This is a genomic window from Cellulomonas olei, from assembly GCF_039548315.1.
Lineage (GTDB): Bacteria > Actinomycetota > Actinomycetes > Actinomycetales > Cellulomonadaceae > Cellulomonas.
The window spans coordinates 1-54,786 of record NZ_JBCLVN010000020.1 but is presented as its reverse complement, the minus strand read 5'-3'; the positions used below and the strand labels follow the sequence as shown (position 1 = coordinate 54,786).

The following is a 54,786-nucleotide window of genomic DNA, read 5'->3' as shown; positions in this document are numbered from 1 at the left end:
GGGTCGAGCGCGGTGTTTCGCGGCCAACGCGTGGTGGTGGGGGCAGCCACGTCGTCGGGCAGGAACGCGTCGGCGTCGGCGGTCGGGATGTTGACGCGCCGGTCGTCGTGCACGTGAGACTCGACGGGGGTGGTGCGGGGCTCGCGCGGCGCGGGCATGCTCAGGCTCCTTCGGCAGACGTCGTGGCGAGCAGGGGCGTGTCGTCCAGCCCCTCGAACAAGTCGATGGCGGTTGGCAGGCCGGTGATCGGGAGGTCTGCGTACAGAGCCCGGATGGCCTCGGTGACGACCTGCTTGAAGAGGTAGGGCTCGTCGACCTCGACGTAGCCCCAGGTTCCGAATCGCCCGTCGGCGTTGACCGCCGCACACCACAGGTGGCGGGCGGCGTCGGCCTTGACCTCGCGAGCCACCTGGTCCTTCATCCCGCCGGACACCTCGATGACGAGGTAGCGCTCAACGTCCTCCGGGTCGCGTCGCTCGAGCCGGACGAGGAAGTCTGGCCGGTAGCGGCGCCCGACACCCTGGTGGGTGTACGGAATGGCGAACTCGAGGTGGTCGTTCTTGACGTACGCGGCGACACCGTCGAGATGCTCGAGGATCTCGGCCACGAGCTGCTCCCACGTGTTGCCGCCGCCGGCGCCATCGAGCACGACGTGAGAGACGTGGGAACGCGGTCCGGTCGGGATCGTCTGCTTCGTCGTCTGGAAGTTGACCTCGTCCGTAGTGCCGGTCGGGGCGTCGGTGCGGATGATCGCCCGAACAACCGGCTCGCGATTGCCGGCTTGGGTAGTGATCGTCCGCTGCACGGCCTCGGCGGCCTGGCTGGCCTGGGTGCCGAGCAGGAGCATGCCGGGGAACGCGGTGCCGACGCACCGCACTTTGGCGTCCAGCCACGCCTCCGTTGCACGCACCAGCTCGGGCACGAGCCAGGGCTTGGGCACCTTCTGCCCGTCGACGAACAACGGCAGCAGATGGTCGACGGCCAGCCGGAAGGCCACTTCCCGGTGGCGTTTCCGCCGCAGGGAGTCCAGGTCATGCTCCTCTGCGGCACCCGCTACTCCCGCGACCTCCGTGCGGGTTGCGATCGCGCCGGGGTCGAGTACGTACTCTCCAACGGCGTCGAGGTCCACGAGCAGCCGCTCGTCCGGTAGTTCGAAGCGGTATCCGTCCACGCGGGGGAACTCAATGCGCGCCGACTCACGACCCTCGACCGCGCGGACCGTGGTGACCGGCGGCCTCGGTGGCGGGTCGTTGGTGGGTCGGTCGGAGGGGATGAAGGAGAACGGAATGCCGTAGACCTCGGCGTACTCCACCGGAAGGTATCCGTCGTCCGCGACGGCGTAGGACCGGCGCCGCAGCCCGCGTCCAACCACCTGCTCGCATAGGAGCTGCGAGCCGAATGCGCGGACGCCGAGGATGTGCGAGACCGTGGTGGCGTCCCAGCCCTCCGAGAGCATCGAGACCGAGACCACACACCGAATGCCCGCGCCGAGCCGTCCCGGCTTGCCGACAGTGTTCAGGACCTCGCGCAGCAGTTGCGCATCGTCGATCTCATCGATGGCACTGCCGGTACGCGCGACGTACTCGCGGCGGAACGCGTCGATCTCGTCCGCCACAACGTCTCGGAAATCCCTGCTCACAGCGTCACCGGATTCGAGCTCGGCGGAGTCGACGAGGATCGTGCGAGGGGACGCGGCACGCCGCCCGTCGGCGTAGTTCGACAGCAGGGGCAGCGTGCCAGGGTGGGTCCGAGCGACCTCGGTGCCGTCATCGGCGGTCAGGGTCGTCTCGAAGCCCGCTATCTGGTCGTACACCCACTTGGAGACAGTGGTGTTCGGGCACACGACGATGAACACGGGCGGCGTGTCCAGCTCATGCGCGGACGACTCCCAGCGGCGGTATGCCCGCTCGTACGAGGAGTACAGCGACTGGAGCGCGCCGGCTAGCACGCCCGGCAGGGGCCGTGAGGTGTCCCAACCGGCCCGTCCGACGCGCTTGGGCAGGTCGTCCTTCACCTCGTCCCACAGCTCGAGGTAGGTCACCGTCTCGCCGGTCGAGTCATCGGCCACCGGGAGGCGGGGAACCTTGACGAGGCCAGCCTCGATCGCGTCGATCAGGGAGAAGTCCGAGACGACCCACGGGAAGATCGTGCGCTGGCCGTACCCGGAGCCGGGCAGGAAGTACGGGGTCGCGGACAGGTCCACGACCCGCTTGATGCCGACCAGTTCGTGGATGCGCTGCAGACCGGTGAACCAGACACCGGCCTCCTTGTTGGCCTCTTTCGCCTCGGCGCGCAGCTCGGACTCAAGCTCCTTGACCTCTGCTTCGGCGTCGCGCGGGGCGTAGCAGTGATGTGCCTCATCGTTGAGGACCATGACCTGCCCTGCTGAGCGGCCGCTCACTCCGCCGAGGTCGCGCAGCACCCGGGCCACCATCTGTGCGTCGGTCTCGAGGAAGTCACGGGTACTGCCGTTCGGGCGCAGGACCCGCTTGGTCTTCGCCGCGACCCCGTCCATGTCCGTGCGGGTCCGCGGCATGAACGCGTGGAAGTTCGTCACCGCCACACGGGCCTGCATGAGGTTCGGCCACAGGTCGGCCGGGACGAGGTCGCGCTCGCGGTAGTAGTTGCCCGGGTCAGACGGGTGGAGGACCCGCAGGCGATCCTTGATCGTGATGCCCGGTGTGACGACCAGGAAGCGCTTCGTGAAGCGGCCGTCGGCGGGGCGCGCAACCTTGTTCAGGGTCTGCCAGGCGACGAGCATCGCCATGACGACAGTCTTGCCGGTGCCGGTCGCCATCTTCAGCGCGATCCGCGGCAGGCCGGCGTTGTACTCCGCGTTCAACTCGTCGATCGCGGTCAGGATGCGGCCGGACTCGAGTCCGCGGGCGGAACGCCCCACCTCGGCGGCGGTCAGGCGTCCCGCGACCTCGGTCAGGTAGACGGCCGTCTCGACGGCTTCTCGCTGGGCGAAGAAGACCTTGTTGTCGCGCTGCGGGTCGGCCCAATGCCGCAAGAGCCGTCCGGTGACCTTGGTGGTACGCGGGTAGCCCTGGCGTCGCCAGAGGTCGACTTCCGCGCGTAGGTCGTTGACCATCTGGTTCACGTCGACGCGCTCACCCGTGGTGGTGACGTCGAGCTCGTCCTGGAAGAGGGACTGCTGCGCGGCCGCACCTCGGCCCCGCTTCTTGGGGGCAGGCACGGGCACCCACGACTCCGACGGGCGACGGCCGAGCGCGATGTCTGCGATCAGGTGGCCACGGCCGTCGTTCATCCAGTGGCGCGTTGGAAGCTCGTAGGGGCCGTTGAGGACAGGGTTGTCGATCACCTCGGAAGCCACGTAGACATCCTGCCTGGTCGCGCTGACGAGGGGAGGTGAACGCGCCGCGGCCGGGAGCGAAATCACTACGCACCCGGCGGCTCGGCGGACCGCTGCACGTCGCTACTCAGGCCCCGAGCCGGTCACCTGCGTCGATCTCGACCCAGTTGGTCCACCCGCGCAACGTCTCGGAGGTGATGACGACCTGTTCACCGACCCGCCGGCACGCCGCGGACGGGTCGCCGGGTCCTTCGTCGCATCCAGCACGAGCCGGATCGCCCCGTTCTCCCGGGCGACCGTGTTCGCGGTGCTGCGATAGGCGGGCGGCGACCCCGACGGACATCCGCCCGGCCTCGGTCTCCGCATCGAACGAGGGTCGAGCAGGTGAGCGATCGACGACGCCCCGGAAATCGTGTCGACCGCGGCAGCCTGCGGCGCACGTCGGTGCCTACCCGGTCGAACCCCCGGAAGGCACCCCACACCCCCGCCGTAGGGGTATTTGCCAAAGACGCATACCCGAGGGCACCGTGAGCCCATGTCGGTGTGGGAAGACCTTGACGTGGAAGCGGCGATTCTCGAGGCGCTCGGCGCCGTGCCAATCAACAACCCCGACGGGCACCACTTCGGACGCCCCTTCATGACGGCGTATCAGCTCGCGCTGGCAGTCGACGCGAACCACCCGGAGATCGCACAGACGCTCGGGGTATCCGTGGGCGGTCGTGGAGCCGGAGCGCGGAACAGCCTGGCCCAGTATCTGGCCCGCGAGCTCTCACACCGGATCCATCGGAGCCCCGAGCGCTTTCCCGTCCAGGGCGCGTTCATCTCGAACGTCCATCTCACCGCACTGGTGTACGAGAGCTCGGACGACCAGAGCGTCACGAGCAGCTTGACAGGCACGGGGTACGACCTCTCGATGTTCCGCCTGAGACCCGAGTGACCGTGCGATGTCCCTCCTCGGAGCGGGGGCCGGGACACGCCACCTGACGGAGACGGGCGCATGGTGAGCCCCGTCCCTGAGGCTCGCGGGCAGCGGCGGGTCGGGGCGAGTGACGACGAGGATCCGGTCACTCAACGTCGACGAAGAAGCCGCCCTCACCCCAGCTGGCTTCCAGCTTCCCGTCCGGGGGCACGTCGACCTCGCTGCAGCCCCGGCTGAACATGATCCCGGCCATCTCGGCCGGTTCCAACGAGCAGGAGATGGCGGGGCCAGCGGCACGTCGAGACGGAACCGGCCCGTATCGGTCACCTCGGCGAGCACTCCGGCCAAGTGGGCGAGGGTGGCCTCGTCGATCTCGATCTGCGCATGCGTGAGTTCCGCTGGCTGCTCGCGCACGCCGCTGGAGTTCCAGAGATCCGCTGCACGGTCAGCCCGGACTGCCGGCATCCATCCGCCGCCGATCTCGCTATCACCCCGCCCGGTGTAGTCGATCCCGACGAGCCGGCCTGCCAATCCGTCGCCGCCGGGGGTGGGGAAGCAGCCGGCGGCCACCACGGTGGCCGCGAACGTCGTGCCCAGCAGCAGGAGGGTGGATCACCTCCCGCGCAGAGCCCCTCTCCCGTTCGGAAGACGGCCGGCACGCTGGCGGATCAGGCCGGTGAGCCACTGGCGGCGTCGCCGCGTGGTCGTCCGCCAGCTGGTGTTCGAGCGCTTCCTCGCCCGGATGTTCCACGACCCGTTCGCCGAGCCTGCGATGGACGGCACCGACGGCGACCAGCCGCCCAGCCGGGTGCGTGACCTGGTGGACCTGGAGGCGCTCGCCCGTTCCCAGGACGTCGACGGATCAACAGTCATCTCCGCGGTGGAGGGCGAGTGGACGCCCCGAGGCCCGCCCGGGTCGCCGGTACTCGACGGCTGGGCCGCAGGACGGCGCTGGGTCGCCGCTGACCTCATCTGGCGGTGACCCGCAGGCGCCGCTCCCCCGAAACCCGAGCGCCCGTCCCGGCCCGCCGACGCCCCGCCGCGTCATAGGCTCCCCCGCACAGAGGCGCGCCGCCCCGGCCGCCCACCCCACCGGAGTGCCCGTGACGTTCGCCCGCCTGCTGCGCCGCCGCGCGCGTGCCCAGCTGGGTCTGCTCGCACTGGTGGGTGTGATCGCGGCGCTGGTGAGCGCCACGCTGGTGGCGGTGCTCGGGTACGTCGCGCTGTCGGCGCAGGCGGGGCTGACGACGGCGCTGCGCGACGCGGGGCCGACGGGTGCGGCGATGCAGGTCGCGACGCCGCGGTCCCGGCACGACCCGGCCGCGCAGGTCGCCGCCGGCGAGGAGGTCCTGGCCCGCACGCTGGACGGGATGCCGGTGGTGGTGCAGCGCAGCCACCGGTCGACGGATCTCACGGTCGACGGCGGCGGTGCCGGCGCGGTGGTCGCGGCCGAACCCGGGCTGGCCGCGCAGGTCGACGTCGTCGAGGGCGTGATGCCCCCGGAGGGCGGCCCCTCCGACGGTGAGGCGCCCGTCCCGGCCACGCTGTCCCGCGCCACCGCGACAACGCTCGGCGTCGCGCCCGGCGACCGGCTCACGCTGCGGGGCGCCAGCGAGTCCTCGACCCCGCTCGAGGTGGAGGTCGCGGCCGTGTGGGAGCCGACCGACCCGGGCGACCCGCGCTGGTTCGGCGAGGCCGACGGCGCCGTGTGGGTCGACGAGACCGCCCTCGACGGGGTGCCCGCGACGGTCCGGGTGCGGTGGACCCTCGTGCCGGACGACGGTCTCGCTCCCGGCGGGGTTCCCGGGATGCGCCGCGCGCTCGCGGCGTCGCTGGCGGGGCTGAAGGACGACGACGCGGTCGACGAGCTCGGCGTGCTGGGCACGGACGGCCTGGACACGACGCTGGCTGACGTCGACCGGACGCTGAGCACGGTGCGGGCCCTGTCGCTGCCCGCCACCCTGCTCGCGGCGCTGGTGGGGGCGGTCGTGCTCGGACAGCTCGCCGCTCTGCTGACGGAGGTGCGGCGCGGCGAGCTCGTGCTGCTGCGCTCCCGGGGCGGCTCGCGGGGGCGGGTCGTGGGCGCGGCCGTCGTCGAGGGCGTGGTCGTCGGGGTGGTGGGGGCGGCCGTGGGCGGCGCGCTCGCCGTGGCCGGGCTGCGCGGGCTGGGGGTGGTCCCCTCGGAGCTGGCCGTGGGGGCGCCGGCCGGGGTGGCCGCCGGGGTGGCCCTGGTGCTCGCCGGCGCGACGTGGGTGCGCGTGCGCGGGCCGCTGCGCGAGGAGCGGGCGGACCGGCCGCTGCGCGGGTCGGCCCTGCTCGGTGTCCTGGCGCTGGCCCTCGCGGCGGCCGGCCTCGGGCTGTGGCGGCTGCTGTCGATGGGCACGCCGGTGCGGACCGTCGGGGGCCGCGCGGCGCCGGACCCGCTGGCCAGCGCCGCCCTCGCGCTGTCGCTGCTGGCGATCGCGCTGCTCGCCGCCGCCCTGGTCCCGGCCGTCGCGCGCGCGACCGGACGGTGGGCAGCCCGGCGGGCGGGCCTGGGGGTGCTGGCGGTGCACCAGGTGGCGCGGCGGCCGACCGCGCACGCCGCGACCGCCGCCCTGACCGGGCTCGCGGTCGCCACCGCCGTCGCCGTCTCGGGCTTCCTGGGGTCCTGGGCGCTGCTCCAGGCCGAGCGCGCCGCCGTGGAGACCGGCGCCGACCTGCGCGTGACGCCCGACGACCCCGCCGACGTCCCCGCCGCGCTCGCGGCCGCCACGACGGCCGACCCGGGGGCGACGGTCGTCAGCGCGGCGACCACGCGCGTGACGCTGGGCGCGGTGACCGCGGACCTGGTCGCCGTGCCGCGCGACGCCTGGCCGCGGCTGCACCGCGCGCCGCAGGACGACGCGCCCGGGACCGCGGACACCGCGACGGACCCCGCAGCGGCCGGGGACACCGGGCTCCCCCTTCCCCCGGGCGCCACGACGCTGACGGCCACCGTGACCGTCACGGACACCTCCGCGACCGGCCAGCGGCTGGGCCGCCCGGACGTCGCCGCGTGGGTCCGCACCGCGCCGGGCACGCTCGTGCCGGTCGACCTCACGCTCCAGCCCGGCCCCACCGACCCGACCGACCCCACCGACCCGACCGACCCCGCCGGCCCCACCGACCCGGCCGCCCCCGGCCACGCGGACGCGACGACGTGGTCCGCCCCCCTGCCCGACGGCGCCACGGCGCTCGCCGCGGTCGACGTCCACGTCACCGCCACCGACGACCACCGCGTGGAGGTGACCGGCCTGACCACCGACGCCGGCCCGCTGGGCGCGGCCACCTGGCGCAGCCTGCTCGTGGGCCGTGAGGCGAACCCGCTCCCCGCGGGCCCCGACGACACGGGCGCCGTCGCGCACGTCCCCGCCGGGGACGTGGCCCCCGGCACGACGGTCCGGCTCGCCGCCGTGCCCGGCGGGCCGCTGCCGGTGGTCGCCGGCGAGGAGCTGGCGGCGGCGCTGTCCTTGTCGGTCGGCGACACGACGACGCTCGTCGTGCCGGGCCACCGCGTCGAGGTCGAGGTCGCCGAGGTGGTCGCGGCGGTGCCCGGCTCCGCGGACCCGGTCGCGCTGCTGGCCGACCTCGACGCCTGGTCGGGCGCCCAGCTCTGGACGGGGTCGACGGTCGACGCTCCGGGCGAGGTCTGGGCGTGGCCCGCCGACGGCCCGTCGGACACGGCGCTGCCCGCGGCGCTGGAGCGGGCCGGCGTCGCCGCGGAGGTGGTGCGCGCCGAGCCGCGGGCCACGGAGCTGCTCGAGCCGGCGCTCGCGGCGTTCCGGCTCGCCACGTGGGCGACCGTGGCCCTCGCCGCCGGCGGCGTGCTCGCGGCCGCCCGTGCGTCGGCCCGGGCGCGCCGCCCGGAGATCGGCGCGCTGCGCGGCGTCGGCGTGCCGGGCCGCGCGCAGGCCGCGCTGCGGGTCGCCGAGCAGGTGCGGGTGCTGGTGCCTGCCGCGCTCGCCGGGGCTGTCGGTGGCGCGGGGCTCGCCCTGCTCGTCGCGCAGCCTCTCGTCGACGCCCTGGACGGCGGCACGCTCCCGCTGCCCGTCGAGCCGGGCCTGGACGCCGTGGCGCTCGCGACCTGGCTCGGCGCGACGGCGCTTGCCGTGGTGCTGGTGGTGGCGACGACCGCCCGCGACACCGCCCGGCGTGCGCGCACCGCGTCGCCGCGGGCGGAGGTGGCCTCGTGATCCGGGTGCTGCGCCGCCAGCTCGCGGGTGGCGCGTGGTCGCTGGTCGTGCTCGCGCTGGTGGCCGCCGGGCTCGTCGCACTGACCGTCGGCTGGCCGCGGGCCCTGGACCGGCTGCTGCGCGACGACCTCGCGGCCCGCGCGCAGGCGCTGCCCACCACGCAGCGCGACCTGGTGCCGACCGTCCCGGGCGAGGCGACGGCCGTGCCCCCGCCCACCGGCGAGGAGGCCCTCGCGGTCCTGGCGGACGTCGAGCAGCAGGCCGCCGCGAAGGTCGCGGACGTGGGCCCGGCCCTGGCCGCGGTGCTGCGGGAGCCGGAGCTCGAGCTCACCCGGTCGCCGTTCGTCGTCGACCTGGGGCCGCACTCGAGCGGGATCTCCGCCATGGACCTCGCGCTCTCGCCGGGGACGCGCGACGACGACCTGCGCCTGGTCGAGGGGAGCTGGCCGGGCCCGCCCGCGGTGCAGCCGTGGGTGGACGCCGTCGGCCCGGACGCGCAGGACTGGGTGGACGCGCCGCGCTCGGCGGGCACCGTCCCGCAGCTCGACCTCGACGTCGTGCTCACCCCGGCGACGGCCGAGTGGATGGGGTGGCGGGTCGGCGAGACCCGCACCTCCGTCGACGCGGCCAACGCGCCGTTCCGCGTGCGGCTGACCGGGCTGGTCGAGGCCGTCGACCCGGACGCGGGGACCTGGGACCACCTGCCCGGCGTCCTGGAGCCCGCGGTCGACCGCGACGACGCCCGCGGCTGGACGGTCCACGGCATCGGCTACGTCGACCCGAGCGCCGTCGGCGCCCTCATGTACCCCCGCGGGGTCCGCGTCGACTCCTGGTACCCCGTCGACCCGGCGGCGGTGGCCGAGGTGGACCGGGCCGCGCTCGCCGCCGAGCTGGACGGGGTGCGCGCCGCGCAGGAGCTGCGCACCGGGCTGTCGGGGGTGCTGGCCGCCGCCGACGGCCGTGAGCACACGGCCACGACGCTGCTCGGGACGCTGGTCGCCGGCCTGGTCGGGGTCGCCGCGAGCGTGCTGTGGCTGGTCGCGACGCTCGCGGTGGAGCGTCGGCGCGCCGCCCTGGTCCTGCTGCGGGCCCGGGGCGCGTCCTCGCTCCGGCTCGGCGCTCTGGTGGGTGCCCAGGCGCGCGTCGCGGCCCTGCCCGGTGCCGCGGCGGGGCTCGCGCTGGGCCTCCTGGTGCCCGGCAGGACGGACCCGGCGGATCTCGTGCTGCCGGCGGTGCTGACCGTCGCCGCGGTCGCGCTCATGGTCGGGGCGGCGGCCGCGGTGCACGGCGGCCGGCGCGCGCGGGGCCGGCGCTGGGCCTGGGTGGCCGAGCTGCTCGTGCTCGGCGTGACCGGCGTCGCGCTGGGCGTCACGTCCACCTCCGACCCGCTCGTCGCGGTGCTGCCCGTCCTGGTCGGGCTGTCGGCCGCGCTGCTGGTGCGCCGGGCCTACCGGTGGCCGGCCCGTCTCGCGCTCCGCCTCGTCTCCCGCCGCGGTGACCTCGGCGCGTTCCTCGGGGTGGCGCGCGCCGCCCGGGTGCCCGCGGCCGGCCTGGTCCCGGTGCTCGCCCTGACGCTCGGCGTCGCCACCGCGGGACTCGCGACGACCGCCGTCGCGACCATGACGCAGGCCACGGCGGGCAGCGCGGTGCAGTACGTGGGCGCCGACCTGCGGCTCGACGTCGCGTGGTCCGCCGACGGGCTGGGACTGGGCGAGGAGCGCGTCGAGGCGGCCCGCGACGTGCCCGGGGTCGCGGCGCTCGCCACCGTCGCCGAGGTCGGGACCGTGACCGTGCGGCACGACCGCACGCGCACCACCGTGGACCTGGCCGTGGTCGACGCCGACGCCCTCGCCACCGTGCAGGACGGCCTGCCCGGCGACCGGGTCGACCTGGCCCCCGGCTCGGACCGGCTGCTGGTCTCCCCCGGTGTCCCGGCCGGCGGCGTGTCGCTCGACGCGCCCGCGGGCCGGCTCGACCTCGCGGCGGTGGCGTCCGGGCAGGTCCCCGGCGTGACCTCCGGCACCGGGTGGGCGGTCGTCGACGCCGGGACCTGGGCGGACGCGGGCGGGACACCGACGGCCGACCGGCTGCTGGTGCGCCTCGAACCCGGGGCCGACGCCGACGAGGTCGCCGCGGCCGTCGGGGAGGCGACCGGCGCCCGGCTCACGGCGACCAGCCGCGCCCAGGCGGTCGCCGAGATCGCCGACGGCGTGCTGGTCACCGGCGTGCGCTCCGCGATGCTGCTGGTCGCGGCCGCGAGCCTGGCGCTGGTCGCGCTCGGCCTCGTCCTGCTGCTCGTGGCGGACGCCCCGGCGCGGGGCCGCACGGCCGCGCTGCTCGCGACGCTGGGAGCCCCGGCCCGCGTGCACCGGCGCCTCGTGGTCGCGGAGGTGCTCGGCCCGGTGGTGGTCGCGGGCATCGCCGGGGTCGTCGCCGGCCTGGTGCTGCCGTCGTCGGTGCTGCGCGTGGCGGACCTGCGGCCGTTCACCGGGGCGGTCGAGCGGCCGCCGGTCGCGCTCGACGCGGGCCTCCTGCTCGCGACCGGCGCGGGCCTGGCGGTCGTGGTGGGGATCGGTGTCGTCGTGGCGGCCGCGACCGCGCGGCGGGTGTCACCTGTCGGTGTGCTGCGGGAAGGAGCGGGAGGATGACGACCATGACGGCGCCGGAGATCCTGTGCGAGGACGTGGTGCGGATCTTCACGGCCGAGGGCGTCGAGGTGCAGGCGCTCCAGGGCCTCAACCTGTCCGTCGAGCGCGGTGACCTCGTGGCACTGGTCGGCGCGTCCGGCTCGGGCAAGTCCACCCTGCTGACCATCCTGTCCGGGCTGGACCGGCCCACCGCGGGAAGCGCCGCCGTCGCGGGGCACGACCTGGCCGCGATGTCCGCCCGCGAGCGCCAGGTGTACCGCCGCGACACCGTCGGCTTCGTCTGGCAGCAGACCGCGCGCAACCTGCTGCCGTACCTCACGGCCGCGGAGAACGTCGCCCTGCCGATGGAGCTCGCCCGCCGCCGCGGCTCGCGGGCCGGTCGTCACGCGCGGACCGCCGAGCTGCTGGAGGTGCTCGGGGTCGCGCACGTGGCCGACCACCGCCCCGCGGAGCTGTCCGGCGGCGAGCAGCAGCGGGTCGCGATCGCCACGGCCGTCGCCAACGCCCCGCGGGTGCTGCTCGCGGACGAGCCGACCGGTGAGCTCGACGAGGCGACCAGCGCCGACGTCCTCGAGGCGATCCGGCACGTGACCGCCGAGCTCGACATGACCACGCTGATCGTCACGCACGACCCCGCGGTCGCCTCCCACGTGCGGCGCACCGTCCGCATCCGCGACGGCCGCACCGCGACGGAGACGCTGCGCCGCACGGCCGTCGACGAGCACGGCCGCGAGCACCACCTGCACGAGGAGTTCGCCGTGATCGACAAGGTCGGCCGCCTGCAGCTGCCGCGGGAGTTCGTCGAGGCGCTCGACCTGCGTGAGCGGGTGCGCCTGGGCCTGGAGCCCGACCACGTGCGCGTCTCGCCGCACGACCGCCCGGCCCCGCAGGGCGGCCGCGGGCGCGACGAGGAGGACCGGTGAGCGCCCCCGCCCCCACCGCGCGCGTCGCGGCGGACGAGCTGCACGCCTCCGGGCTGGTGCGGACGTACGGCAGCGGTCCGCGCGCCGTCCACGCCCTGCGCGGCGTGGACCTGGTGGCGCGACCCGGAGAGCTCGTCGTGATCCGCGGCCGGTCCGGATCGGGCAAGACGACCCTGCTGCACGCGCTCGGCGGCCTCGAGCGCCTCGACGCCGGCACGGTGCGCCTGGGGACCACCGAGGTCAGCGCCCTGCCCGAGCGCGAGCTGCTGCGCCTGCGCCGGGAGCGCGCGGCGTTCGTGTTCCAGTCGTTCGGGCTGCTGCCCGTGCTCTCGGCGGCCGAGAACGTCGAGGTCCCCCTGCGCCTGGCGGACGTGCCGGGCCCCGAGCGCGCCGAGCGGGTGGCGGCGGCCCTGGACGCCGTCGGCCTGACGGCGCACGCCCGCCAGCGCCCGGACGAGCTGTCCGGCGGTCAGCAGCAGCGCGTCGCGGTGGCCCGGGCCCTCGTCGCCCGGCCGGCCCTGCTGCTCGCCGACGAGCCCACCGCGCAGCTCGACTCGGAGACGGCGCTGACCGTCATGGACGTGCTGCTCGCGCACGTCCGCGAGCGCCGGACCGTCGCCGTGCTCACCACGCACGACCCCCTGATCGCGGAGCGCGCGGACCGCGTCCTGGAGCTGCGCTCCGGCGTGCTGGCGTGAGCCGCTGGATGCGCCGCGTCACGCGTCCCGTGTCCGCAGCGTCAGGTGCGCCGCGACGGTGGTCCACACCGTGAAGACCGCCATGACGCCGATCCCGACGAGCGGCGTGACCGGCCCGACCCCGTCGAGCGTGTACGACGCCTGACCGGCGGTGGTCGGCCAGTACGTCCCCGCGAGCTCGCCGAGCGCGCCCGGCAGCCCGGGGGCGAGCGCCGGGACGAGCAGCGCGACGGCGACGACGATCGAGAGGGCGCCCGAGGAGCTGCGCGTGATGGTGCCGAACCCGAGTCCGAGCACGGCGGTGAGCACCAGGTAGGCGACGGCGCAGGCGAGCGCCCGCAGCGACGCGGGGTCGGTGAGGTCGGCGGTCGGCAGGCCGGCGGCGGCGAGCGCGCCCTGGCTCGCCCCGACGCTCGCGGCGACCGTGACGACGGCGGTCGCGAGCGCGACCAGCACGGTCACCGCCGCCTTCGACGCGAGCAGCAGCCCGCGCCGCGGGGCGATCGTGAGGCTGGCGGTGATCTGCCCGGTGGCGTACTCGCTGGTCACGGTCTGGGCGCCGAGGGTGGCGACGAGGACCTGCCCGACGAGGATGCCCTTGAGGCTGACGGCGACGGGGTCGAAGTCGGCGGGCAGGTCGGCCTGCCAGTCCGCGAGCAGCCCGCTGATGCCCAGGAGGCTGACGACCATCGTGGTCACGACGGTGGCGGCGGCGAGCACCCAGGTGCTGCGGACGGTGCGGGTCTTGATCCACTCGGAGGCGAGCAGGTTCATGTCAGGCGGCCTCGTTCCCGGGGGCGGTCATGGTGAGGAAGACGTCCTCGAGGGAGTCGCGGACGTCGGTGAGCTCGGACAGCCCGATGCCCGCGGCGGCGGCGACCTGGCCGACGCGGTCGGTGGTCGCGCCGGGGACGTCCAGGCGGTCCGGGACGTCGGGGTTGGCGGCGGCGTCCAGCCCGGCGCGCGCGAGCGCCGTCAGCAGCGCCTCCCGCTGCGGGGTGCGGACGCGGACGCGCTCGGTGGTGTGGTCGGCGATGAACGCCGCGAGCGGCTGGTCCGCGAGCAGGCGTCCGTGGTGGATGACGACGAGGTGGTCCGCGGTCAGCTCCATCTCCCCCATGAGGTGGCTGGAGAACAGGACCGTGCGACCCTCGGCGGCGAGGTCGCGCATGAGGGAGCGCGCCCAGCGGATGCCCTCGGGGTCGAGGCCGTTGAGCGGCTCGTCGAAGATGACGACGCCGGGGTCGCCGATCAGGGCGGCCGCGATGCCGAGGCGCTGCTTCATCCCGAGGGAGAAGCCGCCGGCGGCACGGTGCGCGGCCCCGGTGAGCCCGACGAGCTCCAGCATCTCGGCGACGCGCCGGCGGGGCACGTCGCCGGCGCGGGCGACGGAGGCGAGGTGGTCGGCGGCCGTGCGGCGCGGGTGGACGGCGCGGGCGTCGAGCATGGCGCCGACCACGCGCATCGGGTGGGGCGTCTCCGCCAGCCGGAGCCCGCCGACGGTCGCCGCGCCGCTGGTCGGGCGGTCCAGGCCCAGGAACATGCGGAGCGTCGTGGACTTGCCGGCGCCGTTGGGCCCGAGGAACCCGGTGACGACGCCGGGCCTGACCTCGAAGGACAGCCCGTCGACGGCGGTGACGGACCCGTAGCGCTTGACGAGCGCGTGGGCCTGGAGCAGGGGCGGGGTCGCGGCTGGCATGTCGCCACACTACACCGTGTGGTGTAGCAACTACACGACGCGGTGTAGCATCGCGGGGCAGAGAACGAGGAGGAACGGTGACGGAGCTGCAGGAGCGCAAGCCGCTGCGCGAGGGGCAGGCGCACAAGCGGGCAGCGATCCTCACCGCCGCCCGGACGCTGTTCGTCGAGTCCGGCGTCGAGCGCACGAGCATGGACGCCGTCGCCGCGCGCGCCGGGGTCTCCAAGCGGACGGTCTACGACTACTACGGCGACAAGCACCGGCTGCTGCTCGGCGTCATCGAGGACGCCGGCGAGTCCGCGCTCACGACGCTGCGCGAGCTCGTGGGCCGGCACCTCGCCGACGACGCCGTCACGACGCCCGCCGACCTCGGCGCGGCGACGGAGGCGTTCGCGGTCGCGCTCGGGCGCGTGCTGCTGCGGGCCACCGACTACCTCGCGGCTGCGCGGCTCATCGCCGAGAACGAGCCGCTGCTGCCCGAGCTCGTGGACCACCCGCTCGAGCAGGCGCACGACCAGGTGCTCGCCGAGGCGCTCGGGCGGCTCGCGGGCCGCGGTCTGCTCGACGCGGACGACCCCCTGCTCGCCGCGGCCCACTTCCAGGCGCTGACGATCCTGCGGGTGCTGAACGAGCCCCCGCGCCGGCGCGCGGACGCCGCCCACGTGGAGCGGATCATGACGGACGGGGCGCGCGCGTTCCTGCGGGCGTACGCGGCGCGGGGCGGCTCCTCCCGCTGACCGGCGGGCCGGGCGGTCGTCCGCGGCGCCCCACCCGCGGCGACCGCCCGGCCGGCGACGTCAGGCGCGCGCGAGACCCGCGAGCGACTCCAGCAGCCCCCGGCCGCCCGGCTCCCAGCCGTACCGCTCCCGCGTGAGAGCTGCCGAGGCCGGCTGGTCGATGCCGGCGAGCGACCCGAGGAACCCGAGCTGCTCCGGCTCGACGGGCCGCACCGGGACGTCGAGCGCACGGCCGATCGCGGTGGCGGTGTCGAGCAGGGTGACGCCCTCCTCCCCCACGGCGTGCAGCACGCTGCCGCCGGGCGCGCGCTCCAGGGCGACCACGAAGGCCGCCGCCGCGTCGTCCACGTGCACGGCGGGCCAGCGCGCGGAGCCGTCACCGACGTAGCCGGACACACCGGACCGCCGGGCCATCGCGGCAAGACCGGCGGCGAACCCGCCGTTCCCGTGGTCGTCGTGGACGGTGCGCGGCAGCCCGACCAGCGAGCTGCGCACACCCTGGTCGGCGAGCGCCAGCAGCGCGCGGCCGGTCTCGGCGCGGGCCCCGAGCGAGCCGCCGACGGCCGGGAGGTCCTCCTCGGTGGCGACCCTGCCGGGGATGACGGGTGTGCCCGACGCGCAGACGAACGGGCGCCCGGTGCCGACCAGCGCCGAGGACATGGCCTCGACGGCGGCCCGGTCGGTGGCCGCGGCGCCGTCGAAGTCCGTGAAGTCGTGGACGAAGGCGAGGTGCACCACGCCGTCCGACCCGGCCGCGGCACCCCGCAGGGCGTCGAGGTCGGCGAGGTCGGCGCGCAGCACGTCGACACCGCGCCCCTCGAGCGCGGCGGCCGAGGCGTCGGAGCGGGCGAGGCCGAGCACGTCGTGGCCGGCGGCCTGGAGCAGCGGGACGACGGCAGAGCCGATGTGGCCCGAGCCGCCGGTGACGAAGATCTTCATGGGGTCCTCCTGAGCGGGAGCCGCCGAGTGATGTCAGCGACTGCCGTCACCGTACTCCTCGATGTCAGCGACTGTCATCACGTATGCTGCACCGGTGGGACGCTGGGAGCCGGACGCGCGCGGGAGGCTGTTGCGCGCCGCCCTGGATCTGTTCGACACCCAGGGCTACGAGCAGACGACGACCGCCCAGATCGCGGAGGCCGCCGGGCTCACCGAGCGGACGTTCTTCCGGCACTTCACCGACAAGCGCGAGGTGCTGTTCGCCGGCGGCCCGGCGTACGAGGAGCTGCTCACGGCCGCCGTCGCCGGGGCGCCACCCGGCGCGACGCCGTGGGACGCCGCCACCGCGGCCGCCCACGCCGCCGCCGCCCGGATCCAGGAGCACCCCGACGGCGTCGTCCGGCGGCAGCGCGTGATCGCGTCCCACCCGGAGCTCCAGGAGCGGGACCTCGCCAAGAACGCCGGGCTCGCCGCCGCGGTCGTCCGGGCGCTCCGCGAGCGCGGGACGCCCGACGCGACCGCCGAGCTCGCCGCCGCGCTGGCGCTCACCGGGCTCACGGTCGCGCTGCGCGAGTGGGCGCAGGCCGGGGCCCGGGGCACGCTCACGAGCGTGCTGACGCGGACGCTGGCAGGCGCCGAGGCGATCTCCCGGCCCGCCTGACCGCCGGCCGCGCGCCTCCCCTCAGGCGCCGGCCGCGCGCAACCCTCCCAGCGGGCGGTCGGTCACCGGCTCCGCGGGACCCGACGCGCTGCGCGGCGGCGCGCCGAGCCGGGACGCCATGTGCCCGCCCAGGTAGCCGGAGGCACCCAGCACCCCGCCCGCCCCGAGCGCGACCGCGACGCCCAGCCCGCGGTGCCCGCGCCGCCGCAGCAGCCACGAGCCGCCGTACAGGCCGAGGGCGACGGTGTTCAGCGCGGCGTGCACGGCCCCCACGCGCTGGGTGCGCCGGCCCGAGACCGCCCAGTCCGCGAGCCCGGTGACCGACGCCGGCACGGCCGACAGGATCCCGAGACCCAGCAGCGTGTCCGCCGCGCGGTGCGAGTCGTCCCCGCCGGCCAGGTCGAGCACGCTCGCGCTGACCCAGAACCCGATCGGCGCGTCCGTCGCGATCGGGTGGGCCGCGTGGCCGAGGGGCTTGCCGTGCAGCAGCCGCGCGACCCCCGGGGCGGCGCGCAGCGCGGACTGCACGGCCGGGCGCACCCGGTCGACCGCGGCGTCCAGGCCGGCGGCACGCTCGAGGCGGCGCACCGCGCGCAGGGCGGGGCTCTCGTCGGAGGACATCGGGGCTCCCGGGTGGTCGGCGGCAGGGTCGTCGCCGTCGAGCATCGCCCGCCGCGGCCACCCCCGCACGGCGAGCGGCGCCCGGCCGGGCCGGGATGCGCCCGGCGGGGCGCCGGGTGATGCTGGCCGGGCTGAACCAGCGTCGAGACCAGGCGCGCCGCCACTGCACGCGGCCCCGACGACGCCGGCCCGGTGTCGAGCCGGGCCGCGCGAAGGAGTCCGCCATGACCGCACCCACCCCTGCCGGCACCGCGGTGACGTCCGAGCGCCAGCCGCACCAGTGGCTCGCCCTCGTGATCGGGATCGTCTACCTGGTCGTGGGCCTCGCCGGGTTCCTCGTCACCGGGTTCGACGGCTTCACCGAGCACGACCACTCGCAGACGCTCGTCGGGTTCGCGATCAACCCGCTGCACAACGTCGTGCACATCGTCATCGGCGTGGCCGGCATCGCCCTGTGGTCCACCGCGTCCCGCGCCCGGACGTACGGCTGGCTGCTGTTCGTCGGCTACGGCGCGACGTTCGTCTACGGGCTGGTCGTGGCGAACAACCCCGACGCCAACATCCTCAACATCAACGGCGCCGACAACGGGCTGCACGTCGTCTCGGCGCTCGCCGGCCTGGCGATCGCCCTGTGGCCGCGTCGCGACCGCACCGCCCGGTCGGCCCGCGCCTGACCGCGGACCGCACGACCCCCGGGGCCGGCCGGCACCGGACCACGGGGACCGCGCCGGTGTCCGACGCCGCCGGCGCGGTCCTCGCCGTCGCGGTCCGGGCCGTGGGGGTGCTGCGCCGGTCGCCCCGCCCCCTGCACCCGCGGGGCGTGGTGCACCGCGGCGTCCTGCTGCTCGACGACGCGGGCGCGCCGGGCGCCCGGGAGCTCGGTGCGCCGGCCGTGGTCCCGGCGCTCGTGCGGGTGTCCCGCTCGGCCGGCCTGCCGGCACCGCTGCCCGACGTCGGGGGCCTCGCGGTGCGGTGGTGGCGGGACGGCCGCGAGCAGGACCTGCTGCTGTCCTCGACGGGCCTGGGGCGCCTCGGCCGGTTCGCGCTGGTGCCGCGCCTGCGCCCGTCCCGCGGTCCGTTCTCGACGATCATGCCGTTCGTCGACGAGGACGGGCGCGGCGTGGTGCTCGCCGCGGTCCCGGTGCCGGGCGCGCCGCGCGACGGGGTCGACCTGCTGCTGCTGTCCGCGCGGCCGGGCGGGGCCTGGCGACGGTGCGGGCGGCTGACCTGCCCGCCGGCGCCGGACGACGGCGACGACGACGCGCTGCGCATCGACCCGGTGCGCCACGCGCCGATGGCGGTGCCGGGCTGGGCCGCCCGGGTGCGCCGGCGGTCGTACCGGGTCGCGCGGGAGCGGGGCACCGCCGCCCCGCCGCCTCAGCGCGCGGCGTCCCCCGCGCCGTAGCGCAGGCCGTCGACCACGAGGTCCAGCAGGCCCCGCACACGGTCGGCCCACCGGTCGGAGTCGGGGACGTTCCACACGCAGCCCATGGCGAGCATCACCTGCTCGCCGTCGACGTCCCCGCGGACGGAGCCGTCCGCCCGTCCCGCGTCGAGCAGCACGTCGATGGCCGCGATGATGCGGGTCCTGGTCTCGGCGAACAGCGACGAGTCCGACCCGACGGCGGTGCGCAGCGCGGCGCCCATCCCCCGCTTGGCCGCGGCGTAGCGCACGAACCGCGCCATCCACTCCCGCAGGGCGTCGGCGGCGGGGCGGACCTGCCCGAGCAGCGCGGGTGCGGCGTCGCACAGCGCCGTGACCTCCTGGCGGTACGCGGCCTCGACCAGCGCGCCGCGCTCCGGGAAGTGGCGGTACAGGGTGCCGATCCCGACGCCCGCGCGCTGGGCGATCGCCTCGAGCGGCGTGTCCGGGTCCTCCGCGAGGGCCTCGGCCGCCACCGCGAGCAGCCGGGCGCGGTTGCGTGCGGCGTCGGCGCGCAGCGGCTTGGCGGCGGGTGCGGTGGTCACGACGATTCCCCTCTTGCGATCCGGAGGGCCCTCCGGTTAGAGTTCTGGACGAAACGAGAGTCTCCTCCGTTTCGTTCCCAGGGTACGCCGCCCCCGCCGATCCGTCGACGCCGCGCGACCCCCTCCCGGCCCCGCGGCAGCTGCCGCCCCCGGACACCACACGACCGCCCCGCTCGATGGAGGCACCCCATGGCCAGCACCTTCCGCGGACTCACCTTCGACGCCTACGACGCGCACGCCGTCGCCCTGTTCTGGGCCGCCGCGCTCGGCCGGGACGTCGCACCCGGCGCCAGCCCCGAGCGCGCCGAGGTGCTCCCCGACGCCGGCGCCCCCCGGCTCGCCTTCGAGCGCGTGCAGCCCGGCGGCGTCGTCCGCAACACCCTGCACCTCGACCTGGTCACCACCGACCTCGAGCGCGAGTCGGAGCGCCTCGTGCGCCTCGGCGCCCGCCGGGTCGGAGCGGTCGGCGGGACCGCGCGGTGGGTCAGCCTGACGGACCCGGAGGGCAACGCGTTCGACCTCGTGCCGGCCGCCTGACCCCAGGCGCCGGACCCGGCGCGGAGCGCGGACGGGAGGGGCACGGAACCCGGACGGCACCGGCCGGGCACCGGCTCACCCGCCGCTGGGCAGCGCTTCCGGATGCGAGACCGGGCCGGGCGTGCGACGGTCATCCCCGACCGCACCACGTCACCTGGAGGTGTCCGATGGGATTCTTCGCATTCCTGCTGCTCGGCCTGATCGCCGGAGCGATCGCCAAGGCGATCCTCCCGGGCCGCCAGGCCGGAGGGTGGTTCGTGACGCTGCTGCTCGGTGTCGTCGGGGCCCTGCTGGGCGGCTGGCTCGGCAGCGTGCTGTTCGACGCACCGCTCGAGGACTTCTGGTCCCTGCAGACGTGGCTCCTCGCGATCGGCGGCTCGATCGTCGTGCTGTTGATCTACGGCGCCCTGACCGGACGCCGCGGCGCCCGCGTCTGAGCGTCCGCCCCCACGGGGGCACCGACCCGGTCCGGCGGTGGTGGGAGACCACCGTCGGACCGTGCCGGGCCGGGGCCGGACGGTGGGACACCGCACGGCACCACGCCCGGCACGACGAGGGCTCGCACATCCGCACCAGCGGCTGCGCGAGCCCTCGTCGCCGTCACGGGAGGCTCAGGCCTGCGGCGCGAGCGTGAAGCCGGGGCTGCCGGCCGCGGACGGGTCCGCGTCGAGCGTGAGGTCCGCCAGAGCGGTCGCCGTCTCCGGCGGGACGAAGACGGTGGCACCGTCGGACGCGATGACCTCGTCCCCGGGCACGGCCTCCGGGACGAGTGCCAGCTCGAACGAACCGAGCTGCTGCTGCGACTCGGCGATCCGCAGACCACCCGAGTCGGGAAGCCCGGCACGCGTGGTCAGGTCGCGGACGGCGGTGCTGGCGTTGTCGGTCAAGGTGAGCACGGGGGCTCCTCTCGTTGCCGGTGGCGGCCGGGACACCAGGGGCGGACCGGCCATCGGACCCTTCCACCGTCGGCACGATCCCGGGAGGCTGCAACCCGGCGTCCGCTGGGCAAGACCGCGGGTGTCCGCTGCGCGGAGCCCGATGGACAGCACCGCGGTTCGCAGGGACGCTACGCGCCCGCGCACCCGACCCCGCGTGCGCGCCCAAGCCCTGCACGCGCGCCCACAGCCCCGCCTGCCCGCTCACAGCCCCGCCCGCGCGGCCAGTCCGCATGCGCGCTCACCCGACCCGCATCTGCGCCGAGAGTCCAGGACTCGCCCGGATTCCCGGCCGCGCGCCGGCGTGTCCTGGACTCTCGGCGACGGCTCGCGAGGCCGCGGAGGGCGTCAGCGCGGGTCGCGCGGGGCGCTGCGGACCGACCGCCGGGTCGGGGGCTGGGCGACGCCCCCACCGGCCGACCGGTCCTGGTCGGCCGATCCGGGTGCGTCCTCCCCGACGGCCGGCAGCACCATCGTGCCGGGCCCCGCCGGGTCGATGAGCTGGGTCTCGTCCGTCCGCGGCGCGCGGACCTCCGTGCCCGACTCCCGGGCGTCCGCCGGGGCCGCCGCGTCCCTGCCCGCCTCCGAACGGGGGACCGACGCGGGCAGGGGCTCAGGCCGGGCGGAGTCGTCCACGGCCGCGCCGGTCCGCGCGCCCGACCCCGTCGGAGCCTCCGAACGGGCAGGCTCCACGGCCTCCGGGACCGCGCCCGCCGGCGCCTGCGGCGCGCGGTCGTCCGACTCGTCCGCCCCGGCCGGCACGTCCCCGGCCGGCGGAGTCGCGGCGGGCACCGCCGCCGTCCCGGGCGCCGCGACGACGCCCACGGTCCTGCCGCCGGACGTCCGCCCCGCGGGCGCCTCCTCCTGCGCGCGCGCCTCGGCCGCGTGCTCCTCGCGCTCGGCGATGACGTCCTCGCCCGGGCCGGCGAACGACCGCGAGCGCTCCAGCGCCTCGACGCTCCCGGTGAACAGGCGGGCGTCCTGCTGACCGCCCTCGACGGCCGGGGCGACCGGCCGCGGGGGTTCCGGGCGTGCCGACCCGCCGACGGCCGGCTCGGCGCCGCGGGTCGTCTCGATGCGCGTGCGCGGCAGCCCCTGCGGCGCGGACCGCTGCAGGTACGCGACCAGCCCCTCGCGCAGGTAGCAGCGCAGGTCGAACAGCGTCGGCGCGTCGACGGCGCTCGCGAGCGCGCGCAGCCGCACCACCCCGTTGACGGCGTCCGTGACCTGCAGGATGCCGACGCGGTGGTCCCACAGGTCGGTCGCCGCGAGCAGGCGGTTGAGCTCGCCGCGCAGGTCGTCGACGGGGACCTGCCAGTCGACGTCCATCTCGACCGTCCCGAGCAGCTCCGCGGCGCGACGGGTCCAGTTCTGGAACGGGGTCTGCGTGAAGTAGGTCGAGGGCAGGATCAGCCGGCGGTCGTCCCAGACGTGCACGACGACGTAGGTCAGCGTGATCTCCTCGATGCGGCCCCACTCGTCCTCGACGATGACGACGTCGTCCACCCGGATCGCGTCGGTGAACGCGAGCTGCAGGCCGGCGAACACGTTCGCGAGGCTGCTCTGGGCCGCGAGGCCCGCGACGATCGACAGCACACCGGCGGACGCCAGCAGGCTCGCCCCGAACGCGGACACCCCCGGGAACGTCAGAAGCACGGCCGCGGTGGCGACGACGACGAGCACGGCGACCGTGATGCGGCGCAGCACCTGGATCTGCGTGCGGACGCGGCGGGCGTGCCGGTTGTCCTTCACGTCGACCCGGTAGCGGGACAGGGCGGCGTCCTCGACGACGAACGCGAGCGTGCCCACCAGCCAGGTGACGGCGACGATCAGCGCGATGAGCAGGACGTGCCCCGCAGCCCGCATCCAGCCGGAGGACTGCCACGTGTCCGCCGGCACCGAGATGCGCAGGGCGATCCAGACGGCGATCACGACGAGCACGGCCCGCAGGGCGTGCTTCGACCGCCGGGACAGGTCGGCGGCGATGACGGACTTCTTGGCGACCGACCGCACCAGGGCGCCGATGACGACGGCCACCAGCAGGGCGGCGACGACGGCACCGGCGACGGACAGCACCGGGACGAGGACGTCCCGGGCGGTCTCGGCGGTCTCGGACTCGACGGCTGCAGGGATCACGGCGCCCATCCGACCACGCGGCGCCCGGACCCCTCCACCGCAGCGGGCGGCCCTCGCGGACCCTGCGCACGACCTGCACACGCCCGGCGGCCCCGCGGCGGGCGCACCGGTGCGGCCGGCCTGGACGTGCGGACCGCGTCGCCGCACGTCAGCATGGGATCCCCGCCCGGTGGACGCCCCGGAGGCCGCCCGTGCCGACCAGCCGCAACCCGCGCGTGTGCGTGCTCGCACCCACGCCGATCCTCACCGTCACGCTCGAGAACGGCTCGGACGACGTGACGCCGGAGCTCCACGTCCACCCGGGCGGCCAGGGCCTCTGGGTGGCGCGGATGGCGTACTCGCTGGGCGCGGACGTGGTCGTCTGCGGACCCTTCGGCGGGGAGGCCGGCACCGTGCTCGGCCACCTGGCGGAGGTCGAGAACCTGCGGGTGCGGCGCGTGTCGTACGCCGGCGGCAACGGCGCGTACCTGCACGACCGCCGCGGCGGTGAGCGCACCGAGCTGGCGTTCATGCCGCCGGCCCGCCTGGACCGCCACGAGCTCGACGACCTGTACGGCACCGTCCTGGTGGAGGCGCTGGACGCGGACGTGTGCGTCGTCACCGGCGCGTACCCGACGCCGCTGCTGCCGCCGTCGTTCTTCGGCCGCCTGGTCGGGGACCTGCGGGCCGCCGGGGTGCGGACCGTCGCGGACCTGTCCGGCAAGGCCGCCGTCGCCGCCGCGGAGGCCGGTGCCGACGTGCTGAAGATGTCGCACGAGGAGCTCGTGGAGGCGGGGCTGGCCGCGGACGACTCCGTGGCGTCGCTGCGCGCGGGCGCCCGGCGTCTGCTGCGCGACGTGCCGGCGCCCCCGGGCGGGCAGGGCGCGGACGGGGTGCCGGCCGGGCAGGTCGGCGCGATGCTGGTGTCGCGCGCCGCGGAGCCGGCGCTGCTGGTGACGGCGGAGGGCGTCGCGGAGATCGTGCCCCCGTCGGTCACGACCGTGGACCACCGCGGCGCCGGCGACTCGATGACGGCCGGCACGGCCGTCGGGGTCGGGCGCGGGCTGCGGCTCACCGAGGCCGCCCGGCTCGGCGCGGCGGCGGGGGCCCTGAACGTGACGCGGCGCGGGTTGGGGACGGGCCACCGGGAGCAGATCGAGCGGTTCGCGGAGCAGATCACGGTCCGCGAGATCGGCTGAGGAGGGAGCGGCGATGCGGGTGCTGGTGACGAACGACGACGGGATCGAGTCCCCGGGCCTGGCGGTGCTGGCCCGGGTCGCGCTGGACGCCGGGGCGGACGAGGTCGTGGTCGCCGCGCCCGCGCGGGACTCCAGCGGGGCGAGCGCCGCCCTGCTGGGCGCCGAGCGGGACGGCCGCCTGGTGGTGGACCGGCTGGACGCGCCCGGGCTGCCGGGCGGGGTCGCGTCCTTCGCGGTCCGCGCGGCCCCGGGGATGATCGCGTTCGTCGCGGCGCACGGCGGCTTCGGCCCGAAGCCCGACCTGGTGCTGTCCGGCGTCAACCGCGGCGCGAACACCGGGCACGCGGTGCTGCACTCCGGGACGGTGGGGGCGGCCCTGTCCGCCGCGACGCACGGCATCCGCGGGATGGCCGTCTCCCTCGCGGACGCCCGCCCGCAGCACTGGGGCACCGCGGGGATCTACGCCCGCCACGTGCTGGAGTGGATGCAGGACCGCCCGCACCTGCCGGACCGCGTGGTGAACCTCAACGTCCCGGACCGGCCCGCGGGCGAGGTCCGCGGCCTGCGCCGCGCCCCGCTGGCGGCCTTCGGTGCCGTCCAGGCGCGCGTGCACGAGGTGGAGCACGGCAACCTCATGCTGACGTTCTCCGAGCACCAGGCCTCGCGGGAGCAGGACACCGACGCCGGGCTGCTGCTGCGCGGCTGGGCCACCGTGACGCTGCTGCACGCCCCGGCGTTCGACGCGGAGGCGGACCTGCCCGAGTCCCCCGGACCGCTGCCGGGCGACGCCGACGCCGTCAGCCGGTGAGCGCCACCGCGATCAGCAGCATCGTCACGAGGAACCCGACCACCAGGTTGAGCCACAGGAACACCCGCCACCCGGCGTTCGCCCGCTCGCAGTCCTCGTCCCGCACGGACCAGAACCGCGCGGCGTTCACGGCGTAGGGCAGGGGCAGCAGGGCGGCGAGCCAGCCCGGCCACGGCAGCGCGACCAGCACGACCGCCGCCAGGAGGTACGCCGCCGTCGCCCCGACGACCGTCGCGTGCGCCCCGAGCACGGTGGCGACGGACCCGATGCCGCCCTCCCGGTCCGCCCGCACGTCCTGCACCGCGCCGAACGCGTGCGACGCCATGCCCCACAGCACGAACGCGACCAGGACGGGCCACACCGAGCGCGACCCGAGGTCGGCGCCCACCAGCACCAGCGCGTACAGCAGCGGCCCGACGAAGTGCATCGCGGAGGTCGCCGAGTCCAGCACCGGGCGCTCCTTGAACCGCAGCACCGGTGCGGAGTAGGCGACGACCAGGAACACGACCACCAGCAGGGTCACGGCGGCCGCCGCGGACCCGACGGCCAGCAGCCAGACCAGGAACGGCAGCACCGACAGCCCGGACGCCCACAGGATCCGGCGGTGCACGGCCCGGGCCGCCGCCGGGTCGACCAGCGCGCCCTCGATGCCGCCCTTGCGCGGGTTGCGCAGGTCGGAGGCGTAGTCGAACACGTCGTTCACGCCGTACATCAGCAGGTTGTACGGCACGAGGAAGAACAGCGTGCCGACGACGAACGTCGCGTCGACGCGGCCCCCCGTCGCCAGCAGGTAGCCGGCGGCGAACGGGTAGGCGGTGTTGACCCACGAGAACGGCCGCGAGGCCGCGAGCACCTGCTTCACACGCCCTCCCCCGGCGTCGCGGCCGGACCGGCACCGGCGGCCGACCGCCGCGCCTCCCGGCCCGCGAGCACGGTCCACAGCACCGGCATGGCGAGCGCCGCCGCGATCGCGTACGCGAAGTCCTCCAGCGGCGCGCCCCACAGGTAGACGCCGAGGATCTTGTCCTCGTCGAAGACGTACAGGTCGGCCGCGATCATCACGGTGTCGAACACCATGGTCAGCAGGCACAGGTGCAGGGCCGTCCAGACCAGCGGACCCGGGCGCACCCGCCGCAGCACCCGCCAGGACGCCACCACGAGCGCCAGCAGCACGAGGACGTTGAGCACGATGTTGGTCACCGCCCCGCCTCCTCGCCCCGGAACCGCTCCCGCAGCGCGGACTGCCGGTCGAACCACCGCCACCCCAGCAGGGCGACGTAGCAGAGCAGCGTGAGGAACACGGCCTCCTCGACGGGCAGGTCCGGGGCGAGCAGCAGCCCGGTCATGTGCGGGCTCTCACCCCGGGAGAAGATGCCGAGCAGCAGCCCGGCCACGTCCCACAGCAGGAACCCCGCCACGCCGATCGCGAGGCACAGCGCGGTGCGACGCGGGTGCCACCAGAACGCGAGCCGGAACCTGCGGTCGATCATCGCGAGCCCGCCGAGCGAGAGCAGCAGCGCGCCGAGGTAGGCGAACCCGGTGAGGGCGGTCACCACGCCCCCGCCGGCTCGCAGCCGTCGGGCTCCGGCGCCGCACCGGCCGCGAGCACCGGCGCCCACGCCCCGCGCGGGCGCGCCGCGGCGAGGAAGCCCCGGCGCAGCGGCGCGGGCAGCGGGCGCGGCGAGGTCTCGCCGAGCAGGCGCTTGGCGACCAGCTCGGCGCTGATCAGGCACATCGGCAGCCCCACGCCGGGCACGGTACCGCCCCCGACGTGCAGCAGGTTGGGGACCCGCGGGGAGCGGTCCCCGGGGCGGAACATCGCGCTCTGGCCCAGGGTGTGCTCCATGCCGAGGGCGGTCCCGCGCCAGGCCGAGAAGTCGCGCGCGAAGTCCGCGGGCCCGACGACCCGACGCGTCACGACCCGCTCGCGCAGGCCGGGGATGCCGGCCCAGCGCGCGACCTGGTCGAGGAACCGGTCCGCGTGGGCGTCGAGCTCCGCCTGCCCGTCCGGGCCCGCGCCGATCGACGGGTCCGCCGGGAACGGCACCAGCACGAAGAGGTTCTCGTGCCCGGGCGGGGCGGCGCCAGGGTCGGTCGCCGTGGTCCGCGACACGTACAGCGACGCCGTCTCCGGGACGTGGAGCCGGCCCACCGGCACCGGCCGCACCGTCGGCCCGAGGATGGCGTCGAAGTTCCCGGGCCAGTCGCGCGTGAAGAACAGCGAGTGGTGCGCGAGCTCCGGGAGCTCGCCCCGGACGCCGGCCATCACCAGCAGGGCGGAGATCCCCGGCGCGCGGTCCTGCCACCAGGATTCCGGCAGCGTGCGGTGCTCGGGCGGCAGCAGCGCCGTCTCGGTGTGGAACAGGTCCGCCCCGGACACGACGACGTCGGCGGGCACGAGCTCCCCGTCCGCGAGCCGGACGCCGCGCGCCGTGCCCGTGCGGCGGGGGTGCCGGACGCTGCGCGCCGCCGGGTCGACCTCGACCCCGACGACCTCGGCGCCGGTGCGGATGGTGACGCCCTGCGCGACCGCGAGCCGCTCGATGGCCTCGATCACGGTGTACATGCCGCCGCGCGGGTACTGCACGCCGTCCACGAGGTCGAGGTGGCTCATGAGGGAGTACAGCGCCGGCACGCGGTAGGGCGACGAGCCGAGGAACACCGCGTGGTAGCCGAGCACCTGCCGCAGCACCGGGTGGTCCGTGGTGCGCGCGACCTTCTGCGCCAGCGACTGGGTCAGCAGCGACGCGAGCGTCCCGGCCCGGCGCGCGACGTCCGCGGTCACGGCGCGGTCCGGCCGCTCGAACGTCGTGTAGAGGAAGTGGTCCAGCGCGGTGCGGTACGCCTCGGTCGACTGCTCGGTGTACCGGCGCAGGGCCTCGCCGGCCCCGGGCTCGAGCCGCTCGAACGTGGCCCAGTTCCGCTCGGGGTCCGCGGTGACCTCGAACGGCTCGGACGGCGCGTCCGGGCCGAGCGCCGGGTCGGGCTCGGGGAACAGCCGGTACGCCGGGTCCAGCCGGACCAGGTCGACGTGGTCCTCGACGCGCTCGCCGAGCAGGGCGAAGAAGTGCGCGAACACCTCGGGCATGAAGTACCACGACGGGCCGGTGTCGAACCGGAAGCCGTCGAGCTCCCGCGTGCCCGTGCGCCCGCCGACCCGGTCGTGCCGCTCGAGCAGCGTCACCTGCGCGCCGCCCCGGGCGAGCAGGGCCGCGGTGGCCAGGCCGCCGATCCCGCCGCCGACCACGACCACCCGACCCGTCACGCCGCACCTCCGTCGTCCGTCGCGGCGGGCGCGGGTGCGCCGGCCGCCGTCCTGCTGGCCGCGGCGCCGCCGGCCGCGCCGCCCCGGCGGGGCACCGCGTCCGCCGCCTGCTCCGCGAGCGTCCGCACCAGCACCGCGACCTTGCGCGGCGTGCTCACGCGCACCCGCGACGCCAGCACCTGCTCCGGCGGGGTCGCGGCGAGCTCCGCCAGCAGCCGGTCGTACAGCGCGAGCGTCGCGGCGACCGCCGCACGGGCCCGGCGGGGCAGCCGCGGCAGCGCCGCGCGGGCGCGCGCCAGGTCGTCGCCGATCTCCGCGAGGATCTCCGCGAGCTGCGCGTCGGTGGGGCCCGTCGCCGGCACACCCGGGAAGTAGCACCGGCCGAGCTCCCCCGCGTCGGCGCCGAGGTCGCGCAGGAAGTTGATCTTCTGGAACGCCGCGCCCAGCGCCCGGGCGCCGTCCACGGTCGCGGCGTCGGGGCGGCGGACGGGCTCGCCGGGACGACGGTCGGCGTTGAGGAACACCTGCAGGCACATGAGCCCGACCACCTCGGCGGAGCCGTACACGTACCGCTCGTAGGAGGCGCGGTCGTGCACCCGCACGGTCAGGTCGGCGCGCATCGACGCGAAGAACGGGTCGACTTCGGCGTGCCCGATGCCGACGCGGCGCGCGGTGCGGGCGAAGGCGTGCACGACGAGGTTCGTCGACCACCCGGACCCCAGCGCCCGGCCGGTCTGCGCCTCCAGCTCGTCCAGCAGGGCCGCGGCGTCCGCGCCGCCGCGGGTGTCGACGACCTCGTCGGCGATCCGCACCAGCGCGTAGACCGCCTCGATGTCGTGCCGGGCGCGCGGGCCGAGCAGCCGCGTGCCCAGGCCGAACGACGTCGAGTACCCGGCGAGCACCGCGCGGCTGGCCCGGGCGGCGGTGCGGTCGTACAGCGCGGCCGACGCCGCCCGGACCCCGGTGCCCGGCGTCGCGGTCACGGGGTCGTCCCCGCCACGACCGCCACGAGCGAGCCGAGGTAGGCGGCGAGCCCGGCCGGCAGCCCCTCGTCGGCGGTCGTGCGGGCCGTCCGCAGGGCGTCGGCGCGGACGAGGCGCGACTCGTCCAGCGCGCCCGAGCGCACCATGACCTCGCGGACGCGGTCGGCCTCGGCCTCGGTGAGGTCGTGCCGCCCGACGGCCGCGTCGAGCACCGCCCGCCCGGGGGCGTCCGCCCGGAGGTAGGCCAGGCGCAGCAGCTCCGTGCGCTTGCCCTCGCGCAGGTCGGAGAGCGTCGACTTGCCCGTGACCGCCGGGTCGCCGAAGACGCCGAGCTCGTCGTCGAGGAGCTGGAACGCGATCCCGAAGGCGGTGCCGAACCGGTCGAGCACGCCGAGCACGCCGTCGTCCGCGCCCGCGAGCAGCGCCCCGGCCGCGAGCGGCGTGCAGCAGGAGTACACAGCGGTCTTCAGCTCGGCGACCCGCAGTGCGTCCACCGCGGTCGGGCCGTGCAGGCTGCCGGTGACGTCGAGGAGCTCCCCGGCCACGGTGGTGTCGACCGCGCGCGCGAGGTCCTGCACGACGCGCAGGCGCACCTCGGCGGGCACGGGGGCGCCGGCGACCAGCTCGAACGCGGCGGCCAGCGCGAGGTCGCCGCCGAGCAGGCCGGCGGCGAGCACCGGCGCCTCCGCGGCCGGACCGGTCACGCCGTTCGCGGCGAGCCGCCGCCGCGCGCTGCCGGTCACGTTGGGCCGGCCGCGACGGGTGTCGTCGTGGTCCAGCACGTCGTCGTGCACGAGCATCGCGGTGTGCAGCATCTCCTGCGCCGCCGCGACCGGCGCCGCGCCGGCCAGGTCGGTGCCGCCGAGGCCCAGGTACGCGGCGAGCGTGAGCCGGGGGCGCATGAGCCGCCCGCCGATCTGGTCGCCCACGGCGCGCCAGAGGGCGGCGTGCTCGGGCGCCAGCTCGCGGGCGCGGGCCCGGCGCCGCGCGACCTCGTCGACCAGCAGCAGCCGCACCTCGGCCAGGCCCTGCTCGACGCGGGCGGCGAGGTCGTCCGTTCCCGCCTCCGCGGGCAGGACCAGGTGCGCCGCCGGGGCGTCCGGGGCCAGGCCGACGCGCGCGGGCGCGTGCGTGCCGTCGGCCGTGCTGCGTGTCCTGCGCACGCGTCCTCCCCTGGGCTCGAGCGAGGTGCTCAGCATACTGAGCATCTCCCTCCGCACCACCGGTGGTGAGCGCCTTCACGAGCACTCTGCCGCATCGGCGGGCTCTCCACGAGCCACTCCGGCCCCCCGTCACCGGGGAGGGCGTCGGCAGCCGCTAGCAACGTCCTGCAAACGCACAGGAACCACCGGATCCGAGCAGAAAGCACCACCAGGGCGCTAGGCTGCGGTCCATGTGGATGGTCACCGGAGGCGCGGGGTACATCGGGTCGCACGTGGTGCGGGCGTTCGGTCAGGTGGGCATCCCCGCCGTGGTGCTGGACGACCTCTCGTCCGGGCACCGCCGGTTCGTCCCCGGGGACGTGCCGTTCGTGGAGGGGTCCGTGCTCGACACGGCCCTCGTCACCGAGGCGCTGCGCGCCCACGACGTCACCGGCGTCGTGCACCTCGCGGGCTTCAAGTACGCCGGGGTGTCCGTCCAGCGGCCGCTGCACACCTACGAGCAGAACGTCACGGGCACGGCGCACCTGCTCGAGGCGATGGCCGCCGCGGACGTCCGGCGCATCGTGTTCTCCTCCAGCGCCGCTGTCTACGGCACCCCGGACGTCGACCTCGTCACCGAGGAGACCCCGACCGCCCCCGAGTCCCCGTACGGCGAGTCGAAGCTCATCGGCGAGTGGCTGCTGCGCGACCAGGCGCGCGCCACGGGGCTCCGCCACACGTCCCTGCGGTACTTCAACGTCGTGGGCTCCGGCAGCCCGGAGCTCTCCGACACCAGCCCGCACAACCTGTTCCCGCTGGTGCTCGACGCCCTCGCGGCCGGCCGCACGCCCCGCATCAACGGCGACGACTACCCGACGCCGGACGGGACGTGCGTGCGCGACTACGTCCACGTCGCGGACCTCGCCGTCTCGCACGTGGCGGCCGCCCGCGCCCTGGCGGAGGACCGGCCGCTCCAGGCGGTCTACAACCTCGGCTCCGGGGACGGCGTCTCCGTGCGCGAGATCATGACCGCCATGGCCCAGGGCACGGGCATCGCGTTCGAGCCCGAGGTCGCGCCGCGCCGGCCGGGCGACCCCGCCCGGATCGTGGCGTCCGGCGAGGCCGCGGCGCGCGACCTCGACTGGGTCATGCGGCACACGCTCACGGAGATGGTCGCCAGCGCGTGGGAGGCCCGCCAGGCCCAGCCCTGACACCGCCGGGTCACGGACCGCGCGGGCCGGGGCCCGGGCGCTGGGCCCGGGACCGGCACGCAGGCCCCCGGTCAGCGGCCGAGCCGGGACAGCGCCTCGGCCATGACGTCCTCCGAGCCGGCGTAGATCCCCCGCTCGCGCGGCCAGTGCACGACGACGTCGGAGAACCCGAGAGCCGTCGCGCGCTCGACGCCCTCCACCAGCACCTCCGGCGACTCCAGCGAGTACACCGGTGCCCCGTCGAGGCTGAGGTACAGGTCGGGCACCCGCCCGCCCGGGGCCTCCCGCGCGGCGACCTCCCGGACCTGGTCCACCATCCCGGCCAGCCCGGACCACCACGCCTCCTGCGCGGCGGACACCGGGCCCGTCACGTCCTCCGGCGCGAACGACGGGCCGTAGGTCGCCCAGCCCTGGCCGAACCGCGCCGCGAGCGCCATCGTGCGCGGGCCGTTCGCGGCGACGACGAACGGCGTGCGCGGCCGCGCGATCGTGCCCGGGTGCATCCGGGCCCCGTGGGCGGCGTAGAACGTGCCCTCGTGCTCCGTCTCCGGGTGGGTCAGCAGCCGGTCCAGCAGCTCGACGAACTCCTCGAACCGGCGGGTGCGCTCGCCGCGCGTCGGCGCCGGCCCGAGCACGCCCGCGTCGAACCCCTCGCCGCCGGCCCCGAGCCCGAGCAGGAACCGCCCGCCCGCGACGTCGTCGAGGCCCATGACGTCCTTCGCGAACGGCACGGGGTGCCGGAAGTTCGGCGACGCGACCCACGTGCCGAGCCGGATCCGCTCGGTGACGGCGGCCGCCGCCGCGAGCAGGGGCACCGTCGCGAACCACGGCTCGTCCGCGAGCGACCGCCACGCCAGGTGGTCGTAGGTCCAGGCGTGGTCGAACCCGTACTCCTCGGCGCGGCGCCACGTGTGCCGGGCCTGCGCCCAGCGCTGCTGCGGGAGGATCACGACGCCGAGGCGCGTGCGGGCGGGGCTGGCTCCGGTCATCCCGGCAGCGTAGCCAGGGCCCCCGACACCCCCCGGGGGCACCTCGTCAGCCCCAGCCGAGCTCGTGCAGCCGCCGGTCGTCGATCCCGAAGTGGTGCGCCACCTCGTGCACCACGGTGACGGCGACCTCCTCGACGACCTCGTCCCGGTCCGCGCACAGCGCGAGCGTCGGGTTCCGGTAGATCGTGATGCGGTCCGGCAGCGACCCCGCGGCCCAGAACTCCCCGCGCTCCGTCAGCGGCACGCCCTCGTACAGCCCGAGCAGCTCGGGGTCGTCCGCCGGCGGGTCGTCCTCGACCAGCACGACGACGTTGTCCATCCGGGCCGCCAGCTCCGGCGGGATCAGGTCCAGGCCGTCCCGGACGGCGTCCTCGAAGTCCTCCCGCGACATGTCCACCACGGGGCCCATCCTGGCCGACTTTGGCGTTCGGCGTTCCTACCCGTATGATCGTCACCGGTCTGAAGACGCCTCGACGTCAGGGGCGCAAGCCCCCATCGTCTAGCGGCCCAGGACCCCGCCCTTTCACGGCGGTAGCACGGGTTCGAATCCCGTTGGGGGTACGAGCCGGTGCATGTGGAAGAATAGGTCTCACTACGAGGCCCCGTAGCGCAGTTGGTTAGCGCGCCGCCCTGTCACGGCGGAGGTCGCGGGTTCAAGTCCCGTCGGGGTCGCTCGACAGCGCCGGTCCACCAGGGCCGGCGTCGTCGTCCCGAGGCTCTGTAGCTCAGTTGGTAGAGCGTTCGACTGAAAATCGAAAGGTCACCGGATCGACGCCGGTCGGAGCCACCACCCTCGAAGCCCCGTTCGCTGCACAGCGGACGGGGCTTCGTCGTGCCGCCGCCCTGCTTCACCCGCCGCGGGGCGAGACGACGCCCGGTCCGGACGAGCATCATGCTGCTCGGACGGAGGGGCGATGGCGCACCACGAGGACCTGCCGCGGCTGGCGGCGCTCGACGAGGGGATGCTCTCCCGCGCCCGCACCGTGGCCGTGCACTCCCCCGGGGCGGCCGGCGACGGCGACCTGGTGTGGACCCTCACGGTGCACGACGACGCGGGCCGTCCGCTGGCCCGGGAACGGCTCACGGCGCCCGACTGGCCCACCCCGCTGGACCACGTCGTCGCACCGCACCTCGACGTCGCCGGGCTCCGCGTGGTCGGCGTGTGGCGCACGGACCTCGGCGACGACGACCTGCCGCGGCACACCGCGGGCGTGGCGCGGCGCTGACACCCGCCCGCGCCGTCCGCGCCGTGCTCGCCGGCCGGAGCCGCGCGCTACAGCGCGTCGAACTCCGTCACGCGGGTGCGCCAGTACTCCGCGCCGTCCCGGGTGCGCGTGACGAGGCCGGCCTCCACGAGCTCGCGGCGCAGCCCGACGGGGTCGCGCCCCACCTCGGCGAGCCGGGCGGTGAGCTCGCGCTCGGCGACCGGCTCGTCGATCTCGGGCAGGACGCCGTGCGCCAGGCGGCGCAGCACCAGGTCCCGGTCGGCCCGGCGCCGCGGGAGCTGCTCGAGCCGGCCGCGCACCAGGAACCGGTCCGCCCGCGCGACGGGGTCGGGCTCCGCGCGGGGCACCGCCGCGGGCCCCGGGGGCTGCACCGAGGGGACGTCCACCCCCGCAGGATAGGCACCGGCGGCCGGGTGGACCTGAGACGGATCGTGCCGTTCCCCGGGCACGCCGGGCCCGACCTGGCCTAGCGTGGCGGCATGGCAGGGGGGCCGCGACGCATGTCCATCGTCCGGGTCGTCGCGCTGCTGGTCGCGTACGTGCTCGTGGCCGGGGCGGGCGGCCTGCTGACCGCCGCCCTCGTGCTGCCCACCGTCGCGGTCGCGGACGGGACGACCGACCTCGCGGTCGAGGCGTTCGAGGACCTGCCGACGGAGCTCGAGCGCCCGCCGCTCTCGCAGCGCTCCACGCTGCACGCCGCGGACGGCACGCAGCTCGCCGTGTTCTGGGCGGAGAACCGCGAGGTCGTCCCGCTCGACGCGATCTCCGAGCCGATGCGCGACGCCGTCGTCGCGACGGAGGACAAGCGGTTCTACCGCCACGGTGGCATCGACCCCGAGGGCATGATGCGCGCGTTCGTGCGGAACCTGCAGCACCCGCAGCGCACCGAGGGCGCGTCCACGCTCACGCAGCAGTACATCAAGAACGTCCTCGTCGAGCGGGCGGTGCGCCAGGGCGACCTCGCCGCCGCCGACGCCGCCCGGGAGGCGAGCGGCGCCGAGGGGTACGCCCGCAAGCTCCGGGAGGCGAAGCTCGCGATCGCGCTCGAGAAGGAGCTGACCAAGGACCAGATCCTCGAGGCGTACCTCAACATCGCCCAGTTCGGGGTCAACACCTACGGGGTGCAGGCCGCCGCGGAGCGGTACTTCTCCAAGCCGGCCTCGGAGCTCACGTACCTGGAGGCGGCCACCATCGCGGGCATCACGCAGAGCCCCACGGCGACCGACCCGCTCCGCAACCCGCGCGCCGCCCGGGACCGCCGGGACGTCGTGCTGCGGCTGATGCGGCAGCAGGGGTACATCAGCCGGGCGGAGTACACCGAGGGCGCCGCCACCACCCTGCGGAGCACCCTGCGCGTCACCGACCCCGTCGTCGGCTGCATGGCGGCCGGCGCCGCGGTGCCCGGCTCCGGGTTCTTCTGCGACTACGTCACCAAGCTCATCCGCGACGACCCGGCGTTCGGCGAGACCGAGGCCGAGCGCATCGACCTGCTGTACCGCGGCGGCCTCACCATCACCACGACGCTCGACCCGCGCGAGCAGGCGATCGCGGACGAGCAGGTGCGTGCCGGCGTGCCCGTCGACGACCCGTCGGGGGTCGCCACGGCCCTCGTGACGGTCGAGCCCGGCACCGGGCGGATCACGTCGATGGCGCAGAACCGCGTCTACAACAACACCGAGGAGCACGGCGACCGCGAGACCGCCGTCAACTACTCCACGGACTTCCGCCACGGCGGCGGCAGCGGGTTCCCGCCGGGCTCGACGTTCAAGCCCTTCACCCTCGCGCAGTGGCTGAAGCAGGGGCACAGCCTGTCCGAGACGGTGAACGCGACCCGGTTCTCCTACCGGTTCAGCGAGTTCTCCGCGCCGTGCACCGTGCTAGAGCCCAGCACCGAGTACCGGTTCGGCAACGCCGAGGGCTCCGGCGGCGTGATGTCGGTGCTCGACGCCACCCGGAACTCGGTGAACTCCGGGTACATCGCGATGGCCTCGCAGCTGGACCTCTGCGGGATCATGGACACGGCGACCTCGCTCGGCATCCACAAGGCCGGCGGGCGGTCGGGCGACGGGCCGTTCGACCCGCTGCCGGCGAACGTGCTCGGCAGCCAGTCCGTCGCCCCGCTCTCGATGGCCACCGCCTTCGCCGGCTTCGCCACCGGCGGCACGACCTGCACGCCCGTCGCGATCACCTCGGTGGTCGACGCCCGCGGCGAGGAGCTGCCGGTGCCGGAGTCCACCTGCACGCCGGCGCTCGAGCCGCGGATCGCGAACGCCGTCAACCACGCGCTGCAGAACGTCTGGAGCGGCACGGCGAACACCCCCGCGCCCCCCTTCCCGGCCGCGGGCAAGACGGGCACGACGTCCCACAACGAGCACACCTGGTTCGTCGGCTACACGCCCCTGCGGGCCACGGCCGTCTGGGTGGGGCACGCCGAGGGGACCGTCCCGATGCAGGACGTCGTCATCAACGGCCGCTACATCCGCAACGTGTACGGGTCGTCCGTCGCGGTGCCGATCTGGATGGGGTTCATGACCCGGACGCTCGAGGGCGTGGCGGTGCCGGGCTTCGCGCCCGCGGGGCAGGACGAGGTGCTGGGCCGGCAGGTGCCGGTCCCCTGGGTGGTCGGCCAGGACGAGGCGGGCGCGCGCGAGGCGCTGACGGCCGCCGGGTTCGGGGTCGTCACGGGCCCGCCGGTGCCGTCCGACGTGCCGGCGGGGCGCGTGGCGCAGCAGAGCCGGTCGGGGACGGCGACGGCCGGGTCGACCGTGACGCTGTCGCTCTCCGCGGGTCCGGCAGCGGGGCCGCCGGCCACGCCGGGAACCGGGCAGCCGGCACCCCCGGGGCCCTGACGCCGCCGGTCGGGTCACCGGCAGCGCGGTCGGCGCCCGCTCAGGATGCCTCTCGGGTCGCAGACGCCCGCGCGGGGCGCCGCCGATCGGGCCGCGCCCGCCCGGGACGCGCCGAGGCTCAGGCCGTGGCGGCCAGGACCGCGGGCTCGTCGGCCAGCACGACCAGCAGGTCGTCGCCGGTCTCGTCGTCCACGACGACCACCGCCCGGCCGCCGCAGACGCACAGGAGCTCGACGCCGTCCGCGTCGTCGAACCAGGTGCACACGTGCCGTCCGCTCATGCACACGACGGTACGCACGACCACCGACACGGCCGGGCTGCGACCCCCGCGTGTCGCGATCTGCCGCACAGTTGCGCGGATCCGCCGGCTCCGCTCAGGACGCGGGGCCTGCGGCCGATGGGACCAGGAGCACCCCGGGGGAAGGAGCACGACCGGCATGGGCGTGGACGGCATCGCGGCGATCGGCCAGCGCATCGCGGCCATCCAGGCGACCCTCGGCTCGTTCGCCCCGGCGACGACCGGCACCACCACGGCGTCGAGCACGGGGACCGACTTCGCGCGCGCCCTCGAGCTCGCCGTGGCGGGCACCGGCGGCACGGCCGGCGGCACGGTCGCGGGCACGGGCGCGGCGTCCGGGACGTCCGGCACGCTCACGGCCGACGGCGTGCCCGCGGAGCTCGCGGCCTACGGCAACGGCCGCATCCCGGAAGCCGCGCTCGCCCCGGTCGACGGCACCGGGCACCGGCTGTGGGCCCCCGCGGCGGACTCCCTCGAGCGGCTGCGCGCCGACGCCGCGCGCGCGGGCGTGAGCATCGGCATCACCGACTCCTACCGGTCGTACGAGGCGCAGGTGGACGTCGCGGCGCGCAAGGGCCTGTACTCGCAGGGCGGCCTGGCGGCGGTCCCGGGCACGAGCGACCACGGCTGGGGCATGGCGGTCGACCTGGACCTGGACGACGCGGCCCAGTCGTGGATGCGGGCGAACGCGGGCCGCTACGGGTTCGTCGAGGACACCCCGCGCGAGCCCTGGCACTGGGCGTACCAGGCCTGACCCGGACGCGTCAGCGGTCGTCCCGCCGGACGGCGCGGGCGCCGAGGTCCCACGGCTGGAACTCCCGCTCGCGCTCGGGTCGCACCCGCGGGGCGGGCTCGGTGCGGACGCGCGGCGCGTCCTCGGCGGGCGTGCCCTCGCCGAGCAGCACGTCCTCGAGCGGCCGGTAGCGGAACTCCGCCTGGCGCCGGTACCGCTCGATCCACAGCGTCATGAGGTCGAACACCTCGGTCTCCAGGTGCACCCAGCGGCGCTGCGCCTCGCGGCGCCGGCTGACGAGCCCGGCGTCCTCGAGCACGCGCAGGTGCTTCGACACCGCCTGGGTGGTGACGTCGTACGGGGCGGCGAGCTCGCCCACCGTCGCGTCGCCGGACGCCAGGCGGGCGACGACGTCGCGGCGCAGCGGGTCGGCGAGCGCCGCGAACACCTGGGACAGCCGGTCGTCGCCGGGCACGGGTCCTCCCTCCGACGGCCGGTGCGGGTCGTCCGCGAGGCTGCCACGCGCGCCGACCGGTGGTCAACCACGCGGTTGAGGACGAGCCGTCCGCATGTGTCGCGGGACCTTCGTCCCGATCGGCGGAATAGATCCGCCACCCACCCGGTTGCAGCGCCATGTACATGCAAACGCATCGAGTTTGAGGAGCGCGAGATGCAGTTCGGAGTCTTCACGGTCAGCGACATCACGCCTGACCCCACGACCGGGCGGACGCCCGACGACACCGAGCGTGTCCGCTCGATCCTCGCGATCGCGGAGCACGCGGAGGAGGTCGGCCTCGACGTCTTCGCGACCGGCGAGCACCACAACCCGCCGTTCGTCGCGTCGTCCCCCACCACCATGCTCGGCTACCTGGCCGCCCGGACGAAGCGCATCGTGCTGTCCACCGCGACCACGCTGATCACCACGAACGACCCGGTCCGCCTGGCCGAGGAGTACGCGATGCTCCAGGTCATCTCCGACGGCCGGATGGACCTCATGATGGGCCGCGGCAACACCGGCCCCGTCTACCCGTGGTTCGGCCAGGACATCCGCCAGGGCATCCCGCTGGCCATCGAGAACTACGCCCTGCTGCGCCGCCTCTGGGAGGAGGACGTCGTGGACTGGGAGGGCAAGTTCCGCACCCCGCTGCAGGGCTTCACCTCGACCCCGCGCCCGCTGGACGGCGTCCCGCCGTTCGTGTGGCACGGCTCGATCCGCAGCCCCGAGATCGCCGAGCAGGCCGCCTACTACGGCGACGGGTTCTTCCACAACAACATCTTCTGGCCGATGAGCCACACCAAGCAGATGGTCCAGTTCTACCGGCAGCGGTTCGAGCACTACGGCCACGGCCGGGCGGACCAGGCGATCGTGGGCCTCGGCGGCCAGGTGTTCATGCGGAAGAACTCGCAGGACGCCGTGGACGAGTTCCGGCCGTACTTCGACAACGCGCCGGTGTACGGGCACGGGCCGTCCCTCGAGGACTTCTCCGCCCAGACCCCGCTCACCGTGGGCTCGCCGCAGCAGGTCATCGACCGGTACGCCGCCATGCGGCACGAGGTCGGCGCCTACCAGCGCCAGCTGTTCCTCATCGACCACGCGGGCCTGCCGCTCAAGACGGTGTTCGAGCAGCTCGACATCCTGGGCGGCGAGGTCGTGCCGGTGCTCCGCAAGGAGATGGAGTCCGACCGGCCCGCGCACGTGCCGTCCGACCCGCCGAGCCACGCCGAGCGCGTCGCCGCCGCCCGCGCGGCCGGCGAGGTGCACGCCCAGCCCGTCGCGGCCGCCGACCACTGGACCGGGAAGACCGCCGAGGACGACACCGCCGCCGCGGACGCGGTGACGGCTCGCCCCGGCGCCGCCTTCGGCCTCTGATCCCGCATCCCGGACAGCCGGGAACACCCCCGCCGGGCGGGAGGTTCGGACCGGTGGACGCGCCCCGCGCGTCCCCGCACCGCCCTCCTGCCCGGCACCCGCACCGCCGTCACGGCACCAAGGAGCCACCCCCATGACCCAGCGCACGATCGTCGCGCTGTCGGCCGGTCTCGGCCGGCCGTCGTCCACCCGCCTGCTCGCCGACCGGCTCGCCGAGGCGACCGCGACCGAGCTCGCCGACCGCGGCGACCTCGCGGAGGTCCGCGTCGTCGAGCTGCGCGACCACGCCCACGAGATCGTCGACGCGATGCTCACCGGCTTCCCGCCCCCCGCGCTCGCGGAGGTCATCGAGGCCGTCACCGGCGCGGACGCGGTCATCGCCGTCACGCCGCTGTTCACCACCACGTACTCCGGCCTGTTCAAGTCGTTCGTCGACGTGCTCGACAAGGACGCGCTGGTCGGGATGCCGGTGCTGCTCGGCGCGACCGGCGGCACCGCCCGGCACTCGCTGGCGCTCGAGTACTCGGTGCGCCCGCTGTTCACCTACCTGCGGGCCGACGTCGCGACCACGTCGGTGTTCGCCGCGACCGACGACTGGGCGTCGGGCGCCACCGCCGGCGAGCCCAACCCGCTGCCGGCGCGCATCCGCCGCGCGGGCGCCGAGCTCGCCGCCACGGTCGCCGCCCGCGGGACGCGCGGGCCGCAGGACCCGTTCGCCGGCGCGCCGAGCTTCGCGGACCTGCTCGGAGGCTGACCCGGGCGGCGCCGCACGGCCCCCGGCCCGGCCGGGCGGTCGTGCCGACCCCCGCCGTCAGGGCCGCCGGGGGGCGGCCGTACGTCAGCCCCGCGTGAGCAGCAGCAGCGTCGCGTCGTCGTCCGACCCGGGGCTGCGCAGCCGGGCCGCGAGGTCCGCGAGGCCTCCGGCCCGGGGCGTGCCGACGTGCTCGACCGTGCGCTCCATCGCGACCCGGAGCGACTCGCCGCGCCGCTCGATGAGCCCGTCCGTGAGCAGCAGCAGGGCGTCGCCCGGCTCGAGCACCAGCGACTCGGAGCGCGGGTCGCCCTCCAGCAGGCCGACCAGCGGCGAACCCAGCGGACGCCGCCACGCCGCGGTGCCGTCCGCGCGGACCACGAGCGGCGGCAGGTGCCCGGCGGAGGCGTGCTCGACGACGCCGGTCGCCGGGTCGAGCACCGCGAGCGCCAGGGTGGCCATCTGCCCCGGCAGCGTCCAGCGCGCCAGCCGCCCGACCCGCCCCAGCACGACCGACGGCGGGGCGGCGTCCAGCAGGTACGCGCGCACCGCGTTGCGGAGCTGGCCCATCGCCGCGGCCGCAGGCAGCCCGTGCCCCGTGACGTCGCCGACGGCCAGCGCCAGCCGGCCGTCGCCGAGCACCAGGACGTCGTACCAGTCGCCGCCCACCTGGCCGGAGCCGGACGGCTCGTACCGGGCGTCCACCGCCCACCCGGGCACGACGGGCAGGGTCGTCGGCAGCAGCGTGCGCTGCAGGGCGCGCGCGGCACCCACCTCGGCCCGTCCCCGGCGGAACAGCGCCTCGACGAGGTGGTTGCGCAGGTCCGCGGCGTTCCCGGCGTGCCGGTCGTCCCAGGGCAGCGAGCGACCCCGGACGTGCTCCCGCCACAGCGCGAACGACGTCCGCGGGCCGAGCCGGACGCCGCCCTCCTCCTGCACGGTGACCTTGCCCTGCGGGTCGCCGCCCCAGTCGACCGTCCGCACGACCTCGTCGCGGACCCAGACCACGGTGCCGCCGTCCGGGAGGGCGAACGCCACCACGCCCGCGACGTCCGGCAGCTCCGGCGCACCGGGCTCCCCGGCGAGCCGGTCGGTCGCCACGACGCCGTCGCCGAGCGCGCTCCCCCACGCCGCGAGCCGGTGGCACGCCTCGTCGTCCGGCACCCGGCCGCGGGTCGCGAGGTCGCCGCCGGCGCACACGACGACGCCGTCCGCCGGCACCAGCTCCAGGAGGTCCCCGGTGCGGGTGAGCGCCTGGGCGAGGCGCACGTCCTCGTCGCGGCTTGCGCCGACCAGGCGGGCGAGCACCCCGGACGCGCGCCGCGACTCCGCCAGCAGGTCCTCCTCGACCTGGGCCACGAGCCGCGCCGACAGCGCCACGCCGAGGAACTCGGAGGCGGCCCGCACGCCGTACGACGGCGCGTGGGGGCCGGCGTAGTGGTGACAGGCGACCATGCCCCACAGCCGCCCGTCGCGCAGCAGCGAGATCGACATCGACGCGCGCACGCCCATGTTGCGCAGGTACTCGCAGTGGATCGGCGAGACGCTGCGCAGCGTGGCGTACGTGAGGTCCAGCGGGCGCCCGCTCAGCGGCTCGTCGACGGGCACCACCGGGACGGGCACGTAGTCGACGTCGGAAATCAGCCGGACCCAGCTCTTCTCGTACATCGCGCGCGCCTGCGGCGGGATGTCGGAGGCCGGGTAGTGCAGCCCGAGGAACGGCTCGAGGTCGTCCCGGCGCGCCTCCGCCACCACCTCGCCGTTGTACTCGGCGTCGAACCGGTAGATCATCACGCGGTCGAACCCGGTGAGGCTGCGCACGTGCCGGGCCGCCTGGTCGTACAGCCCCTCGAGCGTCCCGGCCCCGTTCAGGTCGGCGATGGCGTCGCGGACCAGCTCGTACGTGCTGCCGTACGTCAGGGGGCGCGGGCCGTCCGCGGGCTCGAGCTCGACGACGAACACCGGCCCCGGGTCGGACGCCGTGGCGGGCGGCGGGCGGTGCACCACCACGTCCATGACCACCGCGCCGTCGCCGGCACCGACCTGCACGAGTCCGGGGTTGCGGGTGCGGTGGTCCGCGAGCGCGGCGACCTGCTCGAGCACCACGCGCGCGGCGGGCTCCCCCAGCACCTCCGGGAGCGGCCGGCCGAGCACCCCGTCGACGCCCGTGCCGAGCAGCTCCGTCGCGTTCGCGGAGCACTGCAGCACGACGGCGCCGGCCTCGCGCACCACGAGCAGGTAGCCGCGCGGCTGCACCGAGCCGGGGATGTGGATGGGCTCGCGCGCGCAGTTGTCGAGGTCGACCGGCTCCCCGGGAGGGACGAGGACGTGCTCCGTCACCGACGGCCCCCTCTCGCGGACCCGGCGCGGCCGGCCGTCATGCCGACCCCCGACGACGAGGCCACCGCCGACCTTCGCAAACGGGTCGTCCGCTGGCAAGTGCGGCGGTCAGCGGCCCGCGAGCGCCATCACGGCGGTGCCGGCGGCGGCCGCCGCGACCGTCAGCACGGCCGTGCCGAGCAGGTTGGCCACCGCCCGGCCCCGCTCACCCGCCTGCGCGAGCCGCACCGTCTCGACCGCGGCCGCGGAGAACGTCGTGTACCCCCCGCAGAAGCCGGTCGCCAGCAGGAGCTGCCACGTCGCGGGCAGGCCCAGGTAGACGTGCGCCCCCGCCACCAGCCCGATGAGGAACGAGCCGGTGACGTTCACGGTCACGGTCGCGACGGGCAGCACGGTCCGGCCGCGCGCGCGGATGGTGCCGTCCACCCAGAACCGCGCCGCGGCGCCCGCCCCGCCGGCCAGCGCGACGAGCAGGGCGCCCGTCACGACCGCCCCCGGCGGACCCGGGCGACCAGGCCCACCACGGCGACCCCCGCCGCCGCGCACGCGACACCGGCCACCAGGGTCGCGCCCGCGTAGGCGAGCGCCGTGCCCGCCGCACCTTCCGCGAGCAGCCGCTCCGTCTCGAGCGCCAGGGACGAGAACGTCGTGAAGCCCCCAAGCACCCCCGTGCCGAGCGCGAGCCGCGCCCGCAGCACCCCCGGCGTCTCCGGGCCGCGCCGGCCGAGCGCCTCGAGCAGCACCCCGAGCAGGAACGCGCCCACGAGGTTCGCCGTGAGCGTGGCCACCGGCCAGCCGTGCTGCACGGGGAGCGCCTGCGCGAGGCCGTAGCGCCCGAGCGAGCCCGCCGCGCCGCCCGCCGCGACCAGGAGCGCGAGCCCCGCACGACGGTGAGCCGGGCGGACGGACGCTGCCGGCGGGGAGGACGCGGGGGGACCGCCCGCCGAGGCGGGGACGGCGGACGGACGGGACGTGGCGGGCTCCTGCGGGAGGGAGGACGGCGGGCCGGGAGCGGGACCGCCCGGGACGGGGCCATCCTGACGCACCCGGGCGACCGCCCGCACGGTGACGCACCGCGACGCAGCGGCGACGCACCGCGCCCCGCAGTGCGTCGCCGCCCCCGCGGTGGCTAGGGTTGGACGAAGACGCTGGCCGAGGGAGGACACCGTGGGCAAGGCCGAGGACGAGACCCGTCGGCCCGGGCTGTTCAGCAGGCTCGCCGAGCCGCTCGCGGAGCGGACCCGCGAGCGCATCGAGCACGTCGAGGACCGCGTGCGGCGCTCGATCCAGTCGGAGATCGACGCCGTCAGCCGCTCCGTGCGGGCACGGGCCGTGCAGGTGCGTCCCAGCGCCATCGCGTTCGCCGTCGCGCTGCTGCTGACCGTGTTCGGCCTCGCCCTGCTCGTCACCGCCGGCGTGGTCGCGCTGGCCCTGGTGCTGCCGCTGTGGCTGTCCGCGCTGCTGGCCGGCGTGCTGCTCGTCCTCGTCGCCGCCGGGTGCGCCGCGTGGGGCCGCAGCAAGCTGCCGCAGCCCGTCCGCGTGGCGCCGGCCGGCACCACCCCGGCGCCCGACGCCGAGGAGCTCGTGCACCCCTGGACGGACTGAGGGCGCATCCCGGGCGCCGCCCACCTGCGCCGATCCGCAGGACGCGCCAGACTAGGCAGAACGCCTCACGAAGGAGCACCGGATGACGACGACATCGGGCAGCGGGTCCGGCCCGGACCAGCAGTCTGTCGGCCAGCTCATCAGCCGCCTCGCCGAGCAGTCCGCCCGGCTCGTGCGCGCCGAGATCGACCTCGCGAAGGCCGAGCTGGCCCAGAAGGCGAAGGCCGCCGGCATCGGCGCGGGGCTGCTGGCCGGGGCCGCGTTCCTGGGCTTCTTCACGTTCGTCGTGCTGCTGACCACCGTGATCCTCGCGCTGAGCGAGGCGGTGCCCCCGTGGCTCGCCGCGCTGATCGTGCTGGTGGTGCTCGCCGCCGGCACGGCCGTGCTGGGGCTGCTGGGCGTCAAGAGCCTGCAGAAGAGCACACCGCCCGCCCCGGAGAAGGCCGTGGCCGGCATCAAGGAGGACGCCGAGACGGTGTCCCGGTCCGTCAAGGAGGGCCTGCGCCGATGAGCGACTCCACGCCCAAGCCGTCCATCGCGGACCTGGAGAGCGAGATCGTGCTGACCCGCGCGGAGCTCGCCGGCACCGCGGACGCGCTCGCCGCGCGGCTGAGCCCGAAGCGCCAGGTGGCCGACGCCCGCGCGGGTGCGGAGAAGCTGCTGCGCGACGCGGTCGGCACGGACCCGGCCGCCGACCCCGCGAACCGGGGACGTGCCCGCGCCGTGCTGGCCGCGGGCGTGGGCGGGCTGGCGCTGCTGGTGGTGCTGGCGATCCGGCGCTGACGAGCGCGGCGACCCCGCCGACCCGGGCGCCCGCGGTGGGCGCCCGGCCTCAGCCCCGCGCCTCGAGCGCGAGGAGCGCGCGCTTGACCTCGAGCCCGTAGTAGTAGCCGCCGAGCGTCCCGCCCGTCCGGAGCACCCGGTGGCACGGCACGAACGGCGCGACGAGGTTCCGGGCGCACGCCGAGCCCGCCGCCCGGACGGCCGTCGGGCTGCCCGCGGCCAGCGCGAGCTCCGCGTAGGTGACGGTGCGGCCCGGGGGGATGGCCCGCATCGCCTGCCACGCCCGCTGCTGGAACGGTCCGCCGGCCTGCTCCACGGGCACGGCGTCGAGTGCGGTCGGCTCGCCCGCCGCGTAGCGGGCGATCGCGTCCGCCACCCGCGCCGGGCCGTCTCCCTCCCGGGACAGGTCCTGCGCGGCCACGACGCGGTGGCCCCGCACCGCGGTGGCCGCCGGCAGCCGGGCCGCCATCGCCGCCACGGGCGCGAACCCGGCCGCGCGCACCACGCCCTCGGGGGTGAGCAGCACCGCGAGCTCTCCCGCGGGGGTCGCGAAGGTCGTGGCGAGCAGCGGTCCGGCACCGGCCGGCGCGGACCCGGCGGGGTGCTGCGGGACGGGCGGCGCCGAGGGAGCGGTCGTGAGGGGCCCGGCCGTCGCGGGCTCGGTGGTCGTCATGGCTCCATCCTGCGGGGTCGGCGGGGCGCGTTCTGGCGGTCCTCGGACATCACGGCCCGTCGTCCGCCGCGGTGGCGGTCCACAGGTGCTGCGCGGCGTAGCCCCGCCACGGCCGCCAGCGGGCGGCGAGGTCGCGCAGCCCGCGCGCCGGGAGCGCGTCGGACCCACCGCCCAGGTACCGGCCGGCCGCGCGGCGGAGCACCAGGTCGCCGTCGGGGAACGCGTCCGGGTCGGCCAGCGCCCGCAGCGCGACGTACTCCGCCGTCCAGGGCCCGACACCGGGCAGCGCCAGCAGAGCGTGCCGCGCCGCGACCCTGTCGGCCGACGGGTCCAGCCGCAGACCGGCCGCCACCGCACCCGCCACCGCCAGCACGGTCGCCGCGCGCGACCCCGTCAGGCCGAGGGCGCGGAGCTCCGCCACGGGGACCGCGGCGAGGCGCTCCGCCGCCGGGAACGCGCGCAGGCCGCCGGGCCCCGGGGAGCCGTACGCCGCGACGACCCGGCCCGTGAGCGTCCGGGCGGCCCCCACCGACACCTGCTGCCCCAGCACCGCGCGGACGGCGAGCTCGTACCCGTCGACCGTCCCGGGCACCCGCAGACCCGGGCGTGCCGCCACGAGGGGGGCGAGGGCGTCGTCCTCCGCCAGCACCGCCGCGACCAGCGCCGGGTCGGCGTCCAGGTCCAGCCACCGCCGCACGCGCCCGACCACCGCAGCCAGGTCGCCGAGCGAGGCGAGCCCGAGGTCCAGGTCGACGCGCGAGCCGTCGTCCGCGAGCCGCACCGTCGCCGCGGCCGGACCGTGCGCGGCCGGCACGAGCCGCCGGACGGTGAACGCACCCCCCGACGCGTCCGCGACCTCCAGGCCGGGCACGGCCCGCCGCTCGACGTGGGCGAACCACGCGCGGGCGTCGTACGGCGGCCGGTGGCGCAGGTGGAGCGTCAGGTGCGCCGCGTCGACGGGCGACCGGGCCGGGGGGACGTCCGACGCGCCGCCGGGCCGCCCGCCGGTCGCCGCGGGCCGCGTCCCGCCGCCGCGACGAGCGGTCGGGGCGTCCCGCCCCGCGGGTCCGGGCTGCGCGGCGGCGGCCCGGCGCCGGGTGCGCAGCGCGCGGGGCGCGGCGCCGAACGTCGCGCGCATGACGTCGTTGAACTGGCGGACGCTCGCGAACCCGGCCGCGAACGCGACGTCCGCCATCGGCAGGGTGGTCTCGTCCAGCAGGTGCCGCGCGAGCTGTGCCCGTCGGCTCCGGGCGATCTGCGCGGGCCCTGCCCCCATCTCCGCGACGACCACCCGCTGCAGGTGCCGGGCGCTGACGTGCAGGCGCTCCGCGAGGCCCTCGACGCCGACCTCGTCGACGACCCCCGACGCGATCGCGCGGACCGCCTGCGCGGCGAGGTCGGCGCGGGCGTCCCACTCCCTGCTGCCGGGGAGCGCGTCGGGCCGGCAGCGGCGGCAGGCCCGGAAGCCCGCGGCGACGGCCGCGGCCGCGGAGCGGTAGTAGCGGCAGTTGTCCGGGCGCGGCGTCCGCGCCGGGCAGGACGGGCGGCAGTAGACGCCGGTGGAGGTCACGCCGAGGTACAGCCGGCCGTCGTAGCGCGGGTCCCGGCCGCTGACGGCCCGGTACGCGACGTCACGGTCGATCCAGGCAGGCAGGTCGTCCTGCGGGAGTGTCGTGGTCACCGCCCCACCCTCGTCCGTCGCGGACCACCATTCTGGCGGTCCTCGGACACGGCGGTGCCGTGGTGCCCGCCCCGGCCGAGGGGCGGTGCGTCGTCAGGAGTCGCTGTCGCGCTGGCCCGGGATGCCCCCGAGCAGCTCGCGCACCTCGGTCTCGCGGTACCGGCGGTGCCCGCCGAGCGTGCGGATCGAGGACAGCTTGCCGGACTTGGCCCAGCGGGTGACCGTCTTGGGGTCGACGCGGAACAGCGTGGCGACCTCGGACGGGGTCAGCAGGATCTCGTTCTCGGTGTGGGGGGCGGACACGTCAGACCTCCTCGTGGTGACGACCGGTTGTCACACCCGTCGTCCGTGCTGTCAGGTTCCTGGCCGGAGCCGGCTCCGCTGCCGGACCCACGGTCAGGAAGCGTGTCGTCGACGACCTCATGTGCGTACCCCCCTAGCGCCCCCGCCGCGACCACTCTGTCACGTCGAACTCCACACAACTAGTACCAACGTCCCATCTCCGGACAAGCGGTAACTATTGGGACACTGTAGGTCGTTCCGGACATGACTGCGCGTCGACACGGTGGTCCGAACGGGCGGTCCTGCCGCACGCGCGTTCACCCGGACGGCCCTGTCCGCGCGCCGCCCGGCAGTCACAGCGACGTGACCACCGGCTTCGTCCAGACCGGCCGGCGACTCCCCTCCCGAGGGTCCGGCCACCCCCGACCAAGGTCCCGCACCGGCCCGTGGTGGAGGTCACATCGCGGACGGTCCGCCCAGCCCTCGGGACGGGCCCGCGCACGCCTCCCCCGCCCGGCGGGCCCGCCGCGGCCGCCACGAGGCCGCCGACCGGGCCCCGGACGCCGACGCCGGACACGCGCCGGTGCGACCCGCATCACCCCGGGGGCGAGTGGTCGGAATGCCGGGCGACCATGTACCGTTGCGACACGAACAGACGATTCAGCACCCCGGGGCCGCACGTGTGAGCACGGAGCCGCCCCGCTTCCACGTTAGAGGGGGTCGATGCCATGGGGCGCGGCCGTCAGAAGGCTAAGCAGACGAAGGTGGCCCGGGAGCTGAAGTACTTCAGCCCTGACACCAACTACCGGGCCCTCGAGCAGGAGCTCAACGGGCGCCGCAGCGACCTCGTCACCGACAGCCGACAGGACTCCGACGACGAGGGTGACGACTACTCTCGCTGGCCCGACGAGCGCTGAATCACGGGCCGGACGCCACGCCCCGCGTGACGCCGGCCCCGCCGCGGACCACTGCGGCCCGCACCGCTGACCGCTGCGTCCCACGCCGTCGGGCGTGACCACGTCGCCCGGCGCCACGGCCGCACCGCCCCGCACGCCGTCGGCGACCGGCCGCCGGGAGCGGCAGACGGTGTCCCGCGTCGGCACGCCGAGGCCCTGTGCCCGGCGGTCCGGCGGTCGTCCGGGCGGGGCGCACTGACGGCGCCGCGCGGCGCCGTCAGGACCGCTCCGGGCCCCGGCCTCAGACCGTGCGGTAGCTGCCGCTCAGCCGGACGGCGCCGCCCTGCACGCCCTTGGTGCCGGCCACGAGGTCCGCACCCAGCGCCGCCGTGTCCCGCTCCGGGTCCAGCGCGCGCACCTCGCCCAGGTGCCAGGCGGTCAGCCCGAGCTCGGCCGCGTGCTCCCGCACGGCGTCGGCCTCTGCGGCGTCGACCACCGCGACCATGCCGACGCCGAGGTTCAGCGTGCGCTCGAGGTCCGTCCACGGCACCCCGCCGGCGGCCTGCACCAGCGAGAACACGGGCGGCAGCGTCCACGACCCGCGCGGCACGTCGGCCACCAGCCCGGCCGGCAGCACGCGCGCGACGTTGGCCGCCAGCCCCCCGCCGGTCACGTGGCTGAACGCGTGCACCCCGCCCGCGGCCCGCTCCACGAGCGCCAGGCAGTCGGCCGCGTACACCCGGGTCGGCTCGAGCAGCTCCGCGCCCAGCGTGCGCCCGAGCTCCGGGACGTCGCGGTCCAGCGACCAGCCGGCGACCTCGACGACGCGGCGCACCAGGGAGTACCCGTTCGAGTGCAGCCCGGAGGACCCGAGGGCGACCAGCACGTCCCCCGCGCGCACCCGCTCCGGGCCGAGCAGGCCGTCGGCCTCCACCACACCGGTCGCCGCACCCGCGACGTCGTACTCGTCCGGGCCGAGCAGACCGGGGTGCTCCGCGGTCTCGCCGCCGACGAGCGCCGTCCCGGCCACGGAGCAGGCCGCGGCGATGCCGCGCACGACGTCGGCGATCCGCTCCGGGACGACCCGCCCGCACGCGATGTAGTCGGTCATGAACAGCGGCTTCGCGCCCACGACCACGATGTCGTCGACCACCATGCCGACCAGGTCGAACCCGATGGTGTCGTGCACGTCCATCGCCTGCGCGATCGCGACCTTGGTGCCGACCCCGTCCGTCGAGGTCGCCAGCAGCGGGCGGCGGTACCCCACCAGCGCGGACGCGTCGAACAGCCCGGCGAAGCCGCCGACGCCGCCCAGCACCTGCGGGCCGTGCGTCGCGCGCACGGCGTCCTTCATCAGCTCGACGGCCTTGTCGCCCGCCTCGGTGTCCACGCCGGCGGCGGCGTAGGTGATGCTCTCGGTCACGGGTGCTCCAGCGCGTTCGAGCCACCGGTCCCCTGGACCAGGGTGGCGAGTCCGTCCTCGGGCGGGCCGAGCGGCAGCTCGTTCTGCTCCAGCAGGTGCTTGCCGAGCCGGTCCTGCGACGGCAGCTCGATGGGGTACGTCCCGGTGAAGCAGGCGGTGCACAGCTGCGAGGCAGGCTGCTCCGTCGCGGCGATCATGCCGTCCATCGAGATGTAGCCGAGCGAGTCGGCCCCGAGCGACGCGCCGATCTCCTCCACGGCCAGGCCGTTGGCGATCAGCTCGGCGCGGGACGCGAAGTCGATGCCGTAGAAGCAGGGCCACTTCACCGGCGGGCTGCTGATCCGCACGTGCACCTCGGCGGCGCCGGCCTCGCGCAGCATCCGGATCAGCGCACGCTGGGTGTTGCCGCGCACGATCGAGTCGTCCACGACCACGAGGCGCTTGCCGCGGATGACCTCCCGCAGCGGGTTGAGCTTGAGCCGGATGCCGAGCTGGCGCAGCGTCTGCGAGGGCTGGATGAACGTCCGACCCACGTAGGCGTTCTTGGTCAGCCCCTGCCCGAACGGGATGCCGGACGCCTGCGCGTAGCCGACCGCCGCGGGGGTGCCGGACTCCGGGACCGGGATGACGAGGTCGGCCTCGACGGGGTGCTCCTGCGCCAGCCGGCGACCCATCTCGACGCGCGCCGCGTGCACGGACCGGCCGGAGATCGTCGTGTCGGGCCGGGCCAGGTAGACGTACTCGAAGACACAGCCCGCGCGCTGCTGGCGCTCGGTGAACCGCTGCGTGCGCAGGCCGTCGGCGTCGATCGCGACGAGCTCGCCGGGCTCGATCTCCCGGACGAACGACGCGCCGACGATGTCGAGCGCGGGGGTCTCCGACGCCACGACCCAGCCGCGCTCCAGCCGGCCGAGCACCAGCGGCCGCACGCCCTGCGGGTCGCGCGCGGCGTACAGCGTGTGCTCGTCCATCCACACGAGGCTGAACGCGCCGCGCAGCCGCGGGAGCACCTCCAGGGCGGTGGCCTCGAGCGTGTGGTCCTGGTCGCCCGCGAACAGCGCCGTCACCAGCGCGGTGTCGGTGGTGTTGCCCCGCGCGAGCTCGCCGCGCCGCTGCGCGCCGTACCGCTCCGCGACCAGGTCGACGAGCTCGGCGGTGTTGGTCAGGTTGCCGTTGTGCGCCAGCGCGACGGTGCCGCCGGCGGTCGCGCCGAGCGTGGGCTGCGCGTTCTCCCACGTGCTGCCGCCGGTCGTGGAGTACCGCGCGTGGCCGACGGCGATGTGGCCGTGCAGGGCGTTCAGCGCCGTCTCGTCGAAGACCTGCGAGACCAGGCCCATGTCCTTGTAGACGAGCAGCTGCTCGCCGTTGGACGTCGCGATGCCCGCGGACTCCTGCCCGCGGTGCTGCAGGGCGTACAGCCCGAAGTAGGTGAGCTTCGCGACCTCCTCACCGGGAGCCCAGACCCCGAAGACGCCGCACGCGTCCTGGGGTCCCTTCTCGTTCGGCAGGAGGTCGTGGTTCAGCAGTCCGTCTCCGCGGGGGGCCACACGACCATGGTGTCACACCGCCGGGCGGGCGCCCGACCCGGGCCGGGTGCCGGGCAGGACGGCGGGCGGGGCGGACGGCGGGGCCCGCGGGCGGTCAGCGGGGCCGGGCGCCGCCGGCGTCGTCGCCGGCCGCGCGCCGCACGCTGCGCCGCTCGGCCAGCACCGCGAGACCCGCGCCGGCGAACGCCCCGACGAAGGCGCCGATCACCGCCGACACCAGCCGGGCACCGCCCTGACCCTCGAACAGGCTGATGAACGCCGTCCCGTCGGCGACCACCTCGCTCGACGGGCCGGCGACCAGTGCCGCGACCAGGCCGACCAGCGCGCCGACGAGGACCCCGGCCGTGATGAACGCACCGACCTTCGGCGCGCGGCGCACGCGCGCCGGCTCGGCCACGCGGGCGAGGGCGGCCTCGTCGAGCGGCCCGGCGGGCTCCGGCTCGGCCGCGGGCCCGTCGGCGGTTCCCGGCGCGACCGGGGCCTCCGGCTCGGGCGCGGGCGCGCCGGCGGGGCGCGGGTCGTCGGGCCGTCGGTCCGGGCTGCTCGCTGCGGTCACCCCGGAATCCTAGGTCGGGGCGCGGCGGCCCTAGGCTCGACGGCATGGGAGCCGCCGACGCCGCCGCGCCGCGGTACCCGTCGACGATCGCCGCGCCGGTCGAGCACGAGCTCGTCGTGAAGAAGTCGCGGTTCCTCGCGCTCGTGCACCCCGTGGCGAGCGTGGCCGAGGCCGACGAGGTCGTCGCCGCCGTCCGCAAGCGGTCGTGGGACGCGCGTCACCACTGCGTCGCCCTGGTCGTCGGCCCGCACGCGGAGCAGCAGCGGTCGACCGACGACGGCGAGCCCTCCGGGACGGCCGGCGTGCCGATGCTCGAGGTGCTGCGCCGCCGCGAGCTCACCGACGTGGTGGCGGTCGTGACGCGGTACTTCGGGGGTGTCCTGCTCGGCGCGGGCGGCCTGGTCCGCGCCTACTCGACGGCGACGTCGGAGGCCCTCGACATCGCCCGGCTGGTCCGCCGCAGCGCCGCGGTGCGGGTCACCGTCGACGCACCGCACGCCGACGCCGGCCGGCTCCACGGTGTGCTCCGGGAGTGGGCGGCCGGGCACGACGCCGGGCTGGAGGACGTCGCGTACGGCGCGGCGGCGCGGTTCACGCTGCTGGTACCGCCCCCCGAGCTCGACGCGCTCGACGCGGCCGTCGCGGCGGCGACCGCCGGCACCGTCCACGCGGTGCGCGGGGGCACCGAGGTCCTGTCGCGCTGAGGCGGCCCGGCGGCGGCGCCGGCGCGGGGAGCGGCCCGCCCCGGCCGTGCCCGCACCGCTCGCGCGCCGCGCGTCAGCACCACGCACGGCCGGTGCCGGCGGGCGGTCGCGTCACCGCGCGCGGGTCGCCTGCAGGGGCAGCCAGGCGGACAGGTCCGCGCGCTCCCCCGAGGCGTGCACCCGCCCGGCCCCGACCGCGTCGTCCCACGTGAGCGCGCCCGTCACCAGCTCCAGCCACGTCTGCGGGTCCGTCTCCACGACGTTCGGCGGCGTGCCGCGCGTGTGGCGCGGACCCTCGACGGCCTGCACGGCTCCGTCCGGTGGCACCCGGACCTCGACGGTGTGGCCCGGCGCGACATCGGCCAGCTCCTCGAGCGTGAACCGCACGGCGGTGCGACGCGCCCGGGTGTCGGCGGGGTCGGCGCGCCACGCCGCGACGGCGGCACGGCCCGCGGCGGGCTCGGTTCGGCGGCGGGGAGGCATGCTGCCATTGTCCCGGCCATCGGGCGGTCGGCGCCGCCCGTGCGAGCATGCCGTCATGAGCGACGCCCCGCAGCCCACGCCCCCGACGTCCGGGCACACGCGCCCCCGTGCCGGGCGGGCGGCGCTGTGGGGAAGCCTCGGCGCCGCGGTCGCCGGGCTCGCCGCGGTCGGCATGGTGATCGCCCTGGCGGTGCGCGCGGGCTGACCTCCGGCCCCGGCGACGGGCAGGCGCCGCGGGCCCGTCTCAGCGCGGCGGCCGCGCCCGCTGGAACCGGTGGTACGCCGCCGTGGCCCGGCGGGTGCGGTGGCGCTCGGCGGCGGCGAGCCCGGCGTCCGCGCGGCGCTCCTGGTAGGCGGCCTCCCGGGCCAGCCGGCGCCACGAGTCCAACCGCCGGGCGCTGAGCGAGCCGTCCTCGACCGCCGCCAGCACCGCGCACCCCGGTTCGCTCCGGTGCGCGCAGTCGGCGAACCGGCAGTCCTCCGCGAGCTCGGCGACGTCGGCGAACGCCGTCTCCAGCGCCGCGGCGTCCGCCACCAGCCCCACGCCCCGCAGCCCCGGCGTGTCGATCAGGCTCGCTCCGCCCGGCAGCGGCACGAGCTCGCGGTGCACCGTGGTGTGGCGCCCGCGGCCGTCGGCGCGCCGGTCGCCGGTCGCCATGACCTCCGCCCCGGCGAGGGCGTTCACCAGGGTCGACTTCCCCGCCCCGGACGGCCCCACGACGACGAGGGTGCGCCCCGGGCCGAGCAGCGCCCGCAGCGGCTCCAGCCCGTTGCCGGCCGTGACGCTCACCGCGTGCACGTCCGCGCCGATCGCCACCGCCCGGACCTCGTCGGCCATCCCCTCGGGGTCGGGCACCAGGTCCGCCTTGGTCAGCACGACCACCGGCACGGCGCCCGAGCGCCAGGCCAGCGTCAGCAGACGCTCCACGCGGCCCGGGCTCGGGTCCGGGTCGAGGTGCTCGACGACCAGCACCACGTCGACGTTCGCGGCCAGCACCTGCTCCCGGGACGTGCGGTCGGCGCCGTCGCGCACCACCGCCGTGCGCCGCGGGAGGACGGCGACCAGCCGCGGGCCACCGTCCGCGCCGTCGGCGCCCAGCAGCACCTCGTCGCCGACCGCCGGCGGCACGCACTCACCGGGCGTACCGGCCGCGTCGAGCACCGGCACCAGGCCGTCGCCGGGCAGCGCGACCCGGAGGACGTCCCCTGCCCCCGCGCCCGGGACTGCACCCGCGGACACGTCGGCGTCCGCCCCACCGGAGCCACCGGGCAGCACGAGCACCGCCCCGCGGTCGACGCGCACGACGCGCCCCGAGGCGACCTCACCGGGATCGACGGACATGCCCCGACCGTAGGAACCGCCCCGCGGCGGACGCGAGCCATTTCCGCGGCCCCGTGCGACCTGCGCCCGCGGCTCCCTCCGTCGAGAGTCCAGGACACGCCGAGGACCTGCGCCGAACCCGGGCGTGTCCTGGCATCTCGGCGCAGATCGCACGCAGGCGGGCACGCGCGGCACGCAGGGCGAGCGCGCGCAGCACGCAGGGCGGGCGCGCGCGGCA

The 54,786-nt window shown here is 76.3% G+C and carries 57 protein-coding genes and 3 tRNA genes (1 of these 60 only partly in view); 29 read left to right on the top strand and 31 right to left on the bottom strand.

The window, feature by feature from the left end:
- Both AAHH18_RS08190 and AAHH18_RS08185 read right to left on the bottom strand, forming a co-directional pair.
- A protein-coding gene (locus AAHH18_RS08190; RefSeq protein ID WP_343301260.1) for a site-specific DNA-methyltransferase crosses the window boundary here: on the bottom strand, positions 1-158 show its 5' portion. 2,551 nt of this gene lie to the left of the window's left edge; the window shows 158 of its 2,709 coding nt (coding positions 1-158); its start codon is at positions 156-158; its stop codon lies off the left edge, out of view.
- Positions 159-160: 2 nt separating this feature from the next.
- Positions 161-3,271 carry a BPTD_3080 family restriction endonuclease gene (locus tag AAHH18_RS08185; protein WP_459349099.1) on the bottom strand — a complete coding sequence of 1,037 codons (3,111 nt, stop codon included), beginning with the start codon at positions 3,269-3,271 and terminating at the stop codon, positions 161-163.
- A gap of 580 nt (positions 3,272-3,851) precedes the next feature.
- Between AAHH18_RS08185 and AAHH18_RS08180 the strand changes: the two genes are divergently transcribed.
- From AAHH18_RS08180 to AAHH18_RS08155, 6 genes are all read left to right on the top strand, one after another.
- Entirely contained in the window at positions 3,852-4,253 is a 402-nt protein-coding gene (locus AAHH18_RS08180) for a hypothetical protein (protein WP_343301258.1), read from the top strand.
- A 658-nt stretch (positions 4,254-4,911) separates the two neighbouring features.
- Complete coding sequence (locus AAHH18_RS08175; RefSeq protein WP_343301257.1) at positions 4,912-5,217, top strand: hypothetical protein; 306 nt, start codon at positions 4,912-4,914, stop codon at positions 5,215-5,217.
- 121 nt (positions 5,218-5,338) lie between these two features.
- Complete coding sequence (locus tag AAHH18_RS08170) at positions 5,339-8,449, top strand: hypothetical protein (RefSeq protein ID WP_343301256.1); 3,111 nt, start codon at positions 5,339-5,341, stop codon at positions 8,447-8,449.
- Entirely contained in the window at positions 8,446-11,097 is a 2,652-nt protein-coding gene (locus AAHH18_RS08165) for a hypothetical protein (RefSeq protein ID WP_343301255.1), read from the top strand. Before AAHH18_RS08170 ends, AAHH18_RS08165 begins: the two co-directional genes overlap by 4 nt.
- A complete protein-coding gene (locus AAHH18_RS08160) occupies positions 11,094-12,020 on the top strand; it encodes an ABC transporter ATP-binding protein (protein WP_283319378.1) in 927 nt (308 codons plus the stop codon). The genes AAHH18_RS08165 and AAHH18_RS08160 overlap by 4 nt, the downstream gene beginning before the upstream one ends.
- Entirely contained in the window at positions 12,017-12,718 is a 702-nt protein-coding gene (locus tag AAHH18_RS08155) for an ABC transporter ATP-binding protein (RefSeq protein ID WP_283319377.1), read from the top strand. The genes AAHH18_RS08160 and AAHH18_RS08155 overlap by 4 nt, the downstream gene beginning before the upstream one ends.
- An 18-nt stretch (positions 12,719-12,736) precedes the next feature.
- Here AAHH18_RS08155 and AAHH18_RS08150 read toward each other — a convergent pair whose 3' ends face one another.
- Together AAHH18_RS08150 and AAHH18_RS08145 are read right to left on the bottom strand one after the other, a co-directional pair.
- Positions 12,737-13,492, bottom strand: coding sequence for a hypothetical protein (locus tag AAHH18_RS08150; protein WP_343301254.1), 756 nt, complete (start codon positions 13,490-13,492; stop codon positions 12,737-12,739).
- 1 nt (position 13,493) lies between these two features.
- Positions 13,494-14,417 (bottom strand): ABC transporter ATP-binding protein, encoded by a 924-nt coding sequence (locus AAHH18_RS08145; protein ID WP_343301253.1) that lies wholly within the window; start codon positions 14,415-14,417, stop codon positions 13,494-13,496.
- Positions 14,418-14,494: 77 nt separating this feature from the next.
- Between AAHH18_RS08145 and AAHH18_RS08140 the strand changes: the two genes are divergently transcribed.
- Complete coding sequence (locus AAHH18_RS08140) at positions 14,495-15,154, top strand: TetR/AcrR family transcriptional regulator (RefSeq protein ID WP_343301252.1); 660 nt, start codon at positions 14,495-14,497, stop codon at positions 15,152-15,154.
- A 60-nt stretch (positions 15,155-15,214) separates the two neighbouring features.
- On the opposite strand, the gene AAHH18_RS08135 is transcribed toward AAHH18_RS08140, so the two are convergent.
- Positions 15,215-16,093, bottom strand: a complete 879-nt coding sequence (locus tag AAHH18_RS08135; RefSeq protein ID WP_343301251.1) for an NAD-dependent epimerase/dehydratase family protein — start codon at positions 16,091-16,093, stop codon at positions 15,215-15,217.
- 94 nt (positions 16,094-16,187) lie between these two features.
- Here AAHH18_RS08135 and AAHH18_RS08130 point away from each other — a divergent pair, with 94 nt between their 5' ends.
- Entirely contained in the window at positions 16,188-16,754 is a 567-nt protein-coding gene (locus AAHH18_RS08130) for a TetR/AcrR family transcriptional regulator (protein WP_343301250.1), read from the top strand.
- 21 nt (positions 16,755-16,775) lie between these two features.
- On the opposite strand, the gene AAHH18_RS08125 is transcribed toward AAHH18_RS08130, so the two are convergent.
- Positions 16,776-17,375 carry a DUF2231 domain-containing protein gene (locus AAHH18_RS08125; protein WP_343301249.1) on the bottom strand — a complete coding sequence of 200 codons (600 nt, stop codon included), beginning with the start codon at positions 17,373-17,375 and terminating at the stop codon, positions 16,776-16,778.
- 224 nt (positions 17,376-17,599) lie between these two features.
- Here AAHH18_RS08125 and AAHH18_RS08120 point away from each other — a divergent pair, with 224 nt between their 5' ends.
- Positions 17,600-18,049, top strand: coding sequence for a DUF4383 domain-containing protein (locus AAHH18_RS08120; protein ID WP_343301248.1), 450 nt, complete (start codon positions 17,600-17,602; stop codon positions 18,047-18,049).
- Between the two features lie 56 nt (positions 18,050-18,105).
- Entirely contained in the window at positions 18,106-18,780 is a 675-nt protein-coding gene (locus AAHH18_RS08115) for a hypothetical protein (protein WP_343301247.1), read from the top strand.
- On the opposite strand, the gene AAHH18_RS08110 is transcribed toward AAHH18_RS08115, so the two are convergent.
- Positions 18,753-19,343, bottom strand: coding sequence for a TetR/AcrR family transcriptional regulator (locus AAHH18_RS08110; protein WP_343301246.1), 591 nt, complete (start codon positions 19,341-19,343; stop codon positions 18,753-18,755). The two genes, AAHH18_RS08115 and AAHH18_RS08110, sit on opposite strands and share 28 nt — an antisense overlap.
- Positions 19,344-19,532: 189 nt before the next feature.
- Here AAHH18_RS08110 and AAHH18_RS08105 point away from each other — a divergent pair, with 189 nt between their 5' ends.
- Together AAHH18_RS08105 and AAHH18_RS08100 are read left to right on the top strand one after the other, a co-directional pair.
- Positions 19,533-19,880 carry a VOC family protein gene (locus AAHH18_RS08105; protein WP_283319367.1) on the top strand — a complete coding sequence of 116 codons (348 nt, stop codon included), beginning with the start codon at positions 19,533-19,535 and terminating at the stop codon, positions 19,878-19,880.
- Positions 19,881-20,047: 167 nt separating this feature from the next.
- Entirely contained in the window at positions 20,048-20,317 is a 270-nt protein-coding gene (locus AAHH18_RS08100) for a GlsB/YeaQ/YmgE family stress response membrane protein (protein ID WP_283319366.1), read from the top strand.
- A 174-nt stretch (positions 20,318-20,491) separates the two neighbouring features.
- On the opposite strand, the gene AAHH18_RS08095 is transcribed toward AAHH18_RS08100, so the two are convergent.
- Together AAHH18_RS08095 and AAHH18_RS08090 are read right to left on the bottom strand one after the other, a co-directional pair.
- A complete protein-coding gene (locus AAHH18_RS08095) occupies positions 20,492-20,776 on the bottom strand; it encodes an adhesin (RefSeq protein ID WP_222170375.1) in 285 nt (94 codons plus the stop codon).
- A 387-nt stretch (positions 20,777-21,163) separates the two neighbouring features.
- Positions 21,164-22,951 carry a mechanosensitive ion channel family protein gene (locus AAHH18_RS08090; protein ID WP_343301245.1) on the bottom strand — a complete coding sequence of 596 codons (1,788 nt, stop codon included), beginning with the start codon at positions 22,949-22,951 and terminating at the stop codon, positions 21,164-21,166.
- 191 nt (positions 22,952-23,142) lie between these two features.
- On the opposite strand from AAHH18_RS08090, the gene AAHH18_RS08085 reads away from it, so the two are divergent.
- Both AAHH18_RS08085 and surE read left to right on the top strand, forming a co-directional pair.
- A complete protein-coding gene (locus AAHH18_RS08085) occupies positions 23,143-24,129 on the top strand; it encodes a PfkB family carbohydrate kinase (protein ID WP_343301244.1) in 987 nt (328 codons plus the stop codon).
- A gap of 13 nt (positions 24,130-24,142) precedes the next feature.
- On the top strand, positions 24,143-24,937 hold the full coding sequence (gene surE / locus AAHH18_RS08080) for a 5'/3'-nucleotidase SurE (protein WP_343301243.1): 795 nt from the start codon (positions 24,143-24,145) through the stop codon (positions 24,935-24,937).
- Here surE and AAHH18_RS08075 read toward each other — a convergent pair.
- Genes AAHH18_RS08075 through AAHH18_RS08050 form a run of 6 tightly spaced genes read right to left on the bottom strand, consistent with a single transcriptional unit; the run spans position 24,927 to position 30,348 of the window.
- Entirely contained in the window at positions 24,927-25,799 is an 873-nt protein-coding gene (locus AAHH18_RS08075; protein ID WP_343301242.1) for a prenyltransferase, read from the bottom strand. The genes surE and AAHH18_RS08075 overlap by 11 nt on opposite strands.
- Positions 25,796-26,137 (bottom strand): lycopene cyclase domain-containing protein, encoded by a 342-nt coding sequence (locus tag AAHH18_RS08070; RefSeq protein ID WP_283319361.1) that lies wholly within the window; start codon positions 26,135-26,137, stop codon positions 25,796-25,798. The genes AAHH18_RS08075 and AAHH18_RS08070 overlap by 4 nt, the downstream gene beginning before the upstream one ends.
- Entirely contained in the window at positions 26,134-26,490 is a 357-nt protein-coding gene (locus AAHH18_RS08065) for a lycopene cyclase domain-containing protein (protein WP_343301241.1), read from the bottom strand. The genes AAHH18_RS08070 and AAHH18_RS08065 overlap by 4 nt, the downstream gene beginning before the upstream one ends.
- Positions 26,487-28,202 (bottom strand): phytoene desaturase family protein, encoded by a 1,716-nt coding sequence (crtI, locus tag AAHH18_RS08060; RefSeq protein WP_343301240.1) that lies wholly within the window; start codon positions 28,200-28,202, stop codon positions 26,487-26,489. The genes AAHH18_RS08065 and crtI overlap by 4 nt, the downstream gene beginning before the upstream one ends.
- Entirely contained in the window at positions 28,199-29,185 is a 987-nt protein-coding gene (locus AAHH18_RS08055; protein ID WP_283319358.1) for a phytoene/squalene synthase family protein, read from the bottom strand. Before AAHH18_RS08055 ends, crtI begins: the two co-directional genes overlap by 4 nt.
- On the bottom strand, positions 29,182-30,348 hold the full coding sequence (locus tag AAHH18_RS08050; RefSeq protein ID WP_343301239.1) for a polyprenyl synthetase family protein: 1,167 nt from the start codon (positions 30,346-30,348) through the stop codon (positions 29,182-29,184). The genes AAHH18_RS08055 and AAHH18_RS08050 overlap by 4 nt, the downstream gene beginning before the upstream one ends.
- A 230-nt stretch (positions 30,349-30,578) precedes the next feature.
- On the opposite strand from AAHH18_RS08050, the gene galE reads away from it, so the two are divergent.
- Entirely contained in the window at positions 30,579-31,538 is a 960-nt protein-coding gene (galE, locus tag AAHH18_RS08045; RefSeq protein WP_343301238.1) for a UDP-glucose 4-epimerase GalE, read from the top strand.
- A gap of 71 nt (positions 31,539-31,609) precedes the next feature.
- On the opposite strand, the gene AAHH18_RS08040 is transcribed toward galE, so the two are convergent.
- Positions 31,610-32,527, bottom strand: a complete 918-nt coding sequence (locus tag AAHH18_RS08040; RefSeq protein ID WP_283319355.1) for an LLM class flavin-dependent oxidoreductase — start codon at positions 32,525-32,527, stop codon at positions 31,610-31,612.
- Between the two features lie 46 nt (positions 32,528-32,573).
- Complete coding sequence (locus AAHH18_RS08035; RefSeq protein WP_283319354.1) at positions 32,574-32,936, bottom strand: metallopeptidase family protein; 363 nt, start codon at positions 32,934-32,936, stop codon at positions 32,574-32,576.
- A 79-nt stretch (positions 32,937-33,015) separates the two neighbouring features.
- Here AAHH18_RS08035 and AAHH18_RS08030 point away from each other — a divergent pair.
- The 4 genes from AAHH18_RS08030 (at position 33,016) to AAHH18_RS08015 (ending at position 33,753) form a co-directional block, all read left to right on the top strand.
- Positions 33,016-33,088, top strand: a tRNA-Glu gene (locus AAHH18_RS08030).
- Positions 33,089-33,125: 37 nt separating this feature from the next.
- Positions 33,126-33,199, top strand: a tRNA-Asp gene (locus tag AAHH18_RS08025).
- Between the two features lie 42 nt (positions 33,200-33,241).
- Positions 33,242-33,317 (top strand) — tRNA-Phe (locus AAHH18_RS08020).
- Positions 33,318-33,441: 124 nt separating this feature from the next.
- Positions 33,442-33,753, top strand: coding sequence for a hypothetical protein (locus tag AAHH18_RS08015; RefSeq protein WP_343301237.1), 312 nt, complete (start codon positions 33,442-33,444; stop codon positions 33,751-33,753).
- A 47-nt stretch (positions 33,754-33,800) separates the two neighbouring features.
- Here the strand turns inward: AAHH18_RS08015 and AAHH18_RS08010 are convergent, their stop codons facing one another.
- Positions 33,801-34,139, bottom strand: a complete 339-nt coding sequence (locus tag AAHH18_RS08010; protein ID WP_283319352.1) for a DUF2087 domain-containing protein — start codon at positions 34,137-34,139, stop codon at positions 33,801-33,803.
- A gap of 93 nt (positions 34,140-34,232) precedes the next feature.
- Between AAHH18_RS08010 and AAHH18_RS08005 the strand changes: the two genes are divergently transcribed.
- Positions 34,233-36,602 (top strand): transglycosylase domain-containing protein, encoded by a 2,370-nt coding sequence (locus AAHH18_RS08005; protein WP_343301236.1) that lies wholly within the window; start codon positions 34,233-34,235, stop codon positions 36,600-36,602.
- A gap of 118 nt (positions 36,603-36,720) precedes the next feature.
- Here AAHH18_RS08005 and AAHH18_RS08000 read toward each other — a convergent pair whose 3' ends face one another.
- Entirely contained in the window at positions 36,721-36,882 is a 162-nt protein-coding gene (locus AAHH18_RS08000; protein ID WP_283319350.1) for a hypothetical protein, read from the bottom strand.
- Positions 36,883-37,039: 157 nt separating this feature from the next.
- On the opposite strand from AAHH18_RS08000, the gene AAHH18_RS07995 reads away from it, so the two are divergent.
- On the top strand, positions 37,040-37,654 hold the full coding sequence (locus tag AAHH18_RS07995; RefSeq protein WP_343301235.1) for a M15 family metallopeptidase: 615 nt from the start codon (positions 37,040-37,042) through the stop codon (positions 37,652-37,654).
- Between the two features lie 10 nt (positions 37,655-37,664).
- Here the strand turns inward: AAHH18_RS07995 and AAHH18_RS07990 are convergent, their stop codons facing one another.
- The gene (locus AAHH18_RS07990) at positions 37,665-38,108 is read right to left on the bottom strand and encodes an ArsR/SmtB family transcription factor (RefSeq protein ID WP_283319348.1); all 444 of its coding nucleotides are present in this window, start codon (positions 38,106-38,108) and stop codon (positions 37,665-37,667) included.
- Between the two features lie 195 nt (positions 38,109-38,303).
- Here AAHH18_RS07990 and AAHH18_RS07985 point away from each other — a divergent pair, with 195 nt between their 5' ends.
- Together AAHH18_RS07985 and AAHH18_RS07980 are read left to right on the top strand one after the other, a co-directional pair.
- Positions 38,304-39,503 carry an LLM class flavin-dependent oxidoreductase gene (locus tag AAHH18_RS07985; RefSeq protein ID WP_283319347.1) on the top strand — a complete coding sequence of 400 codons (1,200 nt, stop codon included), beginning with the start codon at positions 38,304-38,306 and terminating at the stop codon, positions 39,501-39,503.
- 133 nt (positions 39,504-39,636) lie between these two features.
- Positions 39,637-40,257, top strand: a complete 621-nt coding sequence (locus AAHH18_RS07980; RefSeq protein WP_283319346.1) for an FMN reductase — start codon at positions 39,637-39,639, stop codon at positions 40,255-40,257.
- Positions 40,258-40,341: 84 nt separating this feature from the next.
- Here AAHH18_RS07980 and AAHH18_RS07975 read toward each other — a convergent pair whose 3' ends face one another.
- The 3 genes from AAHH18_RS07975 to AAHH18_RS07965 all read right to left on the bottom strand — a co-directional run bounded on the left by AAHH18_RS07975 (position 40,342) and on the right by AAHH18_RS07965 (position 43,847).
- Complete coding sequence (locus AAHH18_RS07975) at positions 40,342-42,594, bottom strand: SpoIIE family protein phosphatase (RefSeq protein WP_343301234.1); 2,253 nt, start codon at positions 42,592-42,594, stop codon at positions 40,342-40,344.
- A 108-nt stretch (positions 42,595-42,702) separates the two neighbouring features.
- Positions 42,703-43,080 carry a fluoride efflux transporter CrcB gene (gene crcB / locus AAHH18_RS07970; RefSeq protein WP_343301233.1) on the bottom strand — a complete coding sequence of 126 codons (378 nt, stop codon included), beginning with the start codon at positions 43,078-43,080 and terminating at the stop codon, positions 42,703-42,705.
- The gene (locus tag AAHH18_RS07965; RefSeq protein ID WP_343301232.1) at positions 43,077-43,847 is read right to left on the bottom strand and encodes a fluoride efflux transporter FluC; all 771 of its coding nucleotides are present in this window, start codon (positions 43,845-43,847) and stop codon (positions 43,077-43,079) included. Before AAHH18_RS07965 ends, crcB begins: the two co-directional genes overlap by 4 nt.
- Here AAHH18_RS07965 and AAHH18_RS07960 point away from each other — a divergent pair.
- From AAHH18_RS07960 to AAHH18_RS07950, 3 genes are all read left to right on the top strand, one after another.
- On the top strand, positions 43,762-44,199 hold the full coding sequence (locus AAHH18_RS07960) for a phage holin family protein (RefSeq protein ID WP_283319343.1): 438 nt from the start codon (positions 43,762-43,764) through the stop codon (positions 44,197-44,199). The two genes, AAHH18_RS07965 and AAHH18_RS07960, sit on opposite strands and share 86 nt — an antisense overlap.
- Positions 44,200-44,281: 82 nt before the next feature.
- Complete coding sequence (locus AAHH18_RS07955) at positions 44,282-44,710, top strand: phage holin family protein (protein ID WP_283319342.1); 429 nt, start codon at positions 44,282-44,284, stop codon at positions 44,708-44,710.
- Positions 44,707-44,982 carry a DUF3618 domain-containing protein gene (locus AAHH18_RS07950; RefSeq protein ID WP_343301231.1) on the top strand — a complete coding sequence of 92 codons (276 nt, stop codon included), beginning with the start codon at positions 44,707-44,709 and terminating at the stop codon, positions 44,980-44,982. Before AAHH18_RS07955 ends, AAHH18_RS07950 begins: the two co-directional genes overlap by 4 nt.
- A 49-nt stretch (positions 44,983-45,031) precedes the next feature.
- On the opposite strand, the gene AAHH18_RS07945 is transcribed toward AAHH18_RS07950, so the two are convergent.
- From AAHH18_RS07945 to AAHH18_RS07935, 3 genes are all read right to left on the bottom strand, one after another.
- Positions 45,032-45,655, bottom strand: a complete 624-nt coding sequence (locus AAHH18_RS07945) for a methylated-DNA--[protein]-cysteine S-methyltransferase (protein ID WP_343301230.1) — start codon at positions 45,653-45,655, stop codon at positions 45,032-45,034.
- Between the two features lie 49 nt (positions 45,656-45,704).
- Complete coding sequence (locus AAHH18_RS07940; protein WP_343301229.1) at positions 45,705-47,336, bottom strand: DNA-3-methyladenine glycosylase 2 family protein; 1,632 nt, start codon at positions 47,334-47,336, stop codon at positions 45,705-45,707.
- Positions 47,337-47,429: 93 nt separating this feature from the next.
- The gene (locus AAHH18_RS07935) at positions 47,430-47,639 is read right to left on the bottom strand and encodes a BldC family transcriptional regulator (RefSeq protein ID WP_222170399.1); all 210 of its coding nucleotides are present in this window, start codon (positions 47,637-47,639) and stop codon (positions 47,430-47,432) included.
- 707 nt (positions 47,640-48,346) lie between these two features.
- On the opposite strand from AAHH18_RS07935, the gene AAHH18_RS07930 reads away from it, so the two are divergent.
- Positions 48,347-48,535 (top strand): DUF3073 domain-containing protein, encoded by a 189-nt coding sequence (locus AAHH18_RS07930; RefSeq protein WP_283319338.1) that lies wholly within the window; start codon positions 48,347-48,349, stop codon positions 48,533-48,535.
- A gap of 280 nt (positions 48,536-48,815) precedes the next feature.
- On the opposite strand, the gene purM is transcribed toward AAHH18_RS07930, so the two are convergent.
- From purM to AAHH18_RS07915, 3 genes are all read right to left on the bottom strand, one after another.
- Complete coding sequence (gene purM / locus AAHH18_RS07925; protein WP_283319337.1) at positions 48,816-49,937, bottom strand: phosphoribosylformylglycinamidine cyclo-ligase; 1,122 nt, start codon at positions 49,935-49,937, stop codon at positions 48,816-48,818.
- Positions 49,934-51,484: an amidophosphoribosyltransferase gene (gene purF, locus AAHH18_RS07920; protein WP_283319336.1), complete on the bottom strand. Its 1,551-nt coding sequence runs from the start codon at positions 51,482-51,484 to the stop codon at positions 49,934-49,936. Before purF ends, purM begins: the two co-directional genes overlap by 4 nt.
- A gap of 94 nt (positions 51,485-51,578) precedes the next feature.
- Entirely contained in the window at positions 51,579-52,040 is a 462-nt protein-coding gene (locus AAHH18_RS07915) for a histidine kinase (RefSeq protein ID WP_283319335.1), read from the bottom strand.
- 44 nt (positions 52,041-52,084) lie between these two features.
- On the opposite strand from AAHH18_RS07915, the gene AAHH18_RS07910 reads away from it, so the two are divergent.
- The gene (locus tag AAHH18_RS07910; RefSeq protein ID WP_283319334.1) at positions 52,085-52,744 is read left to right on the top strand and encodes an IMPACT family protein; all 660 of its coding nucleotides are present in this window, start codon (positions 52,085-52,087) and stop codon (positions 52,742-52,744) included.
- 111 nt (positions 52,745-52,855) lie between these two features.
- On the opposite strand, the gene AAHH18_RS07905 is transcribed toward AAHH18_RS07910, so the two are convergent.
- Positions 52,856-53,227, bottom strand: coding sequence for a sterol carrier family protein (locus AAHH18_RS07905; RefSeq protein ID WP_283319333.1), 372 nt, complete (start codon positions 53,225-53,227; stop codon positions 52,856-52,858).
- A gap of 55 nt (positions 53,228-53,282) precedes the next feature.
- On the opposite strand from AAHH18_RS07905, the gene AAHH18_RS07900 reads away from it, so the two are divergent.
- Complete coding sequence (locus tag AAHH18_RS07900) at positions 53,283-53,432, top strand: hypothetical protein (RefSeq protein WP_343301228.1); 150 nt, start codon at positions 53,283-53,285, stop codon at positions 53,430-53,432.
- A gap of 39 nt (positions 53,433-53,471) precedes the next feature.
- Here the strand turns inward: AAHH18_RS07900 and rsgA are convergent, their stop codons facing one another.
- Complete coding sequence (gene rsgA / locus AAHH18_RS07895; protein ID WP_343301227.1) at positions 53,472-54,569, bottom strand: ribosome small subunit-dependent GTPase A; 1,098 nt, start codon at positions 54,567-54,569, stop codon at positions 53,472-53,474.
- Positions 54,570-54,786 lie beyond the last annotated feature (217 nt).

Excerpts from the sequence above, each read along its gene's own strand:
- AAHH18_RS08185 (WP_459349099.1), bottom strand. The coding sequence starts at position 3,271 with ATGAACGACGGCCGTGGCCACCTGATCGCAGACATCGCGCTCGGCCGT.
- AAHH18_RS08180 (WP_343301258.1), top strand. The coding sequence starts at position 3,852 with ATGTCGGTGTGGGAAGACCTTGACGTGGAAGCGGCGATTCTCGAGGCG.
- AAHH18_RS08160 (WP_283319378.1), top strand. The coding sequence starts at position 11,094 with ATGACGACCATGACGGCGCCGGAGATCCTGTGCGAGGACGTGGTGCGG.
- AAHH18_RS08150 (WP_343301254.1), bottom strand. The coding sequence starts at position 13,492 with ATGAACCTGCTCGCCTCCGAGTGGATCAAGACCCGCACCGTCCGCAGC.
- AAHH18_RS08145 (WP_343301253.1), bottom strand. The coding sequence starts at position 14,417 with ATGCCAGCCGCGACCCCGCCCCTGCTCCAGGCCCACGCGCTCGTCAAG.
- AAHH18_RS08135 (WP_343301251.1), bottom strand. The coding sequence starts at position 16,093 with ATGAAGATCTTCGTCACCGGCGGCTCGGGCCACATCGGCTCTGCCGTC.
- AAHH18_RS08125 (WP_343301249.1), bottom strand. The coding sequence starts at position 17,375 with ATGTCCTCCGACGAGAGCCCCGCCCTGCGCGCGGTGCGCCGCCTCGAG.
- AAHH18_RS08120 (WP_343301248.1), top strand. The coding sequence starts at position 17,600 with ATGACCGCACCCACCCCTGCCGGCACCGCGGTGACGTCCGAGCGCCAG.
- AAHH18_RS08105 (WP_283319367.1), top strand. The coding sequence starts at position 19,533 with ATGGCCAGCACCTTCCGCGGACTCACCTTCGACGCCTACGACGCGCAC.
- AAHH18_RS08100 (WP_283319366.1), top strand. The coding sequence starts at position 20,048 with ATGGGATTCTTCGCATTCCTGCTGCTCGGCCTGATCGCCGGAGCGATC.
- surE (WP_343301243.1), top strand. The coding sequence starts at position 24,143 with ATGCGGGTGCTGGTGACGAACGACGACGGGATCGAGTCCCCGGGCCTG.
- galE (WP_343301238.1), top strand. The coding sequence starts at position 30,579 with ATGTGGATGGTCACCGGAGGCGCGGGGTACATCGGGTCGCACGTGGTG.
- AAHH18_RS08040 (WP_283319355.1), bottom strand. The coding sequence starts at position 32,527 with ATGACCGGAGCCAGCCCCGCCCGCACGCGCCTCGGCGTCGTGATCCTC.
- AAHH18_RS08035 (WP_283319354.1), bottom strand. The coding sequence starts at position 32,936 with ATGGGCCCCGTGGTGGACATGTCGCGGGAGGACTTCGAGGACGCCGTC.
- AAHH18_RS08015 (WP_343301237.1), top strand. The coding sequence starts at position 33,442 with ATGGCGCACCACGAGGACCTGCCGCGGCTGGCGGCGCTCGACGAGGGG.
- AAHH18_RS08005 (WP_343301236.1), top strand. The coding sequence starts at position 34,233 with ATGGCAGGGGGGCCGCGACGCATGTCCATCGTCCGGGTCGTCGCGCTG.
- AAHH18_RS08000 (WP_283319350.1), bottom strand. The coding sequence starts at position 36,882 with ATGAGCGGACGGCACGTGTGCACCTGGTTCGACGACGCGGACGGCGTC.
- AAHH18_RS07995 (WP_343301235.1), top strand. The coding sequence starts at position 37,040 with ATGGGCGTGGACGGCATCGCGGCGATCGGCCAGCGCATCGCGGCCATC.
- AAHH18_RS07985 (WP_283319347.1), top strand. The coding sequence starts at position 38,304 with ATGCAGTTCGGAGTCTTCACGGTCAGCGACATCACGCCTGACCCCACG.
- AAHH18_RS07980 (WP_283319346.1), top strand. The coding sequence starts at position 39,637 with ATGACCCAGCGCACGATCGTCGCGCTGTCGGCCGGTCTCGGCCGGCCG.
- AAHH18_RS07965 (WP_343301232.1), bottom strand. The coding sequence starts at position 43,847 with ATGCGCTCGCGGGTCCGCTCCGCGAGCGGCTCGGCGAGCCTGCTGAAC.
- AAHH18_RS07955 (WP_283319342.1), top strand. The coding sequence starts at position 44,282 with ATGACGACGACATCGGGCAGCGGGTCCGGCCCGGACCAGCAGTCTGTC.
- AAHH18_RS07950 (WP_343301231.1), top strand. The coding sequence starts at position 44,707 with ATGAGCGACTCCACGCCCAAGCCGTCCATCGCGGACCTGGAGAGCGAG.
- AAHH18_RS07945 (WP_343301230.1), bottom strand. The coding sequence starts at position 45,655 with ATGACGACCACCGAGCCCGCGACGGCCGGGCCCCTCACGACCGCTCCC.
- AAHH18_RS07930 (WP_283319338.1), top strand. The coding sequence starts at position 48,347 with ATGGGGCGCGGCCGTCAGAAGGCTAAGCAGACGAAGGTGGCCCGGGAG.
- AAHH18_RS07910 (WP_283319334.1), top strand. The coding sequence starts at position 52,085 with ATGGGAGCCGCCGACGCCGCCGCGCCGCGGTACCCGTCGACGATCGCC.
- AAHH18_RS07905 (WP_283319333.1), bottom strand. The coding sequence starts at position 53,227 with ATGCCTCCCCGCCGCCGAACCGAGCCCGCCGCGGGCCGTGCCGCCGTC.
- AAHH18_RS07900 (WP_343301228.1), top strand. The coding sequence starts at position 53,283 with ATGAGCGACGCCCCGCAGCCCACGCCCCCGACGTCCGGGCACACGCGC.
- rsgA (WP_343301227.1), bottom strand. The coding sequence starts at position 54,569 with ATGTCCGTCGATCCCGGTGAGGTCGCCTCGGGGCGCGTCGTGCGCGTC.